The 54,970-nt window shown below is 63.8% G+C and carries 55 protein-coding genes, 1 tRNA gene and 1 pseudogene (1 of these 57 cut by a window edge); 32 read left to right on the forward strand and 25 right to left on the reverse strand.

What is annotated here, in order from left to right; translation table 11 throughout:
* The first annotated feature begins 201 nt into the window (after nucleotides 1-201).
* The 9 genes and pseudogenes from LB520_RS27935 to LB520_RS27975 form a co-directional block, all read left to right on the forward strand.
* Entirely contained in the window at nucleotides 202-2,124 is a 1,923-nt protein-coding gene (locus LB520_RS27935; protein WP_224640084.1) for a BTAD domain-containing putative transcriptional regulator, read from the forward strand.
* 9 nt (nucleotides 2,125-2,133) lie between these two features.
* Entirely contained in the window at nucleotides 2,134-2,700 is a 567-nt protein-coding gene (locus LB520_RS27940) for a hypothetical protein (RefSeq protein ID WP_224640085.1), read from the forward strand.
* Nucleotides 2,701-2,714: 14 nt separating this feature from the next.
* Nucleotides 2,715-3,950, forward strand: a complete 1,236-nt coding sequence (locus LB520_RS27945) for a YcaO-like family protein (protein WP_224640086.1) — start codon at nucleotides 2,715-2,717, stop codon at nucleotides 3,948-3,950.
* Nucleotides 3,947-4,657: a TfuA-like protein gene (locus tag LB520_RS27950; protein WP_224640087.1), complete on the forward strand. Its 711-nt coding sequence runs from the start codon at nucleotides 3,947-3,949 to the stop codon at nucleotides 4,655-4,657. The genes LB520_RS27945 and LB520_RS27950 overlap by 4 nt, the downstream gene beginning before the upstream one ends.
* A 31-nt stretch (nucleotides 4,658-4,688) precedes the next feature.
* A complete protein-coding gene (locus LB520_RS27955; RefSeq protein WP_224640088.1) occupies nucleotides 4,689-5,975 on the forward strand; it encodes a hypothetical protein in 1,287 nt (428 codons plus the stop codon).
* Nucleotides 5,976-6,081: 106 nt separating this feature from the next.
* Nucleotides 6,082-7,260 carry a DUF6361 family protein gene (locus LB520_RS27960; RefSeq protein WP_224640089.1) on the forward strand — a complete coding sequence of 393 codons (1,179 nt, stop codon included), beginning with the start codon at nucleotides 6,082-6,084 and terminating at the stop codon, nucleotides 7,258-7,260.
* A 127-nt stretch (nucleotides 7,261-7,387) separates the two neighbouring features.
* Entirely contained in the window at nucleotides 7,388-8,095 is a 708-nt protein-coding gene (locus LB520_RS27965) for a hypothetical protein (RefSeq protein ID WP_224640090.1), read from the forward strand.
* 152 nt (nucleotides 8,096-8,247) lie between these two features.
* Nucleotides 8,248-9,081 (forward strand): hypothetical protein, encoded by an 834-nt coding sequence (locus LB520_RS27970; protein WP_224640091.1) that lies wholly within the window; start codon nucleotides 8,248-8,250, stop codon nucleotides 9,079-9,081.
* 87 nt (nucleotides 9,082-9,168) lie between these two features.
* A pseudogene (locus LB520_RS27975) lies at nucleotides 9,169-9,342 on the forward strand (tyrosine-type recombinase/integrase); the annotation flags it as partial.
* An 83-nt stretch (nucleotides 9,343-9,425) separates the two neighbouring features.
* Here LB520_RS27975 and LB520_RS27980 read toward each other — a convergent pair.
* Nucleotides 9,426-9,501, reverse strand: a tRNA-Ile gene (locus tag LB520_RS27980).
* Nucleotides 9,502-9,720: 219 nt separating this feature from the next.
* On the opposite strand from LB520_RS27980, the gene LB520_RS27985 reads away from it, so the two are divergent.
* The gene (locus LB520_RS27985; RefSeq protein ID WP_095766646.1) at nucleotides 9,721-10,431 is read left to right on the forward strand and encodes an SIMPL domain-containing protein; all 711 of its coding nucleotides are present in this window, start codon (nucleotides 9,721-9,723) and stop codon (nucleotides 10,429-10,431) included.
* Nucleotides 10,432-10,696: 265 nt separating this feature from the next.
* On the opposite strand, the gene LB520_RS27990 is transcribed toward LB520_RS27985, so the two are convergent.
* Nucleotides 10,697-11,050 carry a hypothetical protein gene (locus LB520_RS27990; protein WP_095766645.1) on the reverse strand — a complete coding sequence of 118 codons (354 nt, stop codon included), beginning with the start codon at nucleotides 11,048-11,050 and terminating at the stop codon, nucleotides 10,697-10,699.
* 355 nt (nucleotides 11,051-11,405) lie between these two features.
* On the reverse strand, nucleotides 11,406-11,852 hold the full coding sequence (locus tag LB520_RS27995) for a YcgN family cysteine cluster protein (protein WP_095766643.1): 447 nt from the start codon (nucleotides 11,850-11,852) through the stop codon (nucleotides 11,406-11,408).
* 193 nt (nucleotides 11,853-12,045) lie between these two features.
* Between LB520_RS27995 and LB520_RS28000 the strand changes: the two genes are divergently transcribed.
* Entirely contained in the window at nucleotides 12,046-14,505 is a 2,460-nt protein-coding gene (locus tag LB520_RS28000; RefSeq protein ID WP_224640118.1) for an OmpA family protein, read from the forward strand.
* A 419-nt stretch (nucleotides 14,506-14,924) separates the two neighbouring features.
* Nucleotides 14,925-15,443, forward strand: a complete 519-nt coding sequence (locus LB520_RS28005; RefSeq protein WP_224530384.1) for a TIGR00645 family protein — start codon at nucleotides 14,925-14,927, stop codon at nucleotides 15,441-15,443.
* Nucleotides 15,444-15,458: 15 nt separating this feature from the next.
* On the opposite strand, the gene LB520_RS28010 is transcribed toward LB520_RS28005, so the two are convergent.
* From LB520_RS28010 to LB520_RS28020, 3 genes are all read right to left on the reverse strand, one after another.
* Nucleotides 15,459-16,325 carry an SDR family oxidoreductase gene (locus tag LB520_RS28010; protein WP_224640092.1) on the reverse strand — a complete coding sequence of 289 codons (867 nt, stop codon included), beginning with the start codon at nucleotides 16,323-16,325 and terminating at the stop codon, nucleotides 15,459-15,461.
* A 107-nt stretch (nucleotides 16,326-16,432) separates the two neighbouring features.
* Entirely contained in the window at nucleotides 16,433-17,077 is a 645-nt protein-coding gene (locus tag LB520_RS28015) for a helix-turn-helix transcriptional regulator (protein ID WP_095766639.1), read from the reverse strand.
* Nucleotides 17,078-17,085: 8 nt separating this feature from the next.
* On the reverse strand, nucleotides 17,086-17,961 hold the full coding sequence (locus tag LB520_RS28020; RefSeq protein ID WP_224640093.1) for a S1C family serine protease: 876 nt from the start codon (nucleotides 17,959-17,961) through the stop codon (nucleotides 17,086-17,088).
* 160 nt (nucleotides 17,962-18,121) lie between these two features.
* Here LB520_RS28020 and LB520_RS28025 point away from each other — a divergent pair, with 160 nt between their 5' ends.
* Nucleotides 18,122-19,069, forward strand: coding sequence for a S1C family serine protease (locus LB520_RS28025; protein ID WP_224640094.1), 948 nt, complete (start codon nucleotides 18,122-18,124; stop codon nucleotides 19,067-19,069).
* Between the two features lie 15 nt (nucleotides 19,070-19,084).
* Here the strand turns inward: LB520_RS28025 and LB520_RS28030 are convergent, their stop codons facing one another.
* On the reverse strand, nucleotides 19,085-19,510 hold the full coding sequence (locus LB520_RS28030; protein ID WP_224640095.1) for a VOC family protein: 426 nt from the start codon (nucleotides 19,508-19,510) through the stop codon (nucleotides 19,085-19,087).
* Nucleotides 19,511-19,576: 66 nt separating this feature from the next.
* Between LB520_RS28030 and LB520_RS28035 the strand changes: the two genes are divergently transcribed.
* Nucleotides 19,577-20,203, forward strand: a complete 627-nt coding sequence (locus tag LB520_RS28035; RefSeq protein WP_224640096.1) for a TetR/AcrR family transcriptional regulator — start codon at nucleotides 19,577-19,579, stop codon at nucleotides 20,201-20,203.
* Here the strand turns inward: LB520_RS28035 and LB520_RS28040 are convergent.
* Complete coding sequence (locus tag LB520_RS28040) at nucleotides 20,145-21,092, reverse strand: LysR family transcriptional regulator (RefSeq protein ID WP_224543514.1); 948 nt, start codon at nucleotides 21,090-21,092, stop codon at nucleotides 20,145-20,147. The two genes, LB520_RS28035 and LB520_RS28040, sit on opposite strands and share 59 nt — an antisense overlap.
* Nucleotides 21,093-21,205: 113 nt before the next feature.
* Here LB520_RS28040 and LB520_RS28045 point away from each other — a divergent pair, with 113 nt between their 5' ends.
* The 5 genes from LB520_RS28045 (at nucleotide 21,206) to LB520_RS28065 (ending at nucleotide 27,321) form a co-directional block, all read left to right on the forward strand.
* A complete protein-coding gene (locus LB520_RS28045) occupies nucleotides 21,206-21,844 on the forward strand; it encodes an FMN-dependent NADH-azoreductase (RefSeq protein WP_224640097.1) in 639 nt (212 codons plus the stop codon).
* A gap of 95 nt (nucleotides 21,845-21,939) precedes the next feature.
* Nucleotides 21,940-22,242, forward strand: a complete 303-nt coding sequence (locus LB520_RS28050) for a hypothetical protein (RefSeq protein ID WP_224640098.1) — start codon at nucleotides 21,940-21,942, stop codon at nucleotides 22,240-22,242.
* 37 nt (nucleotides 22,243-22,279) lie between these two features.
* The gene (locus LB520_RS28055; RefSeq protein ID WP_027168206.1) at nucleotides 22,280-23,212 is read left to right on the forward strand and encodes a 3-keto-5-aminohexanoate cleavage protein; all 933 of its coding nucleotides are present in this window, start codon (nucleotides 22,280-22,282) and stop codon (nucleotides 23,210-23,212) included.
* Nucleotides 23,213-23,368: 156 nt separating this feature from the next.
* Entirely contained in the window at nucleotides 23,369-24,751 is a 1,383-nt protein-coding gene (locus LB520_RS28060) for a 3' terminal RNA ribose 2'-O-methyltransferase Hen1 (protein WP_224640099.1), read from the forward strand.
* The gene (locus tag LB520_RS28065) at nucleotides 24,748-27,321 is read left to right on the forward strand and encodes a polynucleotide kinase-phosphatase (protein ID WP_224640100.1); all 2,574 of its coding nucleotides are present in this window, start codon (nucleotides 24,748-24,750) and stop codon (nucleotides 27,319-27,321) included. Before LB520_RS28060 ends, LB520_RS28065 begins: the two co-directional genes overlap by 4 nt.
* Nucleotides 27,322-27,327: 6 nt before the next feature.
* On the opposite strand, the gene LB520_RS28070 is transcribed toward LB520_RS28065, so the two are convergent.
* The gene (locus tag LB520_RS28070; RefSeq protein ID WP_095766632.1) at nucleotides 27,328-27,618 is read right to left on the reverse strand and encodes an HlyU family transcriptional regulator; all 291 of its coding nucleotides are present in this window, start codon (nucleotides 27,616-27,618) and stop codon (nucleotides 27,328-27,330) included.
* 51 nt (nucleotides 27,619-27,669) lie between these two features.
* On the reverse strand, nucleotides 27,670-28,311 hold the full coding sequence (locus tag LB520_RS28075) for a TetR/AcrR family transcriptional regulator (protein WP_140838490.1): 642 nt from the start codon (nucleotides 28,309-28,311) through the stop codon (nucleotides 27,670-27,672).
* A 176-nt stretch (nucleotides 28,312-28,487) separates the two neighbouring features.
* On the opposite strand from LB520_RS28075, the gene LB520_RS28080 reads away from it, so the two are divergent.
* Nucleotides 28,488-29,165, forward strand: a complete 678-nt coding sequence (locus tag LB520_RS28080; protein ID WP_224640101.1) for a PspA/IM30 family protein — start codon at nucleotides 28,488-28,490, stop codon at nucleotides 29,163-29,165.
* Nucleotides 29,166-29,208: 43 nt separating this feature from the next.
* Nucleotides 29,209-29,469 carry a YiaA/YiaB family inner membrane protein gene (locus LB520_RS28085; protein ID WP_095766630.1) on the forward strand — a complete coding sequence of 87 codons (261 nt, stop codon included), beginning with the start codon at nucleotides 29,209-29,211 and terminating at the stop codon, nucleotides 29,467-29,469.
* A 79-nt stretch (nucleotides 29,470-29,548) separates the two neighbouring features.
* Here the strand turns inward: LB520_RS28085 and LB520_RS28090 are convergent, their stop codons facing one another.
* The 7 genes from LB520_RS28090 to LB520_RS28120 form a co-directional block, all read right to left on the reverse strand.
* Complete coding sequence (locus tag LB520_RS28090) at nucleotides 29,549-30,205, reverse strand: PadR family transcriptional regulator (protein ID WP_224640102.1); 657 nt, start codon at nucleotides 30,203-30,205, stop codon at nucleotides 29,549-29,551.
* A gap of 135 nt (nucleotides 30,206-30,340) precedes the next feature.
* Nucleotides 30,341-30,721: a thiol-disulfide oxidoreductase DCC family protein gene (locus LB520_RS28095; protein WP_224606285.1), complete on the reverse strand. Its 381-nt coding sequence runs from the start codon at nucleotides 30,719-30,721 to the stop codon at nucleotides 30,341-30,343.
* 61 nt (nucleotides 30,722-30,782) lie between these two features.
* The gene (locus LB520_RS28100) at nucleotides 30,783-31,076 is read right to left on the reverse strand and encodes a GYD domain-containing protein (RefSeq protein WP_095766734.1); all 294 of its coding nucleotides are present in this window, start codon (nucleotides 31,074-31,076) and stop codon (nucleotides 30,783-30,785) included.
* A gap of 190 nt (nucleotides 31,077-31,266) precedes the next feature.
* Entirely contained in the window at nucleotides 31,267-31,845 is a 579-nt protein-coding gene (locus tag LB520_RS28105) for a hypothetical protein (RefSeq protein ID WP_224640103.1), read from the reverse strand.
* Between the two features lie 25 nt (nucleotides 31,846-31,870).
* Nucleotides 31,871-33,898, reverse strand: coding sequence for an RNA polymerase sigma factor RpoD (gene rpoD, locus LB520_RS28110; RefSeq protein ID WP_095766628.1), 2,028 nt, complete (start codon nucleotides 33,896-33,898; stop codon nucleotides 31,871-31,873).
* Nucleotides 33,899-34,323: 425 nt separating this feature from the next.
* On the reverse strand, nucleotides 34,324-36,264 hold the full coding sequence (dnaG, locus tag LB520_RS28115) for a DNA primase (RefSeq protein WP_224640104.1): 1,941 nt from the start codon (nucleotides 36,262-36,264) through the stop codon (nucleotides 34,324-34,326).
* Nucleotides 36,265-36,401: 137 nt separating this feature from the next.
* Nucleotides 36,402-36,764, reverse strand: coding sequence for an RcnB family protein (locus tag LB520_RS28120; RefSeq protein WP_224640105.1), 363 nt, complete (start codon nucleotides 36,762-36,764; stop codon nucleotides 36,402-36,404).
* A 352-nt stretch (nucleotides 36,765-37,116) separates the two neighbouring features.
* Here LB520_RS28120 and LB520_RS28125 point away from each other — a divergent pair, with 352 nt between their 5' ends.
* From LB520_RS28125 to LB520_RS28135, 3 genes are all read left to right on the forward strand, one after another.
* Nucleotides 37,117-38,781 (forward strand): Na/Pi cotransporter family protein, encoded by a 1,665-nt coding sequence (locus LB520_RS28125; RefSeq protein WP_224630827.1) that lies wholly within the window; start codon nucleotides 37,117-37,119, stop codon nucleotides 38,779-38,781.
* A 93-nt stretch (nucleotides 38,782-38,874) separates the two neighbouring features.
* On the forward strand, nucleotides 38,875-39,084 hold the full coding sequence (locus LB520_RS28130; RefSeq protein ID WP_095766624.1) for a DUF2061 domain-containing protein: 210 nt from the start codon (nucleotides 38,875-38,877) through the stop codon (nucleotides 39,082-39,084).
* Between the two features lie 127 nt (nucleotides 39,085-39,211).
* Complete coding sequence (locus LB520_RS28135) at nucleotides 39,212-40,393, forward strand: MFS transporter (RefSeq protein WP_224640106.1); 1,182 nt, start codon at nucleotides 39,212-39,214, stop codon at nucleotides 40,391-40,393.
* Nucleotides 40,394-40,498: 105 nt separating this feature from the next.
* Here LB520_RS28135 and LB520_RS28140 read toward each other — a convergent pair whose 3' ends face one another.
* Both LB520_RS28140 and LB520_RS28145 read right to left on the reverse strand, forming a co-directional pair.
* On the reverse strand, nucleotides 40,499-41,056 hold the full coding sequence (locus LB520_RS28140) for a GNAT family N-acetyltransferase (protein WP_224640107.1): 558 nt from the start codon (nucleotides 41,054-41,056) through the stop codon (nucleotides 40,499-40,501).
* Nucleotides 41,057-41,103: 47 nt separating this feature from the next.
* Nucleotides 41,104-41,814, reverse strand: coding sequence for a DNA helicase (locus LB520_RS28145; RefSeq protein ID WP_224640108.1), 711 nt, complete (start codon nucleotides 41,812-41,814; stop codon nucleotides 41,104-41,106).
* A gap of 283 nt (nucleotides 41,815-42,097) precedes the next feature.
* Here LB520_RS28145 and LB520_RS28150 point away from each other — a divergent pair, with 283 nt between their 5' ends.
* On the forward strand, nucleotides 42,098-43,096 hold the full coding sequence (locus LB520_RS28150) for a murein L,D-transpeptidase catalytic domain family protein (RefSeq protein WP_224640109.1): 999 nt from the start codon (nucleotides 42,098-42,100) through the stop codon (nucleotides 43,094-43,096).
* Between the two features lie 9 nt (nucleotides 43,097-43,105).
* Here the strand turns inward: LB520_RS28150 and LB520_RS28155 are convergent, their stop codons facing one another.
* A complete protein-coding gene (locus LB520_RS28155; RefSeq protein WP_224640110.1) occupies nucleotides 43,106-43,555 on the reverse strand; it encodes a GatB/YqeY domain-containing protein in 450 nt (149 codons plus the stop codon).
* A 260-nt stretch (nucleotides 43,556-43,815) separates the two neighbouring features.
* Here LB520_RS28155 and carA point away from each other — a divergent pair, with 260 nt between their 5' ends.
* Complete coding sequence (gene carA / locus LB520_RS28160) at nucleotides 43,816-45,021, forward strand: glutamine-hydrolyzing carbamoyl-phosphate synthase small subunit (RefSeq protein ID WP_224530311.1); 1,206 nt, start codon at nucleotides 43,816-43,818, stop codon at nucleotides 45,019-45,021.
* A gap of 54 nt (nucleotides 45,022-45,075) precedes the next feature.
* Here the strand turns inward: carA and LB520_RS28165 are convergent, their stop codons facing one another.
* From LB520_RS28165 to mntR, 3 genes are all read right to left on the reverse strand, one after another.
* Entirely contained in the window at nucleotides 45,076-46,347 is a 1,272-nt protein-coding gene (locus tag LB520_RS28165) for a TCR/Tet family MFS transporter (RefSeq protein ID WP_224640111.1), read from the reverse strand.
* 160 nt (nucleotides 46,348-46,507) lie between these two features.
* Nucleotides 46,508-47,428, reverse strand: coding sequence for a neutral zinc metallopeptidase (locus LB520_RS28170; protein WP_140838512.1), 921 nt, complete (start codon nucleotides 47,426-47,428; stop codon nucleotides 46,508-46,510).
* 154 nt (nucleotides 47,429-47,582) lie between these two features.
* Nucleotides 47,583-48,038: a manganese-binding transcriptional regulator MntR gene (gene mntR, locus LB520_RS28175; RefSeq protein ID WP_176476973.1), complete on the reverse strand. Its 456-nt coding sequence runs from the start codon at nucleotides 48,036-48,038 to the stop codon at nucleotides 47,583-47,585.
* A 223-nt stretch (nucleotides 48,039-48,261) separates the two neighbouring features.
* Between mntR and LB520_RS28180 the strand changes: the two genes are divergently transcribed.
* The 4 genes from LB520_RS28180 to LB520_RS28195 all read left to right on the forward strand — a co-directional run bounded on the left by LB520_RS28180 (nucleotide 48,262) and on the right by LB520_RS28195 (nucleotide 52,030).
* Nucleotides 48,262-49,620 (forward strand): Nramp family divalent metal transporter, encoded by a 1,359-nt coding sequence (locus LB520_RS28180; protein WP_224640112.1) that lies wholly within the window; start codon nucleotides 48,262-48,264, stop codon nucleotides 49,618-49,620.
* A 78-nt stretch (nucleotides 49,621-49,698) separates the two neighbouring features.
* Nucleotides 49,699-50,499, forward strand: a complete 801-nt coding sequence (locus LB520_RS28185; RefSeq protein WP_411969965.1) for a protein-L-isoaspartate O-methyltransferase family protein — start codon at nucleotides 49,699-49,701, stop codon at nucleotides 50,497-50,499.
* A 152-nt stretch (nucleotides 50,500-50,651) separates the two neighbouring features.
* Nucleotides 50,652-51,302 carry a dihydrofolate reductase family protein gene (locus LB520_RS28190; RefSeq protein WP_224640114.1) on the forward strand — a complete coding sequence of 217 codons (651 nt, stop codon included), beginning with the start codon at nucleotides 50,652-50,654 and terminating at the stop codon, nucleotides 51,300-51,302.
* 80 nt (nucleotides 51,303-51,382) lie between these two features.
* Nucleotides 51,383-52,030, forward strand: coding sequence for a glutathione S-transferase family protein (locus LB520_RS28195; RefSeq protein ID WP_224640119.1), 648 nt, complete (start codon nucleotides 51,383-51,385; stop codon nucleotides 52,028-52,030).
* Nucleotides 52,031-52,037: 7 nt separating this feature from the next.
* Here the strand turns inward: LB520_RS28195 and LB520_RS28200 are convergent, their stop codons facing one another.
* A complete protein-coding gene (locus LB520_RS28200) occupies nucleotides 52,038-52,904 on the reverse strand; it encodes a LysR family transcriptional regulator (protein WP_224640115.1) in 867 nt (288 codons plus the stop codon).
* A gap of 99 nt (nucleotides 52,905-53,003) precedes the next feature.
* Here LB520_RS28200 and LB520_RS28205 point away from each other — a divergent pair, with 99 nt between their 5' ends.
* Nucleotides 53,004-53,603 carry a LysE family translocator gene (locus tag LB520_RS28205; RefSeq protein WP_224530528.1) on the forward strand — a complete coding sequence of 200 codons (600 nt, stop codon included), beginning with the start codon at nucleotides 53,004-53,006 and terminating at the stop codon, nucleotides 53,601-53,603.
* A 174-nt stretch (nucleotides 53,604-53,777) separates the two neighbouring features.
* On the opposite strand, the gene LB520_RS28210 is transcribed toward LB520_RS28205, so the two are convergent.
* A complete protein-coding gene (locus LB520_RS28210) occupies nucleotides 53,778-54,572 on the reverse strand; it encodes an SDR family NAD(P)-dependent oxidoreductase (protein WP_224530296.1) in 795 nt (264 codons plus the stop codon).
* Nucleotides 54,573-54,761: 189 nt separating this feature from the next.
* Here LB520_RS28210 and LB520_RS28215 point away from each other — a divergent pair, with 189 nt between their 5' ends.
* Nucleotides 54,762-54,970, forward strand: the beginning of a protein-coding gene (locus tag LB520_RS28215) for a MarR family winged helix-turn-helix transcriptional regulator (protein WP_224530294.1). 256 nt of this gene lie beyond the right edge of the window; 209 of the gene's 465 nt are visible here — the first part of the coding sequence; it begins with the start codon at nucleotides 54,762-54,764; its stop codon lies off the right edge, out of view.

Below are 54,970 nucleotides of genomic sequence, written 5' to 3' on the forward strand. Positions count from 1 at the left end.
CGCCCGCCCCGATCAAGTGCGGTGCAAGCGCTGGGAGATTGCTCGTTGCACGACCATTTGACTGGCTGGACGGCACAATTCACCGACCGGCGTGACAGGAGCGTTACACTGCGAACTCCTGACGCGAGCAGTAGTGCGAAGTACTATTGATATTTCTAGTGATCCGGCGGAAGGTTGAGATCGGCCGGGGTTATTTTGGACATGAGCAACGCTTTCGCGATAAGGCTCTTTGGAGATCCTGAGATCGACCAAGGATTTCAGGAACGGGCGTTCCCGTCGCGCGGCTTTTGCTTGATTGCGTTGCTGGCGTTGGCTCCAACTCGGGCAATGACCCGCGCCCAAGCCGCATCTCAGCTCTGGGATAGTCATGATACGCATGCCAATATGGGCAATATGCGCCAGCTGATACTGCGCATGTCGAAAGCATTGCCCTCCCTGGGCTCAATAATGTCTGTCGACGACAAGATGCTCAGGATCACCGACCCCTCACGCATCGATGTGTGTTGCTTCCTTGAGTTCGATGCGCTTGGTGGAGAGAACTCGCTGCGGCAACTCATGGAGATCTATAGGGGCGACCTGCTGCAGAGTATCGAGGGGCCGGCACATGAGGACCCGTTCAGCGTATCGCGCGCCTATCTGCGCGAACGCTATTTCGGCTTCGCCCATGCAGCGCTGAAGGAGCTGACTCGATACGGCCATGCGAACGTATCCGTGATCCAGGCCTTGGAGCGACATGCTCTTGCAATCGACAATGGCCGAGAGGAAACTTACAGATCCCTCATCGCGGCCTATGGGGCGCTCGGCCGGGCGGACGAGTCCCGTCGCGTGTTTGCTCTGCTCACCGACGTGCTTCGCTTGGACGGGGCTGTCGGACCTAGGTCGGACACGCGCGCCATGCTTGCGCGCGCTACGGCACGGTCGATCGATGTCGGGCCGGCAGTCATCGACCCTGAGAGGCTTCCATCTTCGCACAGACCACGCGTCGCCCTGCTCGCACCGAACTGGGTTTCGCCGTCTGGCGAGGAAAACCTGCAGCGCGCCTTCGTCGAGGATGCGGCAAATGAGCTTGCCCGGCACAAGAGCTTGGTGACGTTGGCGGCTCACAGTTCGTTCCAGGCAAAGAGCGACGGCGGTGCCCTCGACAGCAGTTCGCCTCTGCGCGCCGACTATGCCGTGAGTACCTTTGTGCGGCCCGGACGAAGTGGCAGCGAGCTCACGGTGCGCCTCGTGCAGGCCAACTCGGCCGCGATCGTATGGTCAGGCGACTATCCGCTTTCGCGGGATTTGATCGTCAGCTCGAACCGTGCGCTTGTCAGCCGCGTGGCATCCGAGCTGTCGAGCGCCATCGAGCGGCATAGCATGGCGTCGCCCGATCGCACTGAAGACGCCTCCGCCTATCTCGAATTCCTCAAGGGACAGGACAGGCTACAGACCTGCGACCTGCGCAGCGTCCGGCGCGCACGGGGCTACTATGCTGAAGCCATTTCGCAGGACGGCCGATTTTCCGACGCTTATTCTGGCGTCTCGCGATCGCTTTACCTCGAATGGCTGCTGCTTGGTGGCAACGATCCGTCGCTGCTGGCTCAGGCCCGCGACATTGCCGAGCGCGCGATTATCTCCGATCCTTCCAACTCGGCGGGCTACTGGCGCCGCGCCATGGTCGCCCTTTACCAGCATGACTTCGACGAGTGCCTCGGTAGCTTCATGCTGGCCCGCGAGCGCCACCCGAACTCCGCCGATATCCTGCTCGATTACGCCGATGCGCTGGGCCATATCGGCGACCCGGACGAGGCATGGGCCTCGTTCGAGCGCTCGATCGACCTCAATCCCACACCGCCGGATCACTACTGGTGGGCAGGGGCAAGCATTGCCTTCTCGCAGGCGGACTACGCCAAGTCGATCGAGCTGTGCGGGCGCCTGCGTAACGATGAGCCGGTATTGCGCCTGCTGGTTTCAAGCCATGGCCATCTCGGCAACCGGTCGGAAGCCGCCGGCTATGCGCGCCGACTGCGAGAAAACTACCCGGGCGAGACGGCGGAAGGCATGGCGAGGCTGCAGCCGCACCGCTCGCGGGCCGACCTGCAACCTTTCATCGATGGGTTGCGAATTGCCGGAATCAAATAGGAGGAAAATATGTCCACCAAGTCATCTCGTGCATTCATCATCGGAGACAAGGAACAGGGCCTGACTCTCGTGATCACCGACCCTGTCATGGTGCTCCATTATTCGGACGACGACCTGAAGAATCCTGCTATCAACCAGATGTCGGGCAAAGATCGGATGACCACATATGGGGCAGTCGTGCAGGAACTCCTGCCCTTCCTGCGCGGGGTCCATCTGGATTTTCTCAAGCAGCGCGAGACCGAGATCAAGGATGTGAAGGATAACCCCCATGGCACATTCGATCTCGACTACGAACGCAAGGTTTTCGAGGAACTCGACAACGCCGCGGCGATCGGCCGTGTGATTCGCAACAACGGCACGGTTTGCGACGTCGACTTCTGCGTGGCGCTGACGATTGACCCCGGAGAGATCGTCGCCAAGGCGAGGAGTGCGGGACCAGCTGTCGACATCAGGGACTATATCAGGGACCATATGGACGCCAAAGCGCCACCCACCCGGATCGACCCGCCCTATGTCATCAGCAACCTGACCTCCGACAATCTTGATGAGCTGCCGCCGTGGCCCGAGAAGCCCTGAGGCGGTCGGCCTCCGTGCATACCGATGTTGAGGAAGCATTTGAACGGTTGCAGGCGTTTCGCAGCCGGACAATCGTGGGCTGGGAGCCGGCGCCGCGCCGGCTCACGCGCGCGGACCTGGAGTCCGTGCTTGCCTGCTTTGGCATTACCCGGGTCGCTGACCTAACCGATCTGGACGTGATCGGCATTCCTGTCTGCTCGGCGGTCAGGCCCGCGTCGCGCTCGCTTTCGGTTTCTTCCGGCAAGGGCATGACGTTCGACGCCGCCTGGGTTTCGGCGGTAATGGAGAGTTGCGAGCAGGCGCTGGCCGAAGATGCTTCCGCCTTGACCGCGATCATTGACACGCAGATCGGGCTCGCGCGCCGCGGCCTGCGCAGCGTGCCGCTCGAGCGCCAATCGCGATGCGCGGCGGGGCACCTGCCGCCGGATAAGGAGCTTGCCTGGGTCCGCGGTTTGTCCTGGCTGACCGGCGAACCGGTCTACGCCCCGTATGAGTTGATCGGCATGGACATGGCTACGCTCTCACCATGGAACACGCGCGATTTCCGGATAAGTTCGACTGGCCTGGCCTCCGGCGGTGATTTCGCCTCGGCGTTCGCGCATGCGCTTGGCGAGCTCATCGAGGATGATGCCTTGTTTGGCGCGATGCTTGCCCCAGCCGCGCGGAAGGCGAGCGATATCGAATTGGCTGCCGGCGAGGACCACGACCTGCTTCGCGCTATGTCACGCATCGCCGCAACAGGCATCGAAGCGCGTTTCAGTGTCGTGGGCTATGACAGCGCCCTGCCGGTGGTGATGGCCGCTTTGCTGCCGCAGCAGGACAGTTCGCGCGAACGCATCTATTTCAGCGGATACGGTTGCCGGCCACGGCTGGAGGATGCAGCACTAGCCGCCCTGCTTGAAGCGGTACAATGCCGGGTTCTGTTCATCTCCGGCGCCAGAGACGACCTTTTCGAGGGGGAATATCGTGGCGTGACGGGCAGCAGCACCGAAAGACTGTTCGGCACCTGCCGGTTCCTACCGCCAGGCAATGGCAAGCCACCCCAGGAAGATCCGGCCTTGGACGATGCCATCGCGGCCGTTACACTAGGGGGCGGCGATCTTTATGTTTTCGCGCTTGGCGGTGGTCCATTCGGGCTCGAAGCGGTGCGTGTGCTGGCCGATGATCTGATCAGCATCAGCCGACCCGAGTCCTACCCGAATTCCGCACGGGCTGCCGGCAAGCTTCTACGTCAGTGGAGCCTGGCATGAGGGCGCTCGTCTTTGCCGGGCCAAGCCTGCATGGCACGGGTGTATGCGGCGGGCAGGACTTCGACATTGCTCGGCCGGCACGTTGCGGTGACCTGATGCGTGCGGCTCTCGAAGGCCGCAAGGTCATCGGCCTCATCGACGGCGTGTTCGAATCCGGCCCTGCGGTGTGGCACAAGGAGATTCTGTTTGCATTGGACGCTGGTTGCAACGTGCTCGGCGCGGCCAGCATGGGCGCATTGCGGGCCGCCGAATGCTGGCAGTTCGGCATGATCGGCATTGGCCGCGTCTTCGAGGACTATCGCTGGGGCCGGCGCATAGCCGATGCCGACGTGGCGGTGTTGCACGGTCCCGCCGAAATCGGCCATCTACCATTGACAGTCCCGCTCGTCGACGTAGCTGACGTCGTGGAGCGCATGCTTGCGGTCGGCGTGCTAGACGAGCCGCACGTCAAGGCCGTGATGGCCGTGGCGTCCAGGACCCATTTCAAGTCGCGCACATGGAAGCAGGTGTTGGCTGGCGCCGGCCTGCCCGGAGGGCTCCAGCAGGCGGCGCTCGACTGGATCGTGGCAAGTGGGCCGGCGCTGAAGACCCGCGACGCCCTCCTGCTGATCGACAGCCTTGGCAAGCCGCCTCCACACCGTCTCAGGCCTGGCGTTTTCCTGCACACGCCATTCTCGGCCCGACTACTCGACCAGGTGAGGAACTGAGATGCTTCGGCGCCGGGAGACCGTCTCAGCCTTGGCCGCCTTGCTGGTCGCCCTCGCCATCGCGGCGTGGTGGTTCGGGAGTGGAACCGAAAAGACGGCTTCGGCTGATTCATGTGGCCTCATCGCTGCTTATGGCGGCATTTTCGAGGTGCCGTCGCTCGTCGAAGTTAATGTCTCTGATGCTAATCGCGCCGCGCTGCTGAAGGGTGTCCACTCCTGCGTCGAGGCCAAACTGACTGCAGACGCCTCGGCCCGATATCATGCGATGGCTGAAAGGCTGCGTGGACCGGACACCTCAGCGAACGAGCAGGCGGAAAGGAACTTTGTCGAGATCGAGTTGGCCGCAGCCATTGCCAACACTGATGCGATCGTGCAGCAGCGCCAGGTCGCCCGCCAGCTTGTGCGCGGATGGCTGGTGGTGGATGAAATCATCAAGCGGCAGGGCGCAGGTGCGGTGCTCGTGGAGAGCGGCGCATCGGCCGGCGCTAGCCACCGCGACGAGGTTGCCGCCTACCAGAAGAACTGCACCGACGCCGGAGTACCTGTACCCGGTTCGTTCGCGACCGATCCCGCTTGGACTTTCCGCGAGCACCTTGGCTCCGACACCGCTATCTACTTCGTCCGCTCGGACTGGAACGACAGCGAGGTCTGGACGTACAAGGATGCTGCTTCCGGCGGGTTCTGCGTCGCCCTCGTCCGGCGCAAAGCCGACAGGGATGAGCAATTTGTCGGAACGATCTGCACCGACAGCTCGCAGCAAAAGGCATGCTTCTTCGACAATGTCATCTATGACGGCGCATCTACGAAACGGATCAGCTGGGAAGATTTCCAGAAACGGAGTTTCAGCGATTTAGTGCACCCCAAGGATGGGGACTTCTGCAACCTTTGCCATTTGGGCAACAATCCATTCATCGTGCATCCGGGCACAGCCCTCGGGATGGTCGTCAGGTCGATGTACGCAGCCAAGGTTCCGGTCTCCCAGAAGTTCGAGTTCCTCGGCCTGGGAGATAGCCCTTCGCCCTGGACCAATTTCGACGCGATCGATCCTCAAGGCACCGGTGGATGCTTCAGCTGCCATGGCCTTCCCCAAGTCACGTCGGGTAGCAAGTTTTGCGCCGGGGTGATCGAGATGGCCGCCAACAGGACGATGCCTCCGGGATACTGGCCAGCGAAACCCACAGACCATGCGCCGCTGTGGCCTGACAATCACGGCTGTTTTGCCGAGGAACTTTCGCCGCTGGCCAAGTACTTTCCCAGCCTGGTGAAGCTGAAGTCCGCTTGCACGGGTATGGCCGAAGTGGCCTGTCCATCCCAATGACGCGGAGCCGGACGCCGGTAACTTGGTTACGCACCGGACTGGGAAGTTGCGGACAGCTTCGTCACCATCCATTCCAGGGTAAGGGGTCATCGTGGCGTCATTCGGGATGACATATCTTTCGCCGGAAGCGATGCGAGAGGCGCGGAAGTTCATGGCCGCCGACCAGCAGGGCGTGCGTGACGAGATCGGCTTTCTTTCCATCCACCAGCGGTACGCTGACCGCTTCTTTCCAGGCACGTCGGTGCTGCATACGCGTCTTCGGCACGTACTGTTCGTCCCCTGGCTCTATCGCGACGAGCAGCTCAAGCCTGCCAGTAGCCGGAGCACGCGGGATAGCATCAAGGACCGCGAATACAGGCTCACCGGACGCCTCAAGGGAGAGAGCGGTGTCATCGGCAGCCGCAACTATCCCGAGCCGGTCGAGCAGCGCCCGAGCCAGGTTTATTGGGGTGCGCTGCAGCAGTGGGGCATATTGCGCGGGCATGACGGAAGCGGACCGCTCAGCCGCTATCAGGTCGAGCGACTGGTCACCGGAAAGCGATCTACCCTGCTGAAAGATGAAGAGGGCAGACCCCTCTCTACCGCCGCGTGGCCATTCGCCTGCCCCGAGGCACCCAACGAGTGGGCAAGGGATGGCGAAGGGACGCTCACGTTCAGGCTGCTGAAGACTGAGAGGACATTCCTCGCCAAGCGGCTTCGCAGCCTCACCTCGCCGGACAATCCGGGCGAGAAGTCTGTGCTGGCGCAACTAGTCGGAGAGGATATCGCCGGAACCCGGACGGCTTGGGGCCGCCAGGTCCTGCAGCTTGCCGGTAAGGAGCGACCCGTCCTCGTACGCGCCGGCCAAGCAGCGGCGCTTGCCGCGATCGGACGCGCGATCTACGCTGCCCAAGTTGAAACCCTTCAGGAGCGTGACGGGACGCCGCCCTCCAGGATCCAGCGGTCGGCGCTGCCGACCGTGGTCTCCCGATGGGCCGAACAGGCCGCGAAGCTCGAATGGTCCGGCTTTTGCGAGGATGTGAAGCATCTTCCTGTTGCCGTGTCCGAGGCGCTCCGGCTCACCCTGGACTGGCTGAAGCGCGGTGCGACCGATCCAATGGAACTCGAGCCTATGTATCGGGACGCTGAGCAATATCGCAAAGGTCGCCGCGCGCGCCTTTCCAACACCCAGTTTGCCGTGGACCTGCGAACCGAGTGGACCAGCGCAGAGCACCCACAAGCTCAGCCGCTTCATTATCGCTGGGATCGTATCCAGATGCTGCTTGCGGATCTGGTCGGCGCATGAGCAAGAAGCCACGTGACTTCCCCGGACAGGCATTTCTAGAACTGCTTCGTCCGCCGAAGCTCGCGGCTACCCGGTTTGCGCTCTTCGCCTCCTACTCGGCCGACCCATCGTGTTAGGCGGCACGCTGTTGCACCTCCACGCGCGAGGACGCGACAATGGTGGCGGCAACAAATCCGATTTTGCGAGCGCGCTCGAGGCGCTTCGCGACAAGGTTCGGTTCGTCGTGCAGCGCGGGCGCATACATCGCGGCCGAAAGCTCCCGAAGATTACCGCCGTGCTCGACCAGCTAGTTGTCGAAATGGACTATCGCGAGCGCGTTTCGAGCTGGCACCCAAAGCTTGCGCTCATCTGCCATGAAAATGATCAGCGCCAGTTCTGGCGCCTCTGGATCGGAAGCCGCAATCTCACAATGAGCCGGGATCTCGATCTTGGCCTAGTCCTCGACGGCGAGACAAAAAAGCGAAAAGGTAGCCAGGAGATTGCCGGGATAGATACCCTAGGTGCCGAACTTGCCAGACTGGCCAAGCTGCCGAACATCCATCCCGAGAGTCTCGCGCGCGAATTGCGGTCAGTCCGCTGGACCGCGCCCTCCGGCATCGAGGTGCGCTCGATTGATCTCTGGCTTCCTGAAACGCGCCCGGTACCGGCGTTTATGGACGGTGAGAAGCGCAAGCTCGTGGTGGTCAGTCCCTTCCTCGAGGACGGCTTCGTTTCCACGCTCGCCCAATCCACAGCCATGAGCAGGGACCGCAGCTCGTCACCACTCTTTCGGCCCTTCGGAAGCTCGGCTCTGCGAGCAAGGCCGCTCTTGCCGATTTCAAGATCCTCTCACTGAACGCGCCGGATCCCGAAGGAGACGATGAAAGGGCCATTCCGTCAGCGGTCCCTGGACAGGACGATCAGGAAGGCGAAACAGGCAACGCGGCAGAGCACACCGGCCTGCACGCCAAGCTTTTTGCCGCAATCGGCGGTTCGAGCATCGATATCGTGACCGGGAGCGCTAATGCGACCGATCGCGCTTGGTCGGCCCGAAACGCGGAGGCTGTCGCTCGCTTTACCGGAGGGCAGTCTGAAATCGATGGCGTCGCCGCAATCGTCGGATCAGCGTTTCCGGTCCCGCCTATCATCCTCGACACACTGGCCGAAACGCAAGCAGATGTCGACAACCGACGACTGGAAGAGCTCCGCTTAACCATCGCCGAGCTTCCGCTCACTCTTCAGCGCGACGCCAAAACGTTTACCCTGACTAGTGCGCGAGCACCGGTCCTGCCGGCGGGAGGACGGCTGGAGGTCGGACTTGGAACTATCCCGCTCCAAAGTTGGCCAACCGGTGCGGAGGCAGTTGTCCTGGGCGAGGTGCCATTGTCGCTCCAGACTGACCTTGTTCAGTTCCGTCTATCGATCGGCGACGCTGCCCCGGCCGCCTGGCTCCAGCGCGTCGCAGTCGTGCCGGGCATCGAGCGCGACTCGGCGGCGATCAGCCGCCTTCTAAGCGTAGCCGGTCTCCAGGCGTGGCTGCGCGAGATGCTCGAGCCAGAGGGCAGCGCGGGAACCGAGGATGACTGGGATGCCGAGGAGGCGCCGGGCGGGTCCTCGCACCGCCACAGCTGGAGGCATGATGGCTTCGCGCTCGAAGACATGCTCTCGGCCTGGAGCCACGATGAGCATGAGAAGCTGAAGCGTGTTGATAGCATGCTGGAGCGCTATGTCACGGCGATTATCGCGCACAGCGAGCATCTCTCCGAACGCGACCGGAGGGACCTAGTCGCACTGCGGGAAACGTGGGCGATCGCGCGTGACGTGCTGGTACAAAAGCCATGACGAGCGTGCCGCGAGCTTTTCAGCGCGCAACCGCGACTGCTGCGGAGGCTTCCCTTAGGGCGAGCGGCAGCCGCCGATTCCTAATCGACACTGCATGGCTTGCGGAAGTCGCTCGGTGTTTATCTGGCGGAGGCCGAGGCCTCGACCAGACAGCTCATGGACGTACTAGGGCACGACGATATCGACCATGCCGAACTGTATTCGCGCGAGGCCTCGCAGGTTCGGCTGGCGGTCCAGGGGATGGACCGCGTCGTGCGTCTGGTCACGCGCAAGCCGATGCTTGGCGAACCTATTGGCGAACCTCGTGGCGAACCACCCTATAAAGCATTGATAAATAACGATAATGGTGGGCCCGGAGGGACTCGAACCCCCAACCAAGCGGTTATGAGCCGCCGGCTCTAACCATTGAGCTACAGGCCCCACGCGGGCTGGCTTAGTGTTTTTCTTGTCGTCGCACAAGGCTTTCGAAAGCTCTGGCGCAAAAGGCCAAAATCAGCCCATATTCGCGCCGTAGAGCGGCCTGCGCCCATATGGCGCGAGAAAGGTCCAGCCCTTGCACCGCACTGCAGGAATCGGCGCCCTTTGCGGGTCGAGGCAGATGCGGCACGGGGGGGCGGACCACAGACTTCGAGGAGTTTCATGACCAGACAACTTTTGCCCATCGCGCTCGCTGCCGCGGTCGCGTTCCCGGCGCTGGCGAGCGCCGCCGACATCCAGCCTCCGCCACGCATCATCGTGTCCGGCGAAGGCGAAGCGACCGTGGCGCCGGACATGGCGATCCTTTCGCTCAGCGTGATGCGCGAGGCCAAGAGCGCGCGCGAAGCACTCGACGCCAACAACGACGCCATGGCGGCGGTGATCGCGGCGATGAAATCCGCCGGCATTGCAGAACGCGACCTGCAGACCGCCGGCATCCAGATCAACCCGCGCTACAACTACACCAACAAGGCCGACGGCAGCCAGGAAGCCGAGCTCGTCGCCTATCAGGTGACCAACACGCTGTCGGTGCGCGTGCGCGACGTCGACAAGACCGGCGAGATTCTGGACAAGGCGGTGTCGCTCGGCGTCAACCAGGGCGGCGGCATTGCTTTTACCAACGATAATCCGAAGGCCACGATCACCGAGGCGCGCAAGAAGGCCGTCGCCGACGCGATGGCCAAGGCAAAGACCCTCGCCGAAGCGGCGGGCGTCAGTCTGGGCAAGGTGCTCGAGATCGCCGACCAGAATGTCGCGCCGGTGCCGATGCCGATGGCGGCGAAGTCGTTCGATGCGGCCCGTTCGGCCGTCCCCGTGCAGGCCGGCGAGAATTCCTACAACGTCCAGGTCACGGTCACCTTCGAGCTGAGGTGACATCCGGCCCAGCCGCGGACATGCCGTTAGACCAATTCCAGGAAAAGTGTGAGCGGTTTTCCGTCCGGAATTGCGTCAAAACAAAGAGATAGAGCGGTTCGCCGTTTCCGTGAAACGGTGAAACGCTCTAGCAAAACGCCCCGCAGGATCATCCTGCGGGGCGTTTTCGAGCCGCGCCTCATCTTGAGGGGCTCAGCTACTCATAGGCGATCCTCGCAGAGGATCGTCCGCATAGGCGATCCTCGAACGGATCGCCCTTTCAGCCTCAGCGATAGATGATCGGGCAGCCGCGCTCGTTGGCGAACACCACCACGACACGGTCGCCATACTGGCGGCCTGCGACCTTCACGGTACGGCGGCTGATGTCGACGATGCGGGCGCGGTGCAGACCCATGCGCTCGGCCTTGTCGAGGGCGCGGTCCGGCGAACAGCCGCGCCAGTCGCGGTCGCGGCGCCAGTCGCGGCGATAACCGTCATCGTCGCCGGTGTAGATGCCGAAACGCGGGTCGTGCCTGTCCCCGAAACCGAGATAGAGGCTGTCCGCATGCGCCGGAATGGCGGTCAAAGTGCCAAGCCCGACAAGGGCCGAAAGGGCTGCCGTCCTGATCGTGTTGAACATCGTCTTCTCTCCTTATTGTGGGCTGTCGCCCGTAGAACCGATGACTGGAAAATGCCTTTTTGCATCTGAACCTTCCGCGAACCGGCCATTCATGTCCGGTTCATATAAACGCGAACCCGCCAGGGTTCGTCGCTCGTGCCAAAACCGCGAACCCCTTAGGCGCGAACCCGCCAGGGTTCGTCGCTCGTAAGTGCTTAAAAGCGAGGCCCTTCAGGATTCTAAACGCGAACCCGCAGGGTTCGTCGTTGCTCGTCAAAAGCGCCTCGTCAGCGTTCGTCATCCAAGTGCGAACCCGTCAGGGTTCGTCATCATCTAGACGCGAACCCATCAGGGTTCGTCGTCCAGACGCGAACTGCTAAGGTTCGTCGTCCAATATGTAGTCAAAATAATCGTCCGGGTCGGCCAGATCGGTTTCCTTGGCCTTCACCCGGCCCCGGATCGAGATGCCGGCCTCGTGCACGGTCTCAGCGCTTCCCGAAACAAGTCTGTGCCACCAGTAGAGATCATGGCCCTCGGCGATAAGCCGGTAGGCACAGGTTTTTGGCAGCCAGGTGATGGTGCGCACATTCTGTGGCGTCAGGCCGACGCAATCGGGCACCCGCGCCAGGCGGTTTGCATAGTCGGAGCAGCGGCAGTTCTCGGCGTCGAACAGCCTGCAGCCCACGCTTGTCCAGAAGATCTCGCCCGTATCCTCATCCTCGAGCTTGGACAGGCAGCATTTGCCGCAGCCGTCGCAAAGCGATTCCCATTCGGCCGGGGTCATCGCCTCAAGCGTCTTGGTTTTCCAGAATGGCGCGGTCATTTGGCTGGATTTGGCCCTCCGCGGTCTTCCGGTCAAGCGCTGTGTGGCGGCGACCCAGTATCAACATTAGAAAAACACGAAATTGCCTTCAAAAGGCCGGCCAGGCATCCTTGGTTGGCGCCAATGCCTGACGGAACCAATTATGGTTGATGAAAGTTTGGGCAGGGATGGGACCCCATTAGGAGAAATCGATATGAAACGCCAACCACGGATTCTGGCGGGCACGGCAATCGGCCTGCTTATGGCATCCGCGCCGTTGGGCGCGTACCCGCTGCAGGGGGGTGTCGCTTCCGGCGGCCTGCACGGAGCGCCGCTCGTGCTGGCTCAGGCCGCCTGCGCCGAAGGCCAGTCGGCCGAAGAATGCGCGCAAGGCGGAGCCGAACAGCCGCGTAGAAAGAAGCGCGAGCAGCAAAACGAATCGGCGCCGGCCGAACAGGCCGCGCCCGCCGAATCCGAGCAACAGCCGCGCAAGAAGCGGCACGACCAGCAGCAGACGGAGGGCGCCCAGTCCGGGGAAGCTGCACCGGCCGAGCAGCAGTTCAAGCCACGCAAGAAGCGCGACCAACAGCAGCAAATCGAGGCGGCACCCGCCGACCAGGGCGGCCAGCCTGCGACCGACGAGCAACAATTCAAGCCACGCAAGAAGCGCGATCAACAGCAGCAGATCCAGGCAGCACCCGCCGACCAGGGCGGCCAGCCGGCGGCCGACGAGCAGCAATTCAAGCCGCGCAAGAAGCGTGACCAGCAGCAGCAGATCGAGGCTGCACCCGCCGACCAGGGCGGCCAGCCCGCGGCCGAGGAGCAGCAGCCGCGCAAGAAGAAGCGCAACCAGCAGCAGATCGAAGCGGCGCCAGCCGACCAGCAGCCCGCGGAACAGGTCGCGCCTGCCGCCGGCGACCAGCAGCAAGGCAACCAGGGCCGCAAGAAGCGCAAGCACGATCAGCAGCAGACTGAGGGTGCGCCCGCCGGCCAAGCCGGCGAGCAGGTTGCCCCGACCGAACAGACTGCTCCCGCCAACGACAACCAGCAAGGCGGCAATCAGCTCAGGAAGAAGCTTAAGCAGAACCAGCAGGGTGAGACCGCCCCGACCGAGCAGACGCAGACCAACGAGCCGGCCAAGAAGCGGGCGCCGGCCGGTGAGCCCGTGCCGCAGGCCCAGCCGCTGCAGAATGGCGAACAGCCGGCCCAGGGCGAACAGGCCCAGGACAACAAGAAGCGTGGCAAGAAGCCGAACGCGGAACAGCCGGCGATGGGTGAACAGCCCGCGACAGGTGAACAACCCGCGACCGGCGAACAGCCACAGACCGGAGAGCAGACAAAGACCGGCCGCAAGCCCCTCAGCGGCGAGCAGCAACCCGCAACCGGCGAGCAGCCGGCCAATGGCAATCAGCCGGCGAACAACAACCAGCCTGCCAACGGCAACGCCGCGCAGGGCGAAACCGCCAATCCGAACGAGGCGCCCGTCCTGGACAGCCAGAAAGATGCCATCCGCAAGCACCGGGGCCGCAACGACAACCGCCAGAACGGCGGAGCCCAGACCGGTGGCGCTCAAATCGAAAATGGCCAGGCCGGCAACGGCCAGAACGCCAATCAGGCCGGACAGCAGCAAGGTGGCGAGCAGGCGCAGAGGCCGGCTCCGGTCGATCAGGGGCCGCCGCCCACCGACGACAAGTCGGCGCAGCAGGCGATCAAGCCCGAAAAGATCGTCCCAGTGGACCAGGAGAAAGGCAAGCGGATCGAGCTTACGCCCGAGCAGGTTGTCCGTGAGCGCCGCCGGCCGCAGGGTGCCGACGTGGTGAAGCAGTTCGGCGACCGGGTGATCCTTCAGTTCAACAACCAGACATTCGTGGAAAGCAACGAAGCTCCTCGCATCACCCGCGGCGCCAGGGATGTTTACTACGAGGATCTTTCGGGCGGCCGCACCCGCGAAATCGTGGAGCGCGATAACGGCGTCAGGATCATCACCATCCGCAACCGTAATGGCGACGTCATCCGGCGATCTCGCGTTACATCGGATGGCCGCGAATACGTGCTGAGCTATGTCGACGAGCGCTACTATAACGACGTCGACGAGTGGCGCGATCCCGGCGACGATCTGCCGCCGATGCGGCTCGACATTCCGCGCCGGGACTACATCCTGGATTCGGAGGAAGTCGAGGATCCGGACGAATATTATACCTTCCTCGAGCAGCCACCTGTGGAAAGGGTGCAGCGTCTCTACTCGATCGACGAGGTCAAGCGCTCGGCCCGCGTGCGCGACATCGCCCGGCGTATCGACCTCGACACGCTGAACTTCGACTTCGGCTCGGCCACCATCTCCGACACCGAGGTGCAGAAGCTCGAAGGCGTGGCCACCGCCATGGAAAAGCTTCTGAAGAAGAACCCGGCCGAGACCTTCCTGATCGAAGGCCACACCGACGCCGTCGGCACGCCGGACGCGAACCTCGCTCTGTCGGACCGCCGCGCCGAGGCGGTGGCCGAGGCGCTCACCAACGCCTTTGGCATCCCGGCCGAGAACCTCACCACGCAGGGCTATGGCGAGGAGTATCTCAAGGTGAACACGCCCGGTCCGAACCGCGAGAACCGGCGTGTCGCCATCCGCCGCATCACCTCGCTGGTGGCGCCGGTGGCGAGCAACAGCGAGCAACAATGAGCGTTTGATTTCAAGATCCTGCCCGGATCTGCAGAATCAGCGCGCAAGACGGGCCCGTCCGCTTCGGACGGGCCTTTTTTCCTTACCGGCTCAAGAAGAATTGTCCTGCCTGACCGGCCTGCTCATTGAATCGCCGCATTGCGGCACCCAGATTCCAGACAGGGCGTTCCCTGCCCTGTCCCGACTCCAGCGGGACACGTTGAGCCCCGCCGGGCCCCCTCCCCGGCGGGGTTTTTTGCCTTGAAAACCTGTGTCACCTGGCCGAAATACGTCCAGAGCAATTCCAGGAACAGTGGGAGCGGTTAGGCTCGGCGCCTTCGCCGTAGCCTTCCGTCCGGACTTGCGTCAAAACAAAAGATAGAGCGGTTCGCCTTTCCGTGAAACGGTGAAACGCTCTATCGCAATTGACCGGAGCCTTCATGAAGCGTCTCGAACTCGCCATCGAATCCGTCATCCTCGCCTCGCGCTGGCTGCTGGTCGCCTTCTATCTCGGGCTCGGCGTCGCGCTGGCGATCTACGCGCTCTCCTTCGGCAAGAAGCTCTATGAGTTCGTCATGAGCGCCTTCACGCTGGGCGACACCGACACGATCCTGAAGATGCTCGGTCTGATCGACGCGGCGCTTGTCGCCTCGCTGGTGGTGATGGTGATCATCTCGGGCTACGAGAATTTCGTCAGCCGCTTCGACGAGCAGGACGGCGAGGTCCATTGGCTGGGCACAATCGATGTCGGCTCGCTGAAGGTCAAGGTCGCCTCGACCATCGTTGCCATCTCCTCCATCCACCTTTTGCAGGTGTTCCTGAATTCGGTGTCCTACACGACCGACCAGCTGATGTGGCTGACCATCATCCACCTCGCCTTCGTCGTTTCGGCGCTGATGCTGGCCTATATCGACCGCGTCATGGCGCTCGCCAAGGGCAAGAAGGCCGAGATGGATTGAGGCGGACCCGGTCCGTCAGTAGATCCTTTTTACCTTCGTCTGCGAGTTCGCGAACACCTCGTCGGGAACGAAGAAGTCGCCCGCCAGCTGATCGGCCGCGCCTGGCGCATAGATCGAAAAGTCCGTCACGCCTTCGGCGCGCAGCACCTCTTCGTCGATGTAGAAATTGCCGGTCGCTTCGCGCGACGGGCGCAGGAAGATCGCATGCGCGGCGTCGGCCATGATGTCCGGCGAGCGGCTCATCGCGGCCACCGTGGCGCCGCCCAGAAGATTGCGCACGGCAGCGGTATCGATGGTGGAGATCGGCCATAGCGAATTGACCGCGATACCGTCCTTGGCGAATTCGGCGCTCATGCCCAGCGTGCACATCGACATGCCGAACTTGGCCATTGTGTAGGCGACATGGTTCTTGAACCACTTGGCCTTCATGTCGAGCGGCGGCGCCAGATTCAGGATGTGAGGATTGTTCGCCAACTTAAGGTGGGGAATGCACATTTTGGAGACCAGGAAGGTGCCGCGCGTATTGATCTGGTGCATCAGATCGTAGCGCTTCATGTCGGTCTCCAGCGTGCCGGTGAGCTGGATGGCGCTGGCATTGTTGACGCAGATGTCGATGCCGCCGAACCGCTCGACGGTTCTTGCCACCGCATCGGCGACCTGGACCTCGTCCCGGATGTCGCAAAGCAGCGGAAGCGCCTTGCCGCCGGCCTGCTCGATCTCTTCGGCTGCCGTGTAGATGGTGCCCGGCAGCTTCGGATGCGGCTCGGCGGTCTTGGCCGCGATCGTCACATTGGCGCCGTCGCGCGCCGCGCGCAGCGCGATCGCCAGCCCGATGCCGCGCGATCCACCCGAGATGAACAGCGTCTTTCCGTTGAGCGACATTTTTTGCCTCCCTCTTCAATTGGGAAGGCAACTTGCGCGGGCGACACACTTGGCGCAAGAGCCGAAGAGGGCGGGCCGAGATTACGCAACGTCGTGCGCGGGCGGGGTCAGACCAATACCAATCCCTGCCGCATCGCGATCGCAATCGCGTCGGTGCGGTTGGCGGCGCCGAGCTTGATCAGGATGGCGGCGACATGGAACTTCGCCGTGTGGACGGAAATGTTGAGCCGCCGGGCGATGACTTTGTTCGGCGCGCCTTCGGCGAGCAGCGCCAGCACCTCCGCCTCGCGCGGCGACAAAGCCGGGCGAGGCTGGTTGTCATCAGGCGTCTCTTCCTCGGCAGGCTCGTCATCGTGGAAATCGCCATGCGCCTCCGACGGCGCCGCCCTGCCGACGCGGTAGCCTGAGGCCGCCAACCGCGCTGCGGCGGCGATCAGCAGGCCATCTGCGGAGGCAGGCAGCACGGCCAGCACATTGTCTGCCACCTGCTCGCTGCCCGCACGCCGCGAAAGCAGGACGATTGGGGTGGCCGAACTGACGACCCAGCCTTCCAGGCCGGCCTCATCGGCGATGGCGACATCCGCCATTTGGCCGACGCCGCTTCCAGCCAAGGCCGGCGCCAGATCGTCGCTCGCGGCCAGCGCATCGGCAAGTTGCTCGGCGCGCTGGGCATCGGCGAGCGCGACCAGCACCGTCAGCCGGTGAATTGCCGGCTCCGGTCTCGCGACTGCTTGTGCTGCGCTGTTTGCCATAGACCCTCTCAGCTCAGCGGCTTCTCGCCGATGGTGATCGAGACATCGCGCTCAGCGCCGCCGCTTGAAACACCGAGCGTGACGGTGGTGCCGGCGCTGTCCGGCCCGAGCTTGCGGATAAGCTCGCGCGGACCATGCACCGCCTCGCCGTTCCAGGCGACGATGATGTCGCCGACATGCAGGCCGGCGGCCTTGGCCGGGCCGTTATCGTCGAGGCTCATCACCATGGCGCCTTTCGTGTCGCCATTGCGGATCGGATGCAATCCGGCGCCGAGATAGCCGCGCGCGACATGACCTTTCTCGCGCAACGTCGCGACCGCGCGCTCGATCGTCTCGTAGGGCATCACCAGCGCCCGTCGGCGCGGCCCGAACAAGAGCATGCCGATCACGCCGCCCTTGGCGTCGAGCACCGGCCCGCCCTCGAAGCGCCCGCCGGTGTTGATGGCAAGGTTGATGCGCCGGTCGATCGTGCCGCCGCGCATCGAGCGCCACGCCGGCCCGACCTCGCCGACTGTGCCGAGCACCGCAAGCGCGGCGCCGTCGCTGTTGCCGACCGCAATCGCGATATGGCCGGGCCGCACGGCGCCGGCCTGAGCCAGTTGCGGCAACCCGGCAGCGCCGGAAGCAGGCTTCAACAGGGCAACGCCCGTCGAAGGATCGCGTCCGACGAGCTCGGTCTTGACGGTTTCGCCGGAAGCCAGCGTCAATTCGATCTCCTCGCCGGCTTCGACCGCTTCCTCGGCGGTGACAAAATAGCCGTCGCGCCAACGGAAGGCGCTCGCGGTGCGGTGATGGTGCGTGACGAAACTCGCCAGCGCGGGGGCGGCGGTGGCCGCGACATCGGCGATCGCGTCGGAAAAGGCACTGAGGTTGAAGTCGCTCATAAGACTGTCTCCTGGGTTCGGTGACCCAGATATCGCTCGGTAACACCGCCGCGGGTACTCGCCTGACGGCTAGTCGCCGGCCGGACTGGCCATCTGGTCAGGTCGCGGCAATTGCGGCTGCTCCGCACATATAGTCATCATTCTACGAGGGAACACGCCGATGGCTTTCGCAGCCGAAATACTTCCATCCGACGACACCTTGCTCGATGCTTATTCGGCATCCGTTGCCGACGCCGTCGACCGGATCGGCCCAGCCGTCTGCCGCATCGAGCGCATCGGCGCCGGCGGCCACGGCTCCGGCTTCGTCATCGCGCAGGACGGGCTGGTCGTCACCAACTTCCATGTCGTCGGCGACGCGCGCGCCGTGCGGGTGACCATGCCGGACGGTGCTTCGCGCGAAGGTCATGTGCTTGGCCGCGATCCCGACACCGACATCGCGCTGGTGCGCGCCGACGGCAGCTTTGCCGACATCGCACCGCTCGGCGATTCCAAGCGCCTGCGCCGCGGCCAGATCGCGATTGCGATCGGCAATCCGCTCGGTTTCGAATGGACCGTCACCGCCGGCGTCGTCTCCGCGCTCGGCCGCTCGATGCGCGCCTCGACCGGCCGGCTGATCGACGACGTCATCCAGACCGATGCCGCGCTCAATCCCGGCAATTCGGGCGGACCGCTGGTATCGTCGGCGGGCGAGGTGATCGGCGTCAACACCGCCATGATCCACGGCGCGCAAGGCATCGCCTTCGCGGTCGCCTCCAATACCGCCAATTTCGTCATCTCGGAAATCATCCGCTTCGGCCGCGTGCGTCGCGCCTTCATCGGCATTTCCGCCGACACGACCAACCTGCCGCGCCGTGCGGCACTTCTGTCGCAGGTGACCACGAACACGGCGGTGCGCCTGCGCAGCGTCGATAAGAACGGTCCCGCCGCCAAGGCCGGCCTGAAGGAAGGCGACATCATCGCCGCTATCGACGGACGGCCGGTCACCGGCGTCGACGACCTCGTGCGTATGCTCGACGCCGAGCGCATCGGCCGCGAGACGCTCTGCACGGTCGTGCGCCGCACCGGCGTCAGCCAGGTGACGGTGACGCCGGTAGCGCGGACGAGCTGAGATCGCCCAGCCGGTCTAACTCCCGGCTGCGCCTTCGGCATATTGCGCCAGGAACTCCTCGCTTGGCGGGATCGGCTTGATGACGTCGATCAGCACGCCGTTGGGGTCCCTGGTGATGAAATGGCGCTGGCCGAAGGGCTCGTCGCGCAAGCTGCGCAGGATCGGCAGGCCAGCGGCGACAATCCGCTCATAGACCGCGTCGGGATCGCGGACCTCGAAATTGATCAGCAGCCCCGACGTGCGCCCCCGCCCCTCTAGCGGGATCGTCTCATGGTCGCCCTGGACGATGCCAAGGTTGACGCGCCTGTCCTCACTGGAGCGCAGATGCACATACCAGTCGCTCTCAAAGAGCGGCTCGAAGCGGAAATGCTCGACATAAAAATCCGCAGTGCCTGCGACATCATCCGTCATCAGCACCGGATAATAGCTTGTCGTCCTCATCTTTCCTTCTCCTCTCATCCAACATACAGTCTGCATGTAAATGCAAATAACATACAGGCTGCATGTATGCAACAAGAGTCCGGACGCCGCTCCAATCGCGACCGCACCGAGGCGACGCGCGCCGATCTGATCCGGGCGGCGCGAAAGCTGTTTACGGAAAAGTCCTATGCCGAGACTGGCACGCCGGAGATCGTCGCCGAGGCCGGCGTGACGCGCGGCGCGCTCTACCATCACTTCGCCGACAAGCAGGCGCTGTTCGCGGCAGTGGTCGAGCAGGAAGCAGCGGCCGTTGCGGCCGAGATCGACCATGCCTCGCCGCCTTCGCTGTCCGCGCGCGACGCGCTGGTCGCAGGCTCGGACGCCTATCTCGAGGCAATGCAGGCGCCCGGCCGCACGCGGCTTCTGCTGCTCGACGGGCCGGCCGTGCTCGGCCGCGCCGCCATGGACGAGATCGACAACCGCCACGGCAACCGCTCGCTGCGCGAGGGCCTGATCGCGGCAATGCGCGCGCAAGCGATGACCAGATTGCCGGCCGAGGCGTTGACCGCTTTGCTGGCGGCTGCCTTCGACCGGGCGGCTCTGGCTATCGAGGCCGGTGGATCCGCCGCGGATTACCGCGCGGTGCTGATCGCGCTCATGGACGGCTTGTCTGCGGCCCCTCCTCCGTCCACACGCCCGGCTCCGTCTCGTTGAAGCAGCCAAGCTGCCGCTTGAACTCATCGATCAGCCAAGTCGCTGCCGGCTTGGGGCTGCGGTCGTTGCGGTGCATGGCGTACATCGGCGAACGGACTTCGCGGTAAGGCTCGAGATCGAGCTCGACCAGCCGGCCACTGGCCAGGTCGTCGGCGATCAGCCAGCGCGGCAGGCCGCCCCAGCCAAGCCCCTCGCGCATCAGCGCGTGCTTGGTGCGCAAATCCGTCAGCCGCCAAGTGCGATAGGCAAACACGCCATAGTCGCGGCCGCGCGTCCGCTCCGACTGGTCGGTGACGACAAGCTGGATGTGCTCGCGCAGATCCTCGATCCCGACCGGCTTCGGCAGCTTCGCGAGCGGATGATCGGGTGCGGCAGCCGGCACCAGCGAGATGAAGCCGATGCGCAGCAGATTGACATCGGCATCGCCTTGCAAGCCGCCGAAGCCAAGATCCGCCTGGCCGTTGACGACCTGATCGACAATCAGGCCGAGAGAGCCAATATAAAGCCGGAGCATGACCGCCGGGAATTGCGCCTCGAAGGCCTTGAGCACGCGCACCAGCGCCGGCGAAGGCAGCGCCACGTCGACCGATATCGCCACTTCCGCTTCCAGCCCTTGCCGGTAGCCGTCGGCGCGCGAACGGATGCGATGCAGCACGCCGATCATGCGCCGAGCATCTTCGAGCATCGCCTTGCCGACATCGGTCAGTTGCGGCTCGCGCACGCCTTCGCGTTCGAACAGTTTCAGGCCGAGCTGCGCTTCGAGATTGGCGATGCCGTAGCTCACCACCGACTGCGCCCGATTGAGCTTGCGCCCCGCGGCCGAGAAGCTGCCGGTATCGGCCACTGCCACTAGAATTTGGAGCTGATCCAATGTCGGGTTCGGCTGCATGCTTCCCATCCATTTTGTTGATGGATTGTATGCATATTATACCCATTATCCTGATGAGGCAGCAATCCCATATTGGCGGGGAAGTTTCAATCCAACCCCAAGGGGACACCGCCATGTCTATTCTTCTCGTTACCTCCAGCCCGCGCGGCGCCGCTTCGCACTCGACCCGCGTCGCCACCGATCTTGCCCACAAGCTCGCTGCCGCCGATCCGTCCAACACGCTCGTCGTGCGCGATCTCGTCGCCAACCCGCTGCCGCATATCGATCCTGACTACGCCACCGGCATCTACACGCCGGCCGAAGCACGCACGCCGCGCCAGGCCGAGGTCGTCGGTGTTTCCGACGCCGTGCTCGACGAGCTTTTCGCTGCCGACACCGTGATCCTCGCGACAGGTTTCATCAACTTCAACATCTCCTCGACGTTGAAGTCCTGGGTCGACCATGTCGCCCGCTCCGGCAAGAGCTTTGCTTATGGCGAGAACGGCCCGAAGGGCCTCGTCAACGGCAAGAAGGTCTATATCGTGCTCGCTTCCGGCGGCATCTACTCGGAAGGCGCCGCGGTGCAGATGGACCATGCGGTTCCCTATCTGCGCAGCGTGCTCGGCTTCCTCGGCATGACCGATATCGAAGTCATCCGCGTCGAAGGCGTCGGCATGGGCGCTGATGCCGTCACGGCGGCGCTTGCCAAGGCCACCGCCAAGGTCGACGCGATCGCCGCCGCCACGGCTGACCAGGTCGCCGCCGCGGCCTGACCGCCGATGCCGGAAATAAAAGAGGCAGGCGCCCGCCAGCGCCCGCCTCTTTTTTGCATTTTCGCCCCCTACGGCGGCGGCAGCACCACGGCTGGATGGCGGTCCTCGCGCAGGACCTGCCTCACGGCGCCGAGCGCGATCCGATATCCTGCTCTGCCGACAGCGATCCGCCCGCCGCCAGCGCAAACAACTGGAACGACTTTTTCTTCCCCCTGGTCCTGACCACCTCCGACAATTTGAAGACACTGCCGCAGGGGTTGACCGTGTTCGTCGGCGAATTCACCACCGACTGGGGGGTGCTGTTCACCGGGCTGACACTGGCGGCACCTCCGATTAGCTTGCTCGACATCGTGCTGTCGAAGCAGTTCATTTCCGGCATCAAAGCAAGGCGCGGTTAAATAGGCGCAGTCCAACAACGAAGTCAGGGCACCAAAAGTGGCGAACCAGAACAAGATCATCATCACCTGCGCGGTCACAGGCTCGATCCATACGCCGTCAATGTCGCCGCATCTGCCGGTGACGGCGCAAGAGATCGCGACCGCGGCCATCGAGGCGGCCGAGGCAGGCGCGGCGATCGTCCACCTCCACGCCCGCAACCCGGTCGACGGCCGCCCAGACCAGTCGACCGAGGCCTTCGCCCCGTTCCTGCAGGTCATCAAGCAGCGCTCCAACTGCGTGGTCAACATCACCACCGGGGGTGCGGCGACGATGAGCGTGGAGGAGCGCGTCAGGCCGGCGAAGGTATTCGCGCCCGAAGTCGCGTCGCTCAACATGGGCTCGATGAATTTCGCGCTGTTCCCGATGCTGGAGCGCTTCAAGACCTTCGAGCATGACTGGGAGCGGCCCTATCTGGAATCCTCGCGCGACCGCATCTTCCGCAACACCTTTGGCGACATCGAGCACATATTGCGCACCTGCGCCGACAACGGCACGCGCTTCGAGATCGAATGCTACGACATCGGCCATCTCTACACGCTGGCGCATTTCGTCGAGCGCGGCCTGGTCAAGGCGCCGTTCTTCGTCCAGAGCGTGTTCGGTATCCTCGGCGGCATCGGCACTCACCCGGAAGACGTTGCCCATATGAAGCGCACCGCCGACCGCCTGTTCGGCAACGACTATCACTGGTCGGTGCTGGGCGCTGGCCGCCACCAACTGCCGATCGCCACGCAAGCGATTGCGCTGGGCGGCAATGTGCGTGTCGGCCTGGAGGACTCGCTATGGATCGGCAAGGGCAAGCTCGCCCGCTCCAGCGCCGAACAGGTGACCAAGGTGCGCCAGATCATCGAAGGCCTCGGCGCCTCGATCGCCACACCCGACGAAGCGCGGCAGATCCTCCAGCTCAAGGGCGGCGACAAGGTCTCGTTCTGACCGCTGATCCAAATCCATAGTTTCGCCGCCTGGCTTTTTGTTTGGAAATACTGCCGCTCACAGGTACCAACCGGTTTCTTTGCACTTCCCGGAAGAAAGTGGAAATAACTTGGTGGCACCATTGGTTATTCCATAGGGCTGCGTTATCGCTCGCCAATGTTCCTTTCAATCGCGACCACCCATCATCCGGCTACCGATCTCGGCTTCCTGCTGCACAAGCACCCCGAGCGTCTGCATGAGACCGACCTCTCTTTCGGCAAGGCATGGCTGTTTTATCCCGAGGCCAGCGAGGCGCGCTGCGAGGCCGCACTTCTGCTCGACGTCGACCCCGTTGGATTGGTGAGGGGCAAGGGTCGGGCGGGCGGATTGCTGGATCAATATGTGAACGACAGGCCTTACGCGGCGTCTTCCTTTCTGTCCGTGGCGCTCAACAAGATGTTCCGGACGGCAATGAGCGGCATCTCCAAGGAACGCCCGCAACTCGCCGAAAGCGACCTGCCGCTGGAAGCTGTCGTAGCGCCCTTGCCGATGCGCGGCGGCGAGGCGATAGTGCGGCAGCTGTTCGAACCGCTGGGCTGGACCGTCGAGCTGACCCCAATCGAAGCCATCGGTGCCAGTTCGGGAGGGCTCCGTTACGGCAACCTGAAATTGTCCGGCCTCGGCCGGCTGAGCAATCTGCTCAACCACCTCTACGTCCTAATCCCAGTGATGGACGACGCCAAACATTACTGGGTTGGCGACGACGAGGTCGACAAGCTGCTGTCCAAGGGCGCGGGATGGCTGGAGCAGCACCCCGCCAAGGAGCTGATCGCGCGGCGCTATTTGCGCAACCGATCGGTTTTGGCCCGCGCGGCCCTGGCGCGACTGGTGCCTGAAACCGCGGCTCCGGAGACGCCAGTCGAAACCTGCAGCTCGCCGGAGGAAACGCTCGAGGCGCCCGTCCGGCTGCACGACCGGCGCCTGGATGCGGTCGTCGAAGCCATCCGCGCGAGTGGCGGGAAAGTTGTCGCGGATCTGGGCTGCGGTGAAGGTAAGCTGCTCGACCGACTGATGCGCGAGCGATGGGTCCAAAAACTGTTCGGCTTGGACCCCGCGGTCCGCGAGCTCGAATGGGCGGCAAGGCGGCTGAGACTGAATGAAGCGGGCGGCCCGCCGGAAGGGCGCGTCACGCTGCTGCATGGTTCGTTGACTTACCGGGACAGTCGTTGGGCCGAAGCAGACGTCGCTGTCTTGGTCGAGGTCGTCGAACATCTCGACCAAGACAGGCTGCCTTTAGTCGAGCGGATTGTCTTTGGCGAAACCGCTCCAAAGACCGTTATCGTGACCACGCCCAATGCGGATTACAACGCGCTTTTCAGCAGTCTGCCCTCGGGCACTTTCCGTCATCCGGATCATCGCTTCGAGTGGAGCCGCACCGAGTTCAAAACCTGGACAGCTAGAATAGGCGAAACATACGGCTACGCCGCTGAAATCAGTGGCATAGGGGTTGAGGATGCCAAGCTGGGCGCGCCTACACAGATGGCGGTGTTCACGCGATGAGAGAAGTCGACAACACCAATCTGGAAATTCCGGATTTCGCACTGGTCGTGCTGATCGGCTCGACCGGGTCCGGGAAGTCGACTTTCGCCGCCAGGCATTTCCTGCCGACCGAGATCATCTCGTCTGACCGATGCCGTGGACTCGTCTCCGATGACGAAACCAATCAGGATGTTTCGGCCGACGCCTTCGAGCTGATGCGCGACATCATCGGCAAACGGCTAAAGCATCGCAAGCTGGCTGTGGTGGACGCTACCAATGTGAGGCCCGCGGATCGGAAGGCATGGATCGAACTGGCCCGTAAATGGCACGCTTTGCCGGTCGCCATCGTCCTCGACCCCGGTGTCGACATCTGCGTGGCGCGCAATGCAAGCCGACCGGACCGCTCCTTTGGCGCTGGGGTGGCTCAGCGCATGACAAAGGAGATTCGCAAGGGTCTGGGCGGATTGCAGCGGGAGGGCTTTCGCCAGGTCTGGAAGCTCACCAGCGAAGCCAGCATCGAGGCCGCCAAAATCTCGCGCCAGCCGCTCTGGACCGACAAGCGTCACGATACCGGCCCCTTCGACATCATCAGCGACGTGCATGGCTGCGCCGACGAGTTGCAAGCCCTGCTTGGTCAACTCGGGTATGAGGTCGTCTGGTCGCAGGATCGCGGCGAGCGAACCGTGGCCGTCACTCCCCCAAATGGCCGCAAGCTTGTTTTTGTCGGCGATCTCGTCGACCGCGGTCCCAACACGCCCGATGTGCTGCGCATCGCCATGAGCATGGTGGCGGCCGGAACCGCTTACTGCGTTCAAGGCAATCACGAACGCAAGCTCAGCCGCTGGCTGGAGGGCCGCAAGGTCACGATCGCCCACGGCCTTCAACAGACCATCGACCAGTTGGACACGCAGGATCGCGGGCTGCGCGAAGCGCTGCCGGCCTTTCTCGACGACCTGCGCAGCCATGTCTGGTTGGACGGCGGACGCCTGGCCGTTGCCCATGCCGGGCTCAAGGAAGAGATGATCGGGCGAGGCTCGGGCGTCGTGCGCGAATTCGCGCTCTACGGCGAAACGACCGGCGAGATCGACGAATTCGGACTGCCGGTGCGCGCCGACTGGGCCACGGCTTATCGGGGCAAGACTGCCGTTGTCTACGGTCACACGCCGATGCGGTCGGCTCAATGGGTCAACAACACCCTGTGCATCGATACAGGCTGTGTGTTCGGCGGCAAGTTGACGGCCCTGCGCTGGCCGGAACGCGAGCTGGTTGAGGTGCCGGCAATCCGAACATGGTCGGAGCCCGTACGCCCGCTTGGCGCATCAAATGTGGAGAAATCGGCACAGGCCGATGCCGATGGCGTGCTCGATATCCAAGATGTTTCCGGCCGCCGCTGGATCGAGACCGAGCTGAAAGGCCGGATCGTCGTGGCTGAGGAAAATGCCGCGGCCGCCCTGGAGGCCATGAGCCGTTTCGCCATAGCGCCCCAGTGGCTGGTGTACCTACCGCCGACGATGTCGCCGTCCGAGACAAGCGGTCACGCCGACTGGCTCGAACGCCCGGAAGAGGCTTTTTCCTATTTTCGCGAGCGCGGCGTAGCCGAGGTCGTGTGCGAGCAAAAGCACATGGGTTCGCGGGCGATCGTCGCACTGTGCCGGACCGCGCAGGCGGCGCGCAGCCGCTTCGGCATTTCAGGCGATGAAACCGGCGCGATATGGACCCGGACAGGGCGTTCCTTCTTCGGTGACGACACCATGACGGAGGGGCTGCTCGCCCGGCTTAGCGCAAGCGTCGATGCCGCTGGCCTCTGGGAGGAACTGAAAACCGACTGGCTGCTGCTCGACGCCGAAATCATGCCCTGGTCGGCCAAGGCAAGCGGCCTCGTCGAAAGTCAGTACGAACCGGTGGCGACGTCGTCCGCAGCCGGCCTGCGGCTCGGCCGCGATGCCTTGGAGAGAGCGAAGGCGCGAGGCGTCGACGTGGTGGATCTGAACGCACGGTTCGCCGATCGGGACGTGCGCGCCGGCAAATACGCCAGCGCCTGGTCGCCCTATGTCTGGCCGGTTTCGAGTGTCGATGATCTCAGGGTGGCGCCTTTTCATCTGCTGGCCAGCGAGGGCCGCGTCTGGTTCGACCATGACCACATCTGGCATATGTCGCTGGCCGATCGCCTCGCCACGGAAGGCGTCGTGGTGCACACCAGATGGCGCAGCGTCGATCTGGCCGATGCCGGCGCCTGCACGGAGGCCGTCGCCTGGTGGGAGATGCTGATCGCTTCAGGCGGCGAAGGCATGGTGGTCAAGCCGCGTGACTTCGTCAGCCGCGGCAAGAAGGGCCTTATCCAGCCAGCGCTCAAGGTGCGCGGCCGCGAATATCTGCGCATGATCTACGGTCCCGAATATGACGCCCCGGATAACCTTGTCCGGCTGCGGGAACGGCATCTGGGCGGCAAACGGAACCTGGCGCTCAGCGAGTTCGCGCTCGGTCACGAGGCGTTGAAGCGGTTTGTCGCGAGACAGCCGCTGCGGCGAGTCCACGAATGTGTCTTCGCTGTATTGGCGCTCGAGAGCGAGCCGATCGATCCTAGACTTTGATGATCGTCAGCCGAACATCCGCTCGCCCTGCTCGTCGACCAACTGGATGCCCTTCTTGATCGAGATGTCGACGGCGTCGTCCAGCCCGGCGAAACGGTCGGCGCGGATGAAGCGGTGCTCTTTCATCACACCGTCCACTTCCTTCGAGACGACGCCGCAGGTCTGGTATTGGCCCTCGGCCTTGTAGGGCGTGGCGCTGATCAGAAATCCCTTGTGCTCGACCTGCTTTGCCGGCTTGGCGGTGCCGGCCTCCGTTGCCTCGCCGCCGCCGCCGAAAAGCTTCTTCAGAAAAGACATTTTTTCAAAACTCCTATTCACGCGGGCACCAAGGATTCGCGGCGCCCCTGGTTACGCAGGCTTTGCGTCAGCATGCGCGAATGCGCCGCCGTGTTCCAGCCCCTTGACGAAAACGCCGACCAGAAGCTCGATCTGATGCCAGATCTCCTCGGCCTGCCTGCTGTCCGAATTCGCCACATAGCCGCTGGTCACAATGCCATGCACGCTTGACCACAAGGTCCGGGCCGCAAGCGCGCGGCGGTCGTCGTCGAGGCCGAAATCGCCTGCCTTGAGCACGCCGGCGACGATGTCGAAGAGTGCGTCGAGCAGCGCGTCATAGGCGTCGGGGCCGGGCCGCGTCGCGCGGCGGCGGTTGAAGGCAAGCACCGCCGGCCAACTACCGGGATGGGCCTCGACGAAGCGCACATAGGCCGCCGCCATCGCCAGGATGCGGTGCTGGACATCCGTCACCCCTTGCCTTTCGAGATCGGCCATCGCCGCCAGACCTGTCGCGCCGAGCCGGTCGAGCAGCCGCATGTTGACGGCGCGGTGCACCTCGTCGAGATCGGCAAAGAGGTTATAGACGGATCCGACGGAGATGCCGGCCTGCTCGGCAATGGTGCGCGCTTTCAGGTTGTCGGCGCCGCCCTCGTTGAGCAGCGCCTCGGCAATGGCGAGCACCTTCTCACTCATCTCTTCCTTGTCCAGCGCCATGCTTCTTTCTTGTCCTTGTCCGAAGTCGGCAAGCCCGGCCCGGGATTCATTCCGTTGCTTGCATTTACCATGTCCGGCGCTTCATGAACAGCGTTCAAAATAACTCTTGAACAATGTTCATTTCCTGTTATGTTGAGCTTGTGAACAACGTTCACGAAAACAGGGAGAAGAAGACCATGCTTAGCCTGATCAAGACATTGCTGGACGGCGCCAGCGCGCGGGCCGAGGACAATCTGAAGGATCGTTTTGCGATCGACCTTCTGGCCCAGCGCATCCGCGACGCAGAGGCGGGCCTTGCCGCCGCCAAGCAGACGCTCGCCTCGCTGATCGTGCGCCAGCGCGCAGAGCAGACCAGCCTCGACCAGCTCGACCGCCGCATCGCCGATCTGGAAACCCGCACGCTCAGCGCGCTTTCCGCCAACAACCAGGCGCTTGCCGAAGGCGGCGCCTCCGCAATCGCCGAACTCGAGAACGAGCGCGAGGTCCGCCGCGCCACGGTCAAAAGCCTGGGCGAGAAGACCTTGCGGATGCGTCTGTCCGTGGAACAGGCGCATCGCCGCATCATCGATCTCGGCCAAGGCATGATCTCAGCCCGGGCGATCGATGCCGAACGCAAGGCGCAGTCGCGCCTCAACCGCTCGATCGGCCGTACCGCAAGCATTAACGAAGCGGAGGAATTGCTGGCCCGCATCAAGGACAGCTCCGACCCGTTCGAGGAAGCCAGCATCCTCGACGAGATCGACGGCGAGCTGCGCCACGAGGCGATCCGCGAACGTCTCGCCGAAGCAGGCCATGGACCGGCCACCAAGGTGCGCGCCCAGGATGTTCTGGCACGCCTCAAATCCCTGAACTGAACCCGCAATTTCCCGTGACGGATCAAATCCAAGGAATACGACGATGAACGGCAATCAGACCTATATCCTCTTCAACACCATATCGGTGGGCGCTGCCTATTTCATGCTCGGCCTGTCGCTGTGGCTTGCTCCCGTCGACCTCTCGACCAAAGGTTACTGGGCGATGGGCGTGCTGCTGCTCACCGGCAGCCTGGTGAACCTGGTCAAATACCGCACCGACGAGCGGATTGCGGCCGAGACCACTGCCAAGATCGAGAAGGCGCGCAACGAGAAGCTGATCAGCGAATATGTCGGCAAGGAATAATCCCCTGCCCTTGCCGATCGCTGACTGAATACAAAAGCCCGGAGCGATCCGGGCTTTTGGGCTTCCCTATGAGAATGTCTTAGCGGCGAGCCAAGGCTTCGATCGCCTCGGCGGCGTCTTCCAGGATGCTGATCGCCTCGGCCTGCTTGTCCTCCGGCGCGTCGGCGATGTCGCCGAGCGCGGCGCGCAGCCGGTGTCGCAACGAGCGGAACCGGTCACGCGTTTCGGAGCGGCCGCGGCGCCCCTCGTCCTTGTCGTCGCCCCAGCCGAACCATTCGCGCGCCGCGGCCATCTTGCGGCCGAAACGCTCGAGATGGTCGAGCACGCTGTCGATCATCTCGCGGTTCTCGTCCAGATGCGCCTTGCCGGCCTCGGTGATCGAAAACACCTTCTTGTTGCCTTCGCTCGAGGATACCGCGTAGCCCGCCTCCTCCAGGAAGGTCAGCGTCGGATAAACCACGCCCGGGCTCGGGCTGTAGATGCCGCTGGTGCGCTCTTCCAGAGCTTTGATGATGTCGTAGCCGTGGCGCGGCGCGTCGGCCAGCAGCGACAGCGTGATCAGCTTGAGATCGCCGTCGGCCAGCATGCGCCCGGCGCGGAACATGTCGCCCGGGCCGCCGCGTCCACCGCCCCTGCCGCCATGGCCGAACGGGCCGAAACCGCCGCCCCCTCTGCCACTAAATTTGCCGGCCATATGCATGAACATGCGCTCGCCAAAGTGGTTGTGTCTGTGCATGGATTGCTCCTTGAGCTATATCTTACGATACATCGTAAGTAAGGCGCGGCGCTTGTTGAGTCAAGATATATCTTAAGATGTATCTTACGCCGTTCCAAGATCGCATATGCGTCCTCATACGGCTCGGCCAGACCGCTACCAACGGCCCTTTCGTCGGTTCCAGCCGTAGAGCACGTCCGCAAAACGGTCATAGGCAAAGCGCGTCAACGGCAGCGCGATGGGGTTGCCGAACAAGCTCGCCAGCCATCCCTCGCCCGGCGTGATCCGCCAGACCGCGATCGCGACGTCGGCGCCGACCAGCAGCCGCCCGCTTGCGTCGGTCGCATGCAGGCGCCGGCGGATATCCTCCAGCGAGGCGCCGAAGGCGGAGAGCGCCTCAGGTTCGAAATTGATGTCGCGGAATTCGACCCGGCCCGCCTTGACGGCCTCGACCAGCCGCCGCTTTTGCCGGTTGATGCCGGCGTCGCACACCGGACAACGTGTGTTGTACCAGACTGTCAGCAACGGCTCGGGCATGGCGCGACTATCGGGAATGCGGCGCGGCTTCGCAACAGCCGCGCTGCGCCCGTTAGCCACTTTACCCGAGTGAGCTGATGATCTCGCGATAGGCGAATTCCGGAAACGCCTTCATCGTCCGCGTTTTGACATTGCCGCCCGACGACAACATCAGCGCGAAGCGGGCGAGCACCGCATCGTCCGGCGCTTCGACGATGGCGACCATGTCGCATTCGCCCATGGTCAGGTAGAACGCCTTGAACGAACCGCCCATTTCCCCCAGCAGCTTCTTGGCCGCATCGAGCCGTTTCGGCGATTCCCGCACATTCTTGGCGCCGAGCTCAGTCCAGTTGATAAGCACGATGTACGTCGTCATGGCACACCTCCCATCGGAGCCAGATGGCCAGGGCATCCGGCCAACTGTCCGGAAATGCATTCGACGTTTCGACTATCCTCCCGGCAACCGTTCCAGACAAGAGTTGCAAGCGAAACCGGCAACGAAAAAGGGGCCGAAGCGCCCTTTCGATCCTTGCCCAGCGCTCGGCTCAGCTGCCCAAACGACAACGCTAGCTGTCGACGGTCCTGATCAGCCCCTCTTCGAGCAGGTCAATCTTATCCTTCAGAATGTATCTGTGGCCGAGGCCAACGGAATTCTCCGGAAGTCGCAGATACGTCGCGAATTCTTCGTGGAGATCGAGCGGAGCTACGTACTCTTTGGCTCCATCCATCCCCAATATCTGAAGCAGACTGTCGGGCGCGGTGGATTTGCCGATCGTAGCCAGCAACGCGGCGGCATCTTCGAGCCGAGGACGCATATCCTCATCGTCAGGGTCGCTCATCTCCATGCCTGGGCAAGAATTGTAGCGAGACTGCAGAAAACCATCCTTCGCCGCCCAGAGGCGCAATTGTTCTTCGTCGTAGACGGTGATCGCGATGCCGACACAGGCCAGGTCACGCGTAAGGCTCTGGAGCAAAGGTTCGATCCAGCCAGGATCGAGCCCGTCCGTATATTGGTCCGAAAATGTGATCCAACCGCTCTCATCCGGCGCGGTGACGAAGGCATCGATTTTCTTCAATCTCAGCCAGTTGGCCAACGCCTCACGCATTGGCCCCTCTATACTGATGTTTCCGTAGGTCGCCCCCATGCCGAACTCCGGAAAGCAGACTGCTTCAGCTGTCGAGGAAGCTTCTGAGCTTGCGCGACCTGCTCGGATGCTTGAGCTTGCGCAGCGCCTTGGCCTCGATCTGGCGGATACGCTCGCGCGTCACCGAGAACTGCTGGCCGACTTCTTCCAGCGTATGATCGGTGTTCATGCCGATGCCGAAGCGCATTCTGAGCACGCGCTCCTCGCGCGGCGTCAGCGAGGCAAGCACGCGCGTCGTCGTCTCGCGCAGGTTGGCCTGGATCGCCGCGTCGATCGGCAGGATCGCCATCTTGTCCTCGATGAAGTCGCCGAGATGCGAATCCTCCTCGTCGCCGACAGGCGTTTCGAGCGAGATCGGCTCCTTGGCGATCTTCAGCACCTTGCGCACTTTTTCCAGCGGCATGGCGAGCTTTTCCGCCAGTTCCTCCGGCGTCGGCTCGCGGCCGATCTCATGCAGCATCTGGCGCGAGGTGCGCACGATCTTGTTGATCGTCTCGATCATGTGCACCGGAATGCGGATGGTGCGCGCCTGGTCGGCGATCGAGCGGGTGATGGCCTGCCGGATCCACCAGGTGGCGTAGGTCGAGAACTTGTAGCCGCGACGGTACTCGAACTTGTCGACCGCCTTCATCAGGCCGATATTGCCCTCCTGGATGAGATCCAGGAACTGCAGGCCGCGGTTGGTGTATTTCTTGGCGATGGAGATGACCAGGCGAAGGTTCGCCTCGACCATTTCCTTCTTGGCGATCGCGGCCTCGCGCTCGCCCTTCTGCACCTGGTTGACGATCTTGCGGAATTCCAGGATCGAGATCGCCGTTTCGGTGGCGAGGTTCTGGATCTCGGCGCGCAGCTCCTTGATCGCATCCTTCTCGTTCTTGGTGAACTCCTTCCAGCCGCGCGACGTCAGGTTGGCGATCGAGCGCGTCCAGTTCGGATCGAGCTCCGAGCCCTGATACTCCCGCAGGAACTCCTCGCGGCGCACGCCATAGCTTTCGGCGAGGCGCAAAAGCTTGCCCTCGTTCTGCACCAGGCGCTTGTTGATGTCGTAGAGCTGCTCCACCAGCGCCTCGATGCGCGCGGCGTTGAGCGACAGCGACTTCACCGCCTTGATCAATTGGTCCTTCAGCTCCTTCAGGCGGCGGTCCTGGCTGGGCGACAGCGTGCCGGCCGCGGCTAGGCGGTTCTCGACCTGCTGGTCCTGGAGCTTGCGCAGCTTCTTGTAGGTATCGGCGATGACGTCGAGCGTCTCCATCACCTGCGGGCGCAGTTCCGCTTCCATCGCGGCCAGCGACAGGCTCGCCTCGTCCTCGTCGTCCTCCTCTTCCTCCAGCCCGCGCGTGTCGCCGCCGACATTGGTGATGTCGTCTTCTTCCTCGCGTGCCGCCGAACGGCCGCGCGGCTTCTCCTCGGGCTTGGGCGCTTCCTCGATGCGTTCGACGACGGGCGCCTGCTTGGCTTCGGGGCCGGCATAGGTCGCCTCGAGGTCGATGATCTCGCGCAGCAGGATCTTCGATTCGTTGAGCTCGTCGCGCCAGATGATGATGGCCTGGAACGTCAGCGGGCTTTCGCATAGCCCCGCGATCATCGTTTCGCGGCCGGCCTCGATGCGCTTGGCGATCGCAATTTCGCCCTCGCGCGACAGAAGCTCGACCGAGCCCATCTCGCGCAGATACATGCGCACCGGGTCGTCGGTGCGATCGGTAGGCTCTTTCTTGGTGGTCGTGGCAGCGACAGCGGTGCCGGTCTGCTCGGCGAGCTCGTTGGCGTCTTCCTCGGCGTCGGCGGCCGGCTCGGCTTCCGCCTCCTCGCCCACCTCGTCGTCCTCGACGACGTTGATGCCCATGTCACTGAGCATCGCATTGATATCTTCGATGCGGTCCGGATCCGTCTCTTCCGAGGGCAGCACCGCGTTGAGCTCGTCGAGCGTGACATAGCCGCGTTTCTTCGCGGCCTTGATCATCTTCTTGACAGCATCGTCGGAAAGGTCGAGCAGGGGGCCATCAGTGGCGCCTTCGCGTTCGGTCTCGACCTCTTCCTTTTCCTTTGTCGCCATTCTTTATCGTCTCCAAGCGGCCGAATATCGAGGCCGCGTAAACTGCCGTACCGGTTATGCTGGACGCGCTCGCGCCGGAACGCTTTTCACCGGCCCAGCAACCGTGTCATCTCTTTTGTTTTGTGCATGTCTCTGTCCCAAACCGGTTTCCACTTTTGGGCGACATGCATTAAGTCCAGATTAACCCTGATATCTGGAGCGGGCACTTTGCCTGTCCAGTCGCACCGGTGCCTCACATCGCTCGAATTCCCGTCGATGCCGTGGCACGGTTAACGTTTCGAATCGTCCTGATTCCGCCAATCTGCCAGAAGGTCAAGCGCCTCTGGCATGATTCGCATGAAAAAAGCGAATCAATTACCCGACTTAGAGGCGTCGATTCGACGCGCCGCGCATTTCCACTTCACTTCCAATGGGTGGTGTTCGGCCTAAACGCGGCCAACCCTGCCCGACGAGACGCCGAATCCTTCGATCAACGCTTCCGTTGCCTGCACATCGTTGAATTGCGCTTGAATCTCGACGAGATGCCGGAAGTTTTCGTCCGAAGGGTCTGCATCGAGCGCCGCCTGCGCCTGTTTCAGCTCTCTATGTAATGTGCGGGCGCTGCGCTGCAAGTGCAGCGCCTGGTTGAAGGCGTCGCGGGCATCGTCGAGCGCCGCCGTTTCCAGCGCCGGCCATTGCCGCGCGCGCTTGATCAACTCGACAGCCCGCTCCCAGATGCCGCTGCATCCGGCGCGCTCGATGGTGGCGATGACCGCGCCGCGCTCGTCGGCCGCGTCATGCGCCATGGCGTCGAGAATGGCCGCGTGCAGCTTGCGCAAATCCGAATTGGCGAGGTCGAGGAATTCGACATGGGCGAAATTCTCGTCGATCAGCGCCGGATGGTTGACCAGCGCCACGATAATCGTCGCCTCGCGCACCGACATCCCCTCGCCGGCCCGCTTGACCAGCGCCGAGCGGCCCAGGCTCTCGGTGATCGCGGCGCGCCCGCTGGCCGCCCCACCTTTCGCGAACTGCCCGCCGGGCACGGGCGTCTTGCCCTGCCCCGGCTTCCAATCCTGACGGCCTTGCCGAACGCTCCGCTGGGAGCCGAAGAAGTTCCGCTCCCGCTCGTCCATTGTCTGCTGATAGTAATAACGCACGCTCTCGTCGCGGATGCGGCTGGTCAACTCCCGTAGCCTCTTCCGCAACTCAGCTCGCCGCTCCGGCGTATCGAAGACACCGCCTGCCGTCTCGCGCATCCATAACAGTTCGTCCAGCGGCCGCGCATCGGCAAGCACGGCGCGGAACGCGTCTGGCCCTTCGGCCTTGACCAGATCGTCGGGATCCTTGCCTTCCGGCAACAGGGCAAAGCGCGCCCGCCGGTCGGTCTGCGCCGACGGGAGCGCGAGATCGGCCGCACGCCATGCCGCCTTCAGCCCGGCCTGGTCGCCGTCGAAGCACAGCACCGGCTCGGGCGCCATGCGCCACAGAAGCTCGAGCTGGTTTTCGGTCAGCGCAGTGCCGAGCGGCGCCACGGCATTCTCGAAGCCGGCCTGCGCCAGCGCGATCACGTCCATATAGCCTTCGACCGCGATCACCGTGCCGCCTTTCGCGATCGCCCTGCGGGCGCGGGCGAAATTGTAGAGCACATTGCCCTTGTGGAAGAGCTCGGTCTCCGGCGAGTTCATGTATTTGGCCAAGGCATCGGGCGCCAGCGCCCGTCCGCCGAAGGCGATGATCTTCCCGCGCGAATCCGGGATTGGAAACATGATGCGGTCGCGGAACCAGTCATAGGAGACCGGAATGTCGTCGCCGTGCCGCACCAGGCCGCAGGCCTCGATATCGGCCTTCGGCACGCCCTTGGCGGCAAGATGTTCCTTGAGCGCGTTGCGGCTGTCGGGCGCATAGCCCAGCCGGAACGATTGCTGCGTCGCCGGCGTCAGCCCGCGGTCGCGCAGATACGCGCGGGCTTTGGCGCCGTCGGCGCTCTGCAGCCGCTCCTGGAAGAAGGCGGTCGCCATTTCCATGACGTCGGTCAGGCTGGCGCGTTCCTTCTCGCGCCGCTCTTCCTGTTCGTCGCGCACCGGCATCGGCACGCCGGCCATCTCGGCGATCTTCTCGACGGCTTCGGGGAAGCTTAATCCGTCTAGCTCGGTGAGGAACTTGAAATGGTCGCCCGAAACCGAGCAGCCGAAACAGTGATAGCGGCCCTTCTTGTCCTCGCAATGGAAGGACGGGCTCTTCTCGCCGTGGAAGGGACAGCAGGCCCAGTAGTCGCCGCGCGACGCGTTGGTCTTCTTCCTGTCCCATGCGACGCGCGTGCCGATGACCTGCGAAATCGGCACGCGGTCGCGTATCTCGTCGAGGAAGGCGGGCGGAAAGCGCATCGGGGAACTCGTTTGCCCTCCATATAATCAAGCCGCCCGGGCACGGCGACCCCATCCGGCCCATCGTACCCGCTTTTCACAGACGAAAAGAACGCGGCGGCGGGTGGCAGCCTTCCGAATTTCGCGATTGTCGCGGATTACCGCGCGGCGATCGCGCCGAAGACGATGCCGGAGAGGATGCTGACCAGCAAATAGTCTTTGCCGACGCGGATCCATTCCTGGCCGGGACCAGGGCGGCGCAGGCCGTAGCGGTTCCAGTCGCGGACCGGCTGGTGACGCTTCCAGTTGGAATATCTTTGGCCGTTGCGCCAATGGCTGCGCCTTACCACCTTCTTCTTGACGATGACCCGCTTGTCGACATGCCTGCCGGGCTTCTGCCAGTCGACCTGGGTGTAGCTCGACTGCGGCGTGCTCGGCTGGGCGAGCGGCGCGGCCTGGCCGGAGAAGGCCGAGGCGGCCAGCATCGAGGCGGTGACGGCGCAAAGTATGAGACGCTTCATGGTCGGTATTCCTTGTTGTCGATAGGCAGGGGAATAGCCGCCAATGGATGAACCGAAACTGAACACCAAAATTACAATTCTGCAATGTTTTCCAAGACTTGCACCGGCCGCTTGAACAACGCTTCGGATCATGCGGCCGAGCGTCGGGCGGTATGAGGCGAAGCGCTGCCGCCAGGCGCATGCAACCAATGCTTCCTGCAGTCATTTCCGACATGCGCCGTCGAGCCGAGACGATCATCGCATCAGAAAAATCTATTATTCGGCTAATTTTAACTGGTATATTTCGACTCGTTGAAATGACTAAGATTCGCACCCCTCTCCGCACCCCTGGTGCCACCTCACGGGTTCGGCTGTGAGCGGCTCCGTCGTCCTCCTGCACCTTGCCGGCGCGGTGGCGCTGATGCTGTTCGCCACCCGCATGGTGAAGACGGGCGTCGAGCGCGCCTATGGCGACGTGCTGCGCCACCGGCTGCGCGCCACCATGCGCAATCCGGTCATGGCGGTGCTGGCCGGCTGCGGGCTGGCGATCGCGCTGCAGAGCTCGACCGCGGTGACGCTGCTGGTCGGCTCCTTCGCCGGCGCCGGCATCGTTTCGGGCGCCGCCGGGCAATTGGCAGTGCGCGGCGCCGAGATCGGTTCGGCGCTGGTGGCCAAGCTGCTCACCTTCGACCTGACGCTTCTGGTGCCGCTCTGCCTGATCGCCGGCACGGTCATGTTCATGGCCACCGAGCGGCGCGATTGGCGGCAGATAGGCCGCATCCTGATTGGCGTCGGCCTGCTGATCCTGTCGCTGGAGATGATCGGTCAGGCGTCGGAACCGCTGCGCAACAGCCAGTTGATGCCGCTGATCGTCAACTATTTCTCCGGTGACTATGTCACCGCTTACCTGCTCGCCGCGCTGGTTACCTGGCTGTTCCATTCCTCGATCGCCGCCGTGCTGCTCCTGGTGACGCTGGCCGGGCGCGGCTTTATCCCTCCCGAGCTCGGCATCGTGCTGGTGCTCGGCGTCAATCTCGGCTCCTCGATCATCGCGCCCCTGCTTACCCGCAATGCCGATCCGGGCGTCCGCGTCGTGCCGATCGGGAACCTTTTGATGCGCGGCATGGGCTCGCTGGTGATGCTGATCCTGTTCATGACGCTGAAGCCGCCCATCGGCTTCCTCGGCGCCACTGTTCCGGACCAGATCGTCAACGCCCACATCCTGTTCAATGTGATCATCCTGCTCGCCGGACTGCCACTCGCGGGGCTCGTCTACCGCGTCTCGGAGAAGATTGTTGCGCTCGGAGCCGTGCCGGAGCCGACCGCCACGCTGGATGTCGTCGAACTGTCGGCGCTCAATGAAAGCGCGTTGGACACGCCGAGCCAGGCGCTGGCCAATGCGACGCGCGAGGTGGTGCGGGTCTGCGAGACGGTCGAGATCATGTTGAAGCGCATCATCGAGCTTTATGAGAACGCCGACACCGACAAGATCAAGGCGCTGGCCGCGCTCGACGACCGCGTCGACAGGAAGCACGCGGCGATAAAACTCTATCTCGCCAAGATCACCAGGAACCCGCTGACCGAGGATGAGGCATTGCGGTGCCAGGAGCTGATCGGCGCCTGTGTCAAGCTGGAGCAGGTCGGCGACATCATCGTGCGCAACATGCTGGTGCATGTCAGGAAAAAGCTGGAGCGCGGCCTGGAATTCACACCGGAAGGCTGGCAGGAGCTCTGCGCCTTCCATTCCTCGGTGCTCGCCAATGCGCGGCTCGCCTTCAACGTGCTGGTCTCGCGCGATCCGGAAACCGCGCGCCAGCTGGTGCTGGAAAAGGATCTCTTGCGCGAACGCGAGAAGGAAACCAGCGCCAGCCATTTTCAGCGTCTGCGCGAAGGCACCGCCAAGAGCGTCGAGACCAGCTCGATCCACCTCGACACCATCCGCGACTTGAAGCAGATCAACTCGCTGCTCGCCTCGATCGCCTATCCGGTGCTCGAGGAGCGCGGCCTGCTCGGCGGTTCGCGGCTGAAGGCCAGTTGAGGCGATCGGGACCTGCCAAAAATTAGTCTTTGCTCATCCTCGCTTCCGTCGGCTAAGGAACGCCAGTGGACCTGTTGGGAGGACGATCCGTCGATGGACACGCATTCGCGCAGCTTCGCCAAGGCGCTTTCATGGCGCGCCACCGGCACGATCGACACGATGATCATCTCCCTGGTGGTCACCGGCAGCATCAAGCTCGCCGCCACGATCGGGCTCACCGAGGTCGTCACCAAGTCGCTGCTTTACTACCTGCACGAACGGGCCTGGCTGAAGATCCCTTACGGGCGCAAAACGGCAGCGTAGCAGCAAGCGACAGGCCGGCTTTGATCCGTCCGGTCAAGAAAAGCTAAAGCGCCATCGCCAATTTCTGCATTGCCGCGCCCGCGCAGGCATGGTTTGAGACGTGCATTCCTCGCCTATGTTTTGAACCATGCTGCCGCTGATTGCCCTTTTCCTTGCCGCCTTCGCCTTCGGCACCACCGAATTCGTCATCGCCGGCGTGCTGCCGGAGGTGGCGCAGGGCCTCGGCGTTTCGGTGCCGACCGCCGGCTATCTCGTCTCCGGCTATGCCTGCGGCATTGCCATCGGCGGCCCGCTGCTGGCTTTGGCCACCGGCAAGGTTTCGCGCAAGACGCTGCTGATTGGGCTCACGATCGCTTTCACCCTTGGCCAGGCGGCTTGCGCGCTCGCGCCCGATTTCACCTCGATGCTTCTGCTGCGTGTCGCGACTGCCGTGGCGCATGGCTGTTATTTCGGTGTCGCCATGGTGGTTGCGGTCAGCCTGGTGCGCGAGGACCAGCGCGGCCGGGCAGTCGCGGTCATTCTCTCGGGGCTGACGGTTTCCAATATCATTGGCGTGCCCGCCGGCACCGCGATCGGCAGCCTGTGGGGCTGGCGCGCGACCTTCTGGGTGATGGGCGCGCTGGGCCTCGTCGCGATCCTCGCCATGCTGGCGCTGCTGCCGCGCACGGCGGGCGCCGCCACCCGGCCAGCAGGGCTGGCGCGCGAAGTTCGCGTGCTCGGCCGCCAGCAGGTCTGGACCTCGCTGATCCTGATGCTGATGCTGATGATCGGCCAGTTTGCGCTGTTCACCTACATCACGCCGATGCTGCTCGAGGTCACGGGCCTCGACGAGGGCCTGATCCCCTTTGTGCTTTTGCTCAACGGCGTCGGCGCCACGATCGGCGTCCTGGTCGGCGGCAAGCTCGCCGACTGGAAGCTGATGCCGTCGCTGATCGTCATGCTTGCCCTGCAGGCGATGACGCTTGGCGTCATCTACCTCGTCAGCCCCTATCCGGTGCCGATGGTCGCGGCAATCGTCATCTGGGGCGGTCTCAATTTCGCCATCGGCGCACCGATCCAGACGCGCATCCTCGCCTGGACGGCCGATGCCTCCAACCTCGCCTCCTCGCTGATCCCGTCCGGCTTCAATGTCGGCATCGCGCTGGCTGCCTCGCTGGGCGCGGCGATGCTCAATGCCGGCCTGGGCTATCGCAGCCTGCCGCTGGCCGGCGTGCTCGCCATGCTGGTGGCGGTCGTGGTGGCTTTTGCCTCGCAGACCTGGGAATGGCGCAGCCGCGCGACGCCGCCGCTGCCGGCGGCCGCGGAATAATTTAATGCATGTCGCCCAGAAGTGTGCAGCGGTTCTGGGACAACGACATGCATCAGAACAAAGATTTAAAGCGCGTCGCCTGAATCCGTTTCAGCGCGACGCGCTTTAAAGATCGATCCGGAACCTCAGGCTCTCTGCGCCGCCATAGGCTGCAAGTTTGGCAAACCGCCCGACCAGCCTGCCGCCATTGGCAAGCACCACTTTGTGCGAGGCAGGATTGTCGAGATCACTGGTGATCTCGACATGGTCGAGCCCGACCGCTCTCGCCTCGTCCAGCATCAGCCGCAGCGCTTCGGTGGCGTAGCCGCGGTTGCGCTTCCACGGCACCACCGCATAGCCGATATGGCCAAGCACATGCGAGGGCAGCTCCGACGTGCCCTTCTGCCAGCGAAAGCCGATCGAGCCGGCGGCCTCGCCATCCCAGATCCAGCGCCGGAATCCAGGCAGCCGCGGGACCTCGGTGCCGTCGGGCAAAGCGATGGGCGGCCCTTTCGCTTCGGGGTCGTCAAGGCCGGCGAGAAATTCAACGGGATCTTTCTCGATCGCCTCGAGTTGCTCGCGCGTCGCCTCGAGGAGCCGCACATTGTCGGGCGACCAGCCGCGCTCGAGCGCCGCCTTGTAGGACGGCAAATGTTCAAGCGCGGGTTTGACGATTTCGATCATGCTTGGCTTCCCTGTCGAGACCGGCCTAGAAGCGACACGGATCGCTCTCAAGTCGCCTGAAACCGGATTTCGCCCTTGTTCAGGAAACAGGCTTTGTCGAACAGCGACAGGTCGAGCGGGTTCGGCAGCCGGATATCGCCGATATCCGGGAACGCTTTCCGGGCGCAATCATATGACCTGTCGACCTGCGAGATGAAGATGAGCACCAGTCCGCGTTCCCGGGCAAACGACTTCAAGGCGCGTATCTGGACCATGAGTTCCGGATTCTCCCGCTTCTGGTCGAGCAGTTGCAGATAGTCGATGACCGCCAGCGTGCCGCGCGGCGCCGCCCGCAACGTCTCGATGATGTAGGCGGCGCTGATGGCGTCGGAATTGTCGAACTCGAACAGGTGGTTGAAATCGGCCGGGTCGACGCCGATGTCACGGAACCGATCGAGGATATCGGCATGCATGTATTCCAGGGTGAAGAATACGGCGCGACTGCCTTGCTTCATGGCTGCCACGGCAAGTTCGAGGCTCATCAGCGTCTTGCCCTGCCCCGGCCGCGCCGCCACGAGGACCATGTCGCCGGGGATCAGCCGCGCCAACAGGGCGCCGGCTGGCGCAGCCTCGGCGGCCTTGGCCGCAAGCAGGCTCCAACTGCCGAAGCCTTGCTTGGCGGCAACGCGGTCGAGCGCCTGGTGGAGGGGCACATTTTCGCTGCGGGACAGAAGCCTCGCCTGGCGCTTCAGATGATAGACGGGTGCGGAAAACCGCATCGAAAAACCTCCTGCCGCGAGCAATCTTGACAACCCCTCCTTATGCCTGGCGCTCGAACAGTTGGTTCGGTGATAAACTGCCCTGCATGAACGATGCTTCCCGACGGAGGGAGGAGGCGTGGGCGCGCCGGAATCAGATCATAGCTCAATCGAAGGGGGCCGAAAATCCGACCTCCCAAAGGCGTCGCTAAACTAGAAGTGTTTCGCCGATGCGTGCGAGACCTTCTATAATCGTCCATGCTGATTCACAGGTACGAGACATTTCGACGGGAGGGGCAAGAGGGTGCGGTTGAGATCTGTTCCGCGGGGCGCGGTCATCTTCTGCCTTGTCGCGATCCTGGCCGCCCTGACGGCATCGGTCAGCTCATTCGCGGCCTTGCGGCCGTCGACCGTTCCCGACTGGCTGCAGCGCCATGTCGGCGACGGCGAAGGCCAGATCTCGCAGGTCGTGCTGGAGCGGGCGCGCGCGCTCTACCAGAAGAAGGTCAGCGAAGGTTCGGTCAGCAACCCCTGCTATTTCGCCATGGATGCCACGCGTCCCGCGGATTTGGGCAACAGCGTGCCTGGCCAGCGCTACTACATCATTTGTGAAAGCAAGCAGCTCTTCCGCGCGGTTTCCTCGGGCCATGGCGGCGGACGCAACCTGAAAGGCGTTGCCGATTTCTCCAACGGCAGGCGCTGCGCCAAGAATTTCGGCAACGCCATGGACTCGGCGCTGACGGCCGGCGGCGCCTATATGACGGCCGAGACCAAGACGTCCTTCAAGGGCTACTATCGTGTCGGCGCGCAGAACGCGCTGTTCATGCGCAGCTTCATCCAGTTCGACGGCGAAGGCGAGGCGGCGAACGCCAGGCAGCGCGTGATCGGCGGCCATCCGGCCGCGATCTTGAAGGGCCTGTGCATGCGCAAGAGCCCGCAAAGCTCCTATGCCGACCATGACGGCCTCGTTCCGTTCGGCAAGCTGGTGAACTATGCCGGCGGCCGCAGCAATGGCTGCACCAGCTGGTCGCCCGCCGACGCCGAGCAGATCATCCCCCTCGTGAAGAACAACCCGACGACGCTCTACATCTATCCGGAATCACGCGACATCGCCGCTGTCGCCCGGGCCAAGGCTGCCGGCCAGGCGCTCTCAAGCGCGGGCACCTATTGGAACGCCTCCTGCCTGAAGGAGATCGGCACTCCCAAATTCTGGCCGAAGAAGATGCTGGAGCCGATCATCGCCCAGTACAAGAAGGATCATCCGGCGCCACCGCCGCAGCCGGTGCCGATCTGCAAGGACTGACACCGTCGTCTATTGCAGCAACCCCTTGATGATGGCGCTCGCCTTGGCGAAGTCCATCTGGCCGGCATATTTCTGCTTCAGCGCGCCAATCACCTTGCCCATGTCCTTCTGGCTGGCCGCGCCCGTCGCCGCGATCGCCTCGCGCGCCGCAGCCTGGATCGCCGCGTCGTCGAGCTGCGTCGGCAGGAACTCGCGGATGATCTCCATCTCGCCGCGCTCCTGCGCCGCCAGCTCCGGCCGCTTGCCATCCTCGAAGGCCTTGGCGGATTCCTCGCGCTGCTTCACCATCTTGGCGAGAATCTGCAGGATATCCTCCTCGCTCGCCGGCGGCTTTCCGGCGCCGCGATTGGCGATGTCGCGGTCGTGGATAGCGGCCTGGATCAGCCGCAGCGTCGGCAGGCGGTGCTTGTCCTGCGCCTTCATCGCGCTCTTCATGGATTCGGCGATTTTCTCGCGCATCGTGCTTCTCCTTCGAATGCGGCGGACAATAGCTTTGCCGAACGGCCAACGCAAATCCCGCCAAGCCGCTGATATTGCTGAATGAAAGCAAATCGGCCGTGGTCCGGGGGCGCCGCATTGACCGCTCCGGCGCGTTCGCCTATGTACTCGGTCCTGCATGAGACAATGAGTTGACGCGTGGGAGCCGGGCAATCCAGCTTCGCGCCTTGCTGCGTAAATGGTCCTCCCGACCGATTGCCGCGCCTGACAGGAGTGCCGCCATGGCCACGACCACCGCCCCGTGGGCAACCGAAAAGCCGACCGCCCTTCTGGTACTCGCCGACGGCACGGTGATCGAGGGTCGCGGCCTTGGCGCTACGGGATCGGCGGTTGCGGAAGTGTGCTTCAACACCGCGCTGACCGGTTATGAAGAAATCCTCACCGATCCGTCTTACGCCGGCCAGATCGTCACCTTCACCTTCCCGCATATCGGCAATGTCGGCACCAATGACGAGGACATCGAGGATTTGCATCCGGCCGCCCGCGCCGGCGCTGTCGGCGCCATCTTCAAGGCCAACGTCACCGACCCGTCCAACTATCGCGCCGCCGGCCATCTCGACCAGTGGCTGAAGCGGCGCGGCATCGTCGCGCTGTCCGGCATCGACACCCGCGCGCTGACTGTGCTGATCCGCGAGAAGGGCATGCCCAATGCCGTCATCGCGCATGCGCCCGACGGCGTCTTCGACATCGAGGATTTGAAGCGGCAGGCGGCTGCCTGGTCGGGTCTGATCGGCCTCGATCTCGCCAAGGAGGTCACGTCGGGCCAGTCTTCGGTCTGGCGCGAGACGCCCTGGATCTGGAACGAAGGTTATGGCGAGCGGAGCGAGCCTTCCATGCACGTCGTGGCCGTCGACTATGGCGTCAAGCGCAACATCCTGCGCCTGCTTGCGGGTCTCGGCGCCAAGGTCACCGTCGTGCCGGCCAAGACCGGCGCCGAGGAGATCATGGCCATGCAGCCGGACGGCATCTTCCTGTCGAACGGCCCCGGCGATCCTGAAGCGACCGGCGAATATGCCGTGCCGGTGATCCAGGATCTCTTGAAGACCGACATCCCGGTGTTCGGCATCTGCCTCGGCCATCAGATGCTGGCTCTGGCGCTCGGCGGCAGGACCGAGAAGATGCACCAGGGCCATCACGGCGCCAACCATCCGGTCAAGGACCACACCACCGGGAAGGTCGAGATCGTCTCGATGAACCACGGTTTCGCCGTCGACGCGGACTCTCTGCCCGAAGGCGTCGAGGAAACCCATGTCTCGCTCTTCGACGGCTCGAATTGCGGCATCGCGCTGACCGGCCGTCCAGTGTTCTCGGTCCAGCATCATCCCGAGGCGTCGCCCGGCCCGCAGGATTCGCATTACCTGTTCCGGCGCTTCGTCAATCTGATCCGCGAACGCCGCGGCGAGGAAGCGCTGTCTGAACGCGCCTAACGGCATCGCGGCAGGCCGCTATTTGCAGGCCGGCCTCACCTGAATATCGGGCGCTCACGCAGCGTCCGTCACCGCCGCTTCCTGCGTGTGCATGCGCTCGACTTCCTTCGGGGTCGGCTTGGCAACTTTCGTCACGAAGACGATCACCGCCAGCGTCAGGAAAATTGCGCCGAGCACATAGGGCGCGCCGCCGAACACGACCGGCGCGGTCGGGCCCGTGAACCAGGAAAATATCGCCGTGTAGAGCAGCGGCGTGACGATCGAGGTGATCGAGAAGATCGAGGTCATCGCGCCCTGCAATTCGCCCTGCGCCGAGGGCGGCACCTTGGCGGCGGCGAGGCTCCTCAGCGGCGGATCGGCCAGCGCCTCCAGGCAGCCGGCCACGATCACCGCATAGATCATCCAGCCTTGCGTCGAAAACGCATAGCCGAATGCGCTGAGCGCGGTGAAGGTCAGGCCGATCGCCGCCGTCCTCCACTCGCCGAGCTTGGGAATGATCCGCGGCAGCACCGTCGCCATGATGATCGCCCCGCACAGGCCGAAGGCGCCGAGCGAGAAGCCGATCTGCTGCTGGTTCCAGCCATAGCGGTAGTTCGAGACGAACGCCCACACGGCAGGATACATCATGTGGCCGAGCGTCATCAGAAAGAACACCAGCCCGATCCAGCCGATGCCGGGATAATTGCGCATCTGCATGAGCGTGCCGACCGGATTGGCGCGCTTCCATTCGAAACGGCGACGATGCTTTTCGTCCAGCGTCTCCGGCAGCAGGAACATCGCGATCAGGAAATTCACGAAGGCAAGTGCTGCGGCGAAATAGAACGGCACGCGCGGCCCGAACGTGCCGAGCAGACCGCCCAGCACCGGGCCGATGACGAAGCCGACGCCGAAGGCGATGCCGAGCAGGCCGAAATTCTTCGCCCGGTTCTCGTGGTTCGAGATGTCGGCGATGAAGGCGGATGTCGTCGAGTAGCTGGCGCCGGAAACACCGGCGAGCACGCGGCCGATGAACAGCATCGGATAGGACCAGGCGATGGCGCAGATCAGGTTGTCGATGGAAAAGGTCAGCACCGAGGCAAGTAGGATCGGCCGCCGGCCGAAGCGGTCGCTTAAGCCGCCCATGATCGGCGCGAAGACGAACTGCATCGCCGCATAGACGAAGAACAGCCAGCCGCCTTCGATCGCGGCCTGGCTGACGCTGACGCTGCTCAGTTCCTCCAGATAGGCCGGCAGCACCGGCATGATGATGCCGAAGCCGATGACGTCGAGCAGCAGCGTGGTGAAAACGAGCGCAAGGCCCCGCCTGGCGGTTTTGGGGTCGATCATGATGATAATCTCCTCAGGCCGCCCGGGGCAAAGGCGGGAGGCATCTTATAGGCGACGTCGCCGACAGGAACAATACGCGAACGAAGGCAATTGCCTCATCCTGACATCACTTGCCGCGTTGGTCGCCGATCCTCGCCGCCAAAGAAGCGGCAGGGCCGCGTCAGATCGGACCGCCCATCGTGTTGCAGTCGGACAGCTTGCCGCTCTTGATGCCGCGCGCCAGCCACGTCTGCCGCTGCTGCGAGGTGCCGTGGTTGAAGCTTTCCGGCACGACATAGCCCTGCATCTTCTTCTGCAGCGTGTCGTCGCCGATCTGCTTGGCCGCGTTCAGCGCGCTTTCGATATCGCCCTGCTCCAGGATGCCCTTCTGCTGCGTGTAATGTGCCCAGACACCAGCAAAGCAATCGGCCTGAAGCTCGATGCGCACCGACAGCTGGTTGGCGTCGGCCTCGCTCATGCCTTGCCGCATCTGGTTGAACTTGCCCATGATGCCGGTGAGGTTCTGCACATGGTGGCCGACCTCATGCGCCACCACATAGGCACGGGCGAATTCGCCGGACGCGCCGAACTGCTGGTCGAGCTGCTGGAAGAAGGTCATGTCGAGATAGACTTTGCGATCGCCTGGGCAGTAGAACGGCCCGGCCGCCGCCGAGGCGAAACCACAGGCCGAACGGACCTGGCCACTGAACAGCACCAGCTTGGGATCCTGGTAGGTCAGCCCTTCGGACTTGAAAATGCCGGTCCAGGTGTCCTCGGTATCGGCAAGCACGGTCGCGACGAACTGCTTCATCTCGTCATTGGCGGGGGCGTTGCCATTGTCCTGTGTGTCAGAGATCTGGCCGCCGTCTCCCGGCACCAGGCCCCCGCTGCCGTCACCCAGGATCTGCGATGGATCGAAGCCGAAATACCATCCTGCGAGCACGACAAGGATAACCAGGATGATGCTGCCGCCGCCACCGGTACGGCCGCCGATGGGGATGCGGAACTGGCCACCGCCGCCCAATCCGCCGCCAGGCCCGCCGCCGCTGTCGCTGCGTTCGTCTTCGATGTTATCGCTCTGACGACGGCCTCTCCAAAGCATGGCAACTCCTCGCGACACGAACGTCCTGGAGGGACCGGCATGCCACCGCCCCCTGCAGACAATTATCGCAACGAATACGTCAAGTCAGTATTTTTCGCGAGGTCGGTACCGACACTTTGCGTCCTGCAGCGCTATTCTCGTATCGAGCCCGAGCTCAACGAGCGGAGGTCATCGCCCGGCGGAAAGCTTCCAGCGTTTCGGCGCTGACATGGTGCTCGATGCCCTCGGCGTCGATGCGCGCCGTCTCGGCGCTGACGCCGAGAGAGCGCAGGAAGGCCTCGACCGTCTGGTGGCGGATGCGGCTTTGCTCGGCGACCCTGCGGCCGGCCTCGGTCAGGAACACGCCCCGATAGGGCTTTCGCGACACTAGCCCGTCGGCGCACAGCCTGGTCAGCATCTTTGCCACCGTCGGCTGCGCGACGCCGAGCCTTGCCGCGATATCCACCTGCCGCGCTTCATTGCCGTCCTCGATCAGGTCGGCGATCAGCTCGACATAGTCCTCGACCAGCGCGCTACGGCGCGCCTCGCGCGTCTGCCGGAAACCCGCCGAATGGATTTCGGCATCGGGAAGCGGCTCTTCGCGTCGAACCGGTTTGTTCCTCAGCGCCAATCCGCGCTCCTCCTTGAATCGGGACCGCATCCATAGCACGAACCCCTGATGGTCCGGCCGTTTATTTGCATTCCCGCTCATGCGCAACCGGCGTTTGCGGCAGCCCGCCGCCAGCCTTGTCTCGGCTCATCACGAAAGCATGATCAATGAAATATAGCATATTGCATAATGTTGAGCCATGGCGTAGATAAGAGGCACGTTCGACAATTCCAGCGGAAATCCCATGTCCGATGCCGATGCAGCAACCGTAGCCCGACCCGCATGGCGATTCGACAGGCCCGACGACGAGCAGCCGAGCCTGCGCGAGGTGAACGCCTCGATCGCGGTGCCGCGGACCGGCGTCTGGTTCCGCCGCCTGTTCGCCTTCATCGGGCCGGGCTATATGGTCTCGGTCGGCTATATGGACCCAGGCAACTGGGCGACCGACCTCGCCGGTGGTGCCCAGTTCGGCTATACGCTGCTTTTCATCATCATGCTGTCGAACCTGATGGCGATCCTGCTGCAGGCGCTTGCCGCGCGTCTCGGCATCGCCACCGGCCGCGACCTCGCCCAGGCCTGCCGCGCCTATTATCCGCGCCCGGTCAATCTGCTGCTTTGGATCGCCTGCGAGCTGGCCATCATCGCCTGCGACCTCGCCGAGGTGATCGGCACGGCGATCGCGCTGCAGCTTCTGTTCGGCATCCCGCTGATCGGCGGCGCCATGCTGACCGCGCTCGATGCTTTCCTTGTGCTGCTGCTGATGAACAAGGGCTTCCGCTATCTCGAGGCCTTCGTCGTCGCGCTGCTGATCATCATCTTCGGCTGCTTTGCCATCCAGATCTTCGTCGCCGCGCCGCCGGCCGGCACGATCCTGCACTCGATGTTCGTGCCGTCGCCGGAGATCGTCACCAATCCGGCGATGCTCTACATCGCCATCGGCATCATCGGCGCGACAGTCATGCCGCATAATCTCTATCTGCATTCCTCGATCGTGCAGACCCGCGCCTATGAGCGCACCGATGCCGGCAAGCGCGACGCCATCAAATGGGCGACGACGGATTCGACCATCGCGCTGATCCTGGCGCTGTTCGTCAATGCGTCGATCCTGATCGTCGCGGCGGTCGCCTTCCACGATACCGGCCATCACCACGTCGCCGAGATCGGCCAGGCCTTCGAGCTGCTGTCGCCGCTGCTCGGCCTGGGCATCGCCTCGATCCTGTTCGCCGTCGCGCTGCTTGCCTCCGGCCTCAACTCGACCGTCACCGCGACGCTCGCCGGCCAGATCGTGATGGAAGGCTTCCTGCGCCTGCGCATCCCGCAATGGGCGCGGCGCCTGGTGACGCGCGGCATTGCCATCGTCCCCGTGGTGGTCGTCACGGCACTCTATGGCGAGAAGGGAACCGGCCAGCTGCTCGTCTTCAGCCAGGTGATCCTGTCGATGCAGCTGCCTTTCGCGGTGGTGCCGCTGGTGCAGTTCGTGTCGGACAAGAAGAAGATGGGCAATTTCGCCATACCGCGCGGCGTTGCGGCGTTGGCCTGGGTGGTTGCCGCCGTCATCCTCGTTCTCAACTTCAAGCTCCTCTACGACACCTTCGCCGGCTGACCGCGACATTCGCGCCGGCCGCGCTATCTTCGCGCCATGGCCAAACCGGACGAAGCCCGCAGATTCTACGCTAGGCTGATGGCTGCGCACGCCCGGTCGGCCGATCCACGCATCGAGGAGGTGTTCGCCGCGGTGCCGCGCGAGGCCTTCCTGGGTCCGGGGCCATGGACCGTCTTTGCCGGCGAAGGCCGGTTCCAGACGCCGAGCGCCGATCCTGGTTACATTTACCAGAATGTGCTCGTCGTGCTCGATGCCGACAAGGGCATCAACAATGGCGAGCCGATGCTGCACGCGATGTGGCTCGGCAAGGTCGAGCCGAAGCCGGGCGAGCACGTTACCCATATCGGCGCCGGCACAGGCTATTACACGGCGCTGCTGGCGAGGCTGGTCGAGCCGGGCGGCGGCGTCACCGCCTTCGAGATCGAGGCCGATCTTGCCGCGCGCGCCAAGGCGAACCTCGCTCGGTACCGCAACATCGAGGTGATCCACGGCGACGCCGTCGCCAACCCTTTGCCGCCCTCCGACATCGTCTATGTCAATGCCGGCGTCGTCGCGCCGCCCGCCGCGTGGCTGAAAGCGCTGAAGCCCGGCGGCCGCATGATCTTTCCGTGGCGTCCCTCCGAAACCGTCGGCCTCGCGGTGCTCGTAATGCGCCTGGAAAACGGCTTTGCCTGCCGGCCTTTCATGGGCTCCTGGTTCATCCCTTGCGTCGGCGCCTCCACTGCCGAGCCGGGCGCAAAAATACCGACACGTGAGCGCGCCGCGCGCACGCGCTCGATCTGGCTGAGGAAAGACAAGGCGCCCGACCGCACTGCCACCGCCGTCTTCGGCGAGGTCTGGTTCTCGTCACGCGCCATTCGCGTCGACGACACGCGCTAGAAATTCGCGGGCCGTGTCGGAGAGCAGCCTTGCCGTTCGTCCTTGGAGCAATTCCAGGAAAAGTGCGAAGCGGTTTTCCGTCAGGAATTGCGTCGAATGCTTTAGGCAGAAATCCGGCCGCGACGGCGCGGATCGTGAAAGGGAGAAGACAGATGCGCAAGATCATCGCCGCCACATTCGTTAGCCTCGACGGCGTCATGCAGGCGCCGGGCGGGCCGGAAGAGGATCCGGTCGGCGGCTTCAAATTCGGCGGCTGGACCTTCCATTATTTTGACGAGGTCGCAGGCGCGGCCATGGAGGAACTGTTCTCCAAGCCGTTCGACCTGCTGCTCGGCCGCAGAACCTACGATATCTTCGCCGCATACTGGCCGTATCAGAACGATCCGATCGCGGCTGTCTTCAACCCCGCGGTCAAATATGTGGCGACGCACCGGCCGGATACGCTGACCTGGCAGAACACGCAGTCGCTCGGACCGGATATCGTTGCAAGGCTCAAGGAGCTCAAGCAGGAAGATAGACCCGACCTGCTCATCCAGGGATCGGGCAATCTGATCCAGACCCTGCTCGCCAACGGGCTGATCGACGAGATCCGGCTGATGACCTTCCCGCTGCTGCTGGGCAAGGGTAAGCGGCTGTTCGGCGACAACGCGATGCCGGCGGCCTTCAAGCTCGTCAAATCGCAGGCTTCCACCACCGGCGTCATCATGGCGACCTATGAGCGCGGAGGCGAAATCCGTACGGGCTCGTTTGCCCAGCAGGAGCCTTCGGAAGCCGAGCTCGAACGGCGCAAAAATTGGAAGTAGCACAAGGCTGTCGCGCGGCGGGCAGACCCGCCGCGCATTGCCTCTCTTTCGAACGACGATTGAACGGTCAGGAGCCGCCAATGATGCCCACGATCACCGCCTTTGAACGATCGCCCGATGGCGGCAGGGGGCTCGCGCGCGACATGCACGTGCGCTGGGCGCTCGAGGAAGTCGGCCAGCCCTATGATGTTCGCCTCGTTTCGTTCGATGCGATGAAGCAACGCGCGCATCTTGCGATCAATCCCTTCGGCAGTATCCCGACCTATGAAGAAGGCGATCTCGCCCTGTTCGAGTCAGGCGCGATCGTCCTCCACATCGCGGTGCGTCACGCGGGCCTGTTGCCCGATGATGCGAACGCCCGGGCGCGCGCGGTCGCCTGGATATTCGCCGCGTACAGCACAGTGGAGCCGCCGATCCTCGACCGCGCGACGGCCGTGATCATGGAGCGCGACGCGAGGTGGCACGACGAGCGTCTGCCCCTGGTCGACGACCGCATCCGCAAGCGGCTGGCCCAGCTCTCCCACCATCTCGGCGACAGCGACTGGCTCGATGGCGCCTTCAGCGCCGGTGACCTTGTCATGGTGGGCGTGCTGCGCCGGCTGCAAAGATCGGGACTGCTGAACGAATTTCCGAACGTTGCCGCCTATGTCGCCCGCGGCGAGGCGCGGCCGGCCTTCAAGCGCGCTTTCGACGCGCAATTGGCGGTCGCCATGGCAGCGAAAGGCTGATGCCGCGTCACGCCGCCTGCCGATAGCGGGAAAGACCTTCGCGGATATGGCTGGCAAAAGCCTTTGCGGCCGGCGCGGCGGCATGTTTCGGCAGATGCAGGTTGACGGAGAAATTCGGCAGCGCCGGAAGGCCGGCGTCTGACAATATGTCGAGATCGGCCGGAACCGTCGAGGCAAGCCATGCGGTCACGGCAAGGTCCGAGCGCACTGTCGCGGTGGTCGCATCGATGTTGCCGTTCTCGAATACTGTGCGCCAGTCGAGCCCGTGTTCGCCAAGTGCGGCCAGCACCGCCGGTCGGAAGGCGCAGGTGTCGGCGACGATCGAAACCGGCAGCGGCCGCTTCAGGCGTGCGGTCCCGCCTCTGGCGCCGACCCAGACCAGCCGGTCGACGAGCAGGCATTCGCCGGCGGTCGGGCTGACGCGCTCCTCGATGACGGCAAGGTCGATGGTGCCCGCCGCCAGGGCCGCTGCGAGTTCCGGGGAGGACGCGCAGACCAGCGAAATCTCCACCTGCGGATAGGCTTCCGCATAGGCCTTCAGCACGGGCGCGAGCAGCGTGCCGACGAGGTCATAAGGCACGCCGATCCGCACCTGCCCGGCAACCGACCTTCCCCTGATCTCGGCAAGGATCTCGTCATTGAGCTGCAGCAGGCGGCGGGCTTTGTCGAGCAGCCGCTCGCCCACCCGCGTCAGCCTCAGGCCGCGGCGGTCGCGCTCGAACAGGCTCTGGCCGAGCACCTCCTCCAGCCGCTTGATCTGCTGGCTGACGGCGCCTTGCGTCAGGTGAAGCGCATTAGCGGCCGCCGTCATGCTGGCCTTGTCGGCGGTGGTGACGAAGGTGCGGATAAGGGTCGTGTCGAGATCGCGGATCATGCCCGGTATTATAATCGCTAATGCAAGCCATGCCAAACATTGCATTTACTGATGCTGGCAAGCGCCTAAGCATGTCTGCTCCTCGATTGGGAGGCCCGCATGTCCGACACCATCATCCCGCTGGTCCTGTTCGCGCTGATCTCGACCTCGACGCCCGGCATCGCCACGACGTTGTCGACCGCGTCCGGCGCGCAATTCGGCTTTCGCCGTTCGGTGCCGCTGATGGCCGGCAGCGCCGCGGGGCTGGCTACCGTGGCCGCCGCGGGCGCGGCAGGCCTGGCTGGACTTCTGGCCGCCATTCCATCCCTGCAGCTTGCCATGAAGATCGCCGGCTCGCTCTATCTGATCTGGCTGGCGATCAAGATCGGCCGCAGCGGCCCGCCCAACCTCGACATCAGCATGGCCAGGCCGAACAGCTTTTTCGGCGGCGCCGGCATCCAGTGGATGAATCCGAAAGGCTGGGCGATGGGGCTCGGCGCCGCCGCATCCTTCGCGGCACTGGCGGATGGTCCGCTGCAGCTCGCGCTGCTGCTGGGCGCCGTGTTCGGGCTGACCGCAGCCTTTTCGCTGTCGCTGTGGTGCGTGGCGGGAACCCTGCTTGCCCGTCTGCTCAAGACGGAGCGCCAGTGGCGCGCGCTCAACATCGTGCTCGGCCTTTTGCTGGCCGCCTCGATCCTACAGATGTGGCGGCCGGTGTAGTGCTGTTCCTCGCCCCCACGAAGGTGGGAGAGGTGGCTCGGCGAAGCCGAGACGGAGAGGGGGACTGGCGCCGCCCTGACCAAGGATCCAGCGACGAACTCGCCCTATGAAAGCCCCCTCTCCGGCCGCTTTGCGGCCACCTCTCCCCCACTCCGTGGGGGCGAGGAACCAGCCTCAGACCGCGTAGCGCGCCGCCGGCTTGCCGGAGAACAGGCTCCCGAAGAACTGGTCCCGGGCGCCGAGATAGGTGGCCAGCCCAGCCGCATCGGCAAGGCCGGGCGCGGTGACGGTCTCGCCTTGGGCGAACCCGGCAAGCGCGGCGTCGACCAGATCGTCGGCGCTCATGATCCAGTCCGGATTGATCCCGTCAAGGCTGATTCCGGAGACGTCCCACAACTCGGTGCGGACCGGTCCGGGCACGACGGACTGGACTTTCACATTGGTGCCGGCGACTTCCTTCTGCAGCGCTTCCGTGAAGTTGGCGACATAGGCCTTGGTGCCGCTGTAGATACCGCCGACGGCGATGCCATAGGCAACGACCGAGGCGATGTTGATGATCCCGCCGCGGTTGCGCGCAAGCAGGCCGGGCAGCACCGCGCGGGTCAGCCGGGTCAGCGCCACGACATTGACCTTGATCATGCGCTCGGCCGCGTCGGCATCGGCGTCGGCGATCGTCTCCAGGCCACCCACGCCGGCATTGTTGACCAACAGCGTCACGCTGTCATCCGCCGCCACCGCCTGCTCGACGCGGCGCAAATCGGCATCGACCGCAAGGTCGGCGATGATCGTCTCGACCTTGCGGCCATAGGCATAGGCCAGCTTGTCCGCCAACTCCCGCAGCCGGTCGGCGCGCCGCGCCACCAGCACCAGATCGTATCCCTGCCCTGCCAGCCGGTCTGCATAGACCGCTCCTATGCCCGACGACGCGCCGGTGATGACGGCCGTGCCCTTATTGTCCTTCGTGCTCATTGTCCTGTTCCTTTGTTCGCTTCGCTTGGCCCAGCGCCGACCATCCGATCATCTGCCGGGCTTCTGATCCAACTTAGTGGCATATGCCACTTTCCGCGAAGTAGGTATATGCCACTATCTTGTCAACGGCGGCGGCGAAAACTATTTCTGCGGCAGGCTGGCGCGTCGACGCGCCGGCGAGGAGTGATCATGACCGAAGCTCACAAGCCCGGATTCAGCGACTGCAACAACGCCACGCTGCGCCGTGCCGCGCGCAGTCTCGGCCGCTTCTACGACGACGCGCTGGCGCCGTCGGGCCTGAAGGGCACGCAGTTCGGGCTGCTCTTTCAGATCCACATCAGCGACGAGCCGGCGATGGGCACCATCGCCGAAGCGCTGATCATGGATCTGTCCGCGCT

It is taken from the genome of Mesorhizobium sp. CA12 (genome assembly GCF_020165255.1).
In the GTDB taxonomy this organism is placed as follows: domain Bacteria; phylum Pseudomonadota; class Alphaproteobacteria; order Rhizobiales; family Rhizobiaceae; genus Mesorhizobium.

What these genes read in the sequence shown, in the direction of transcription:
- LB520_RS27935 (WP_224640084.1), top strand. Translation starts at nt 202, where the DNA reads ATGAGCAACGCTTTCGCGATAAGGCTCTTTGGAGATCCTGAGATCGAC.
- LB520_RS27940 (WP_224640085.1), top strand. Translation starts at nt 2,134, where the DNA reads ATGTCCACCAAGTCATCTCGTGCATTCATCATCGGAGACAAGGAACAG.
- LB520_RS27950 (WP_224640087.1), top strand. Translation starts at nt 3,947, where the DNA reads ATGAGGGCGCTCGTCTTTGCCGGGCCAAGCCTGCATGGCACGGGTGTA.
- LB520_RS27960 (WP_224640089.1), top strand. Translation starts at nt 6,082, where the DNA reads ATGACATATCTTTCGCCGGAAGCGATGCGAGAGGCGCGGAAGTTCATG.
- LB520_RS27985 (WP_095766646.1), top strand. Translation starts at nt 9,721, where the DNA reads ATGACCAGACAACTTTTGCCCATCGCGCTCGCTGCCGCGGTCGCGTTC.
- LB520_RS27990 (WP_095766645.1), bottom strand. Translation starts at nt 11,050, where the DNA reads ATGTTCAACACGATCAGGACGGCAGCCCTTTCGGCCCTTGTCGGGCTT.
- LB520_RS27995 (WP_095766643.1), bottom strand. Translation starts at nt 11,852, where the DNA reads ATGACCGCGCCATTCTGGAAAACCAAGACGCTTGAGGCGATGACCCCG.
- LB520_RS28000 (WP_224640118.1), top strand. Translation starts at nt 12,046, where the DNA reads ATGAAACGCCAACCACGGATTCTGGCGGGCACGGCAATCGGCCTGCTT.
- LB520_RS28005 (WP_224530384.1), top strand. Translation starts at nt 14,925, where the DNA reads ATGAAGCGTCTCGAACTCGCCATCGAATCCGTCATCCTCGCCTCGCGC.
- LB520_RS28010 (WP_224640092.1), bottom strand. Translation starts at nt 16,325, where the DNA reads ATGTCGCTCAACGGAAAGACGCTGTTCATCTCGGGTGGATCGCGCGGC.
- LB520_RS28015 (WP_095766639.1), bottom strand. Translation starts at nt 17,077, where the DNA reads ATGGCAAACAGCGCAGCACAAGCAGTCGCGAGACCGGAGCCGGCAATT.
- LB520_RS28020 (WP_224640093.1), bottom strand. Translation starts at nt 17,961, where the DNA reads ATGAGCGACTTCAACCTCAGTGCCTTTTCCGACGCGATCGCCGATGTC.
- LB520_RS28025 (WP_224640094.1), top strand. Translation starts at nt 18,122, where the DNA reads ATGGCTTTCGCAGCCGAAATACTTCCATCCGACGACACCTTGCTCGAT.
- LB520_RS28030 (WP_224640095.1), bottom strand. Translation starts at nt 19,510, where the DNA reads ATGAGGACGACAAGCTATTATCCGGTGCTGATGACGGATGATGTCGCA.
- LB520_RS28035 (WP_224640096.1), top strand. Translation starts at nt 19,577, where the DNA reads ATGCAACAAGAGTCCGGACGCCGCTCCAATCGCGACCGCACCGAGGCG.
- LB520_RS28040 (WP_224543514.1), bottom strand. Translation starts at nt 21,092, where the DNA reads ATGCAGCCGAACCCGACATTGGATCAGCTCCAAATTCTAGTGGCAGTG.
- LB520_RS28045 (WP_224640097.1), top strand. Translation starts at nt 21,206, where the DNA reads ATGTCTATTCTTCTCGTTACCTCCAGCCCGCGCGGCGCCGCTTCGCAC.
- LB520_RS28050 (WP_224640098.1), top strand. Translation starts at nt 21,940, where the DNA reads ATGGCGGTCCTCGCGCAGGACCTGCCTCACGGCGCCGAGCGCGATCCG.
- LB520_RS28060 (WP_224640099.1), top strand. Translation starts at nt 23,369, where the DNA reads ATGTTCCTTTCAATCGCGACCACCCATCATCCGGCTACCGATCTCGGC.
- LB520_RS28065 (WP_224640100.1), top strand. Translation starts at nt 24,748, where the DNA reads ATGAGAGAAGTCGACAACACCAATCTGGAAATTCCGGATTTCGCACTG.
- LB520_RS28070 (WP_095766632.1), bottom strand. Translation starts at nt 27,618, where the DNA reads ATGTCTTTTCTGAAGAAGCTTTTCGGCGGCGGCGGCGAGGCAACGGAG.
- LB520_RS28075 (WP_140838490.1), bottom strand. Translation starts at nt 28,311, where the DNA reads ATGGCGCTGGACAAGGAAGAGATGAGTGAGAAGGTGCTCGCCATTGCC.
- LB520_RS28080 (WP_224640101.1), top strand. Translation starts at nt 28,488, where the DNA reads ATGCTTAGCCTGATCAAGACATTGCTGGACGGCGCCAGCGCGCGGGCC.
- LB520_RS28085 (WP_095766630.1), top strand. Translation starts at nt 29,209, where the DNA reads ATGAACGGCAATCAGACCTATATCCTCTTCAACACCATATCGGTGGGC.
- LB520_RS28090 (WP_224640102.1), bottom strand. Translation starts at nt 30,205, where the DNA reads ATGCACAGACACAACCACTTTGGCGAGCGCATGTTCATGCATATGGCC.
- LB520_RS28095 (WP_224606285.1), bottom strand. Translation starts at nt 30,721, where the DNA reads ATGCCCGAGCCGTTGCTGACAGTCTGGTACAACACACGTTGTCCGGTG.
- LB520_RS28100 (WP_095766734.1), bottom strand. Translation starts at nt 31,076, where the DNA reads ATGACGACGTACATCGTGCTTATCAACTGGACTGAGCTCGGCGCCAAG.
- LB520_RS28105 (WP_224640103.1), bottom strand. Translation starts at nt 31,845, where the DNA reads ATGGGGGCGACCTACGGAAACATCAGTATAGAGGGGCCAATGCGTGAG.
- rpoD (WP_095766628.1), bottom strand. Translation starts at nt 33,898, where the DNA reads ATGGCGACAAAGGAAAAGGAAGAGGTCGAGACCGAACGCGAAGGCGCC.
- dnaG (WP_224640104.1), bottom strand. Translation starts at nt 36,264, where the DNA reads ATGCGCTTTCCGCCCGCCTTCCTCGACGAGATACGCGACCGCGTGCCG.
- LB520_RS28120 (WP_224640105.1), bottom strand. Translation starts at nt 36,764, where the DNA reads ATGAAGCGTCTCATACTTTGCGCCGTCACCGCCTCGATGCTGGCCGCC.
- LB520_RS28130 (WP_095766624.1), top strand. Translation starts at nt 38,875, where the DNA reads ATGGACACGCATTCGCGCAGCTTCGCCAAGGCGCTTTCATGGCGCGCC.
- LB520_RS28135 (WP_224640106.1), top strand. Translation starts at nt 39,212, where the DNA reads ATGCTGCCGCTGATTGCCCTTTTCCTTGCCGCCTTCGCCTTCGGCACC.
- LB520_RS28140 (WP_224640107.1), bottom strand. Translation starts at nt 41,056, where the DNA reads ATGATCGAAATCGTCAAACCCGCGCTTGAACATTTGCCGTCCTACAAG.
- LB520_RS28145 (WP_224640108.1), bottom strand. Translation starts at nt 41,814, where the DNA reads ATGCGGTTTTCCGCACCCGTCTATCATCTGAAGCGCCAGGCGAGGCTT.
- LB520_RS28155 (WP_224640110.1), bottom strand. Translation starts at nt 43,555, where the DNA reads ATGCGCGAGAAAATCGCCGAATCCATGAAGAGCGCGATGAAGGCGCAG.
- carA (WP_224530311.1), top strand. Translation starts at nt 43,816, where the DNA reads ATGGCCACGACCACCGCCCCGTGGGCAACCGAAAAGCCGACCGCCCTT.
- LB520_RS28165 (WP_224640111.1), bottom strand. Translation starts at nt 46,347, where the DNA reads ATGATCGACCCCAAAACCGCCAGGCGGGGCCTTGCGCTCGTTTTCACC.
- LB520_RS28170 (WP_140838512.1), bottom strand. Translation starts at nt 47,428, where the DNA reads ATGCTTTGGAGAGGCCGTCGTCAGAGCGATAACATCGAAGACGAACGC.
- LB520_RS28180 (WP_224640112.1), top strand. Translation starts at nt 48,262, where the DNA reads ATGTCCGATGCCGATGCAGCAACCGTAGCCCGACCCGCATGGCGATTC.
- LB520_RS28185 (WP_411969965.1), top strand. Translation starts at nt 49,699, where the DNA reads ATGGCTGCGCACGCCCGGTCGGCCGATCCACGCATCGAGGAGGTGTTC.
- LB520_RS28190 (WP_224640114.1), top strand. Translation starts at nt 50,652, where the DNA reads ATGCGCAAGATCATCGCCGCCACATTCGTTAGCCTCGACGGCGTCATG.
- LB520_RS28195 (WP_224640119.1), top strand. Translation starts at nt 51,383, where the DNA reads ATGATGCCCACGATCACCGCCTTTGAACGATCGCCCGATGGCGGCAGG.
- LB520_RS28200 (WP_224640115.1), bottom strand. Translation starts at nt 52,904, where the DNA reads ATGATCCGCGATCTCGACACGACCCTTATCCGCACCTTCGTCACCACC.
- LB520_RS28205 (WP_224530528.1), top strand. Translation starts at nt 53,004, where the DNA reads ATGTCCGACACCATCATCCCGCTGGTCCTGTTCGCGCTGATCTCGACC.
- LB520_RS28210 (WP_224530296.1), bottom strand. Translation starts at nt 54,572, where the DNA reads ATGAGCACGAAGGACAATAAGGGCACGGCCGTCATCACCGGCGCGTCG.